64 protein-coding genes and 1 other RNA gene (2 of these 65 running past the window's edge) are annotated in these 54,358 nt (G+C 67.6%); 26 read left to right on the top strand and 39 right to left on the bottom strand.

Going from position 1 to position 54,358, the window contains the following annotated elements; all coding sequences use genetic code 11:
- A protein-coding gene (locus tag HQK15_RS17315; protein WP_173492759.1) for a hypothetical protein crosses the window boundary here: on the bottom strand, positions 1–238 show its 5' portion. Its footprint begins 491 nt before the window's first position; 238 of the gene's 729 nt are visible here — the first part of the coding sequence; it begins with the start codon at positions 236–238; the stop codon falls past the left edge of the window.
- A 109-nt stretch (positions 239–347) separates the two neighbouring features.
- On the opposite strand from HQK15_RS17315, the gene HQK15_RS17310 reads away from it, so the two are divergent.
- Positions 348–4,931, top strand: a complete 4,584-nt coding sequence (locus HQK15_RS17310; protein WP_173492758.1) for an ATP-dependent helicase — start codon at positions 348–350, stop codon at positions 4,929–4,931.
- Entirely contained in the window at positions 4,924–5,703 is a 780-nt protein-coding gene (locus HQK15_RS17305; RefSeq protein WP_173492757.1) for a DNA-formamidopyrimidine glycosylase family protein, read from the top strand. The genes HQK15_RS17310 and HQK15_RS17305 overlap by 8 nt, the downstream gene beginning before the upstream one ends.
- Before the next feature lie 5 nt (positions 5,704–5,708).
- Here HQK15_RS17305 and HQK15_RS17300 read toward each other — a convergent pair whose 3' ends face one another.
- On the bottom strand, positions 5,709–7,172 hold the full coding sequence (locus tag HQK15_RS17300; RefSeq protein ID WP_217361799.1) for a flavin-containing monooxygenase: 1,464 nt from the start codon (positions 7,170–7,172) through the stop codon (positions 5,709–5,711).
- A gap of 106 nt (positions 7,173–7,278) precedes the next feature.
- On the opposite strand from HQK15_RS17300, the gene HQK15_RS17295 reads away from it, so the two are divergent.
- Together HQK15_RS17295 and HQK15_RS17290 are read left to right on the top strand one after the other, a co-directional pair.
- Positions 7,279–7,890 (top strand): vitamin K epoxide reductase family protein, encoded by a 612-nt coding sequence (locus HQK15_RS17295; protein ID WP_173492755.1) that lies wholly within the window; start codon positions 7,279–7,281, stop codon positions 7,888–7,890.
- Positions 7,891–7,899: 9 nt separating this feature from the next.
- Positions 7,900–8,691 carry an SHOCT domain-containing protein gene (locus tag HQK15_RS17290; protein ID WP_173492754.1) on the top strand — a complete coding sequence of 264 codons (792 nt, stop codon included), beginning with the start codon at positions 7,900–7,902 and terminating at the stop codon, positions 8,689–8,691.
- Positions 8,692–8,706: 15 nt separating this feature from the next.
- On the opposite strand, the gene HQK15_RS17285 is transcribed toward HQK15_RS17290, so the two are convergent.
- A complete protein-coding gene (locus HQK15_RS17285) occupies positions 8,707–8,988 on the bottom strand; it encodes a 4a-hydroxytetrahydrobiopterin dehydratase (RefSeq protein ID WP_173492753.1) in 282 nt (93 codons plus the stop codon).
- Positions 8,989–9,076: 88 nt separating this feature from the next.
- Here HQK15_RS17285 and HQK15_RS17280 point away from each other — a divergent pair, with 88 nt between their 5' ends.
- Complete coding sequence (locus HQK15_RS17280) at positions 9,077–9,448, top strand: VOC family protein (protein ID WP_173492752.1); 372 nt, start codon at positions 9,077–9,079, stop codon at positions 9,446–9,448.
- A 278-nt stretch (positions 9,449–9,726) separates the two neighbouring features.
- On the opposite strand, the gene ssrA is transcribed toward HQK15_RS17280, so the two are convergent.
- The 9 genes from ssrA to HQK15_RS17235 form a co-directional block, all read right to left on the bottom strand.
- Positions 9,727–10,096, bottom strand: a transfer-messenger RNA (tmRNA) gene (gene ssrA / locus HQK15_RS17275).
- Between the two features lie 70 nt (positions 10,097–10,166).
- Positions 10,167–11,555, bottom strand: coding sequence for an MFS transporter (locus tag HQK15_RS17270; protein WP_173492751.1), 1,389 nt, complete (start codon positions 11,553–11,555; stop codon positions 10,167–10,169).
- Positions 11,552–12,442, bottom strand: a complete 891-nt coding sequence (locus HQK15_RS17265; RefSeq protein WP_367649235.1) for an amidohydrolase family protein — start codon at positions 12,440–12,442, stop codon at positions 11,552–11,554. The genes HQK15_RS17270 and HQK15_RS17265 overlap by 4 nt, the downstream gene beginning before the upstream one ends.
- A complete protein-coding gene (gene smpB, locus HQK15_RS17260; protein WP_173492750.1) occupies positions 12,442–12,918 on the bottom strand; it encodes an SsrA-binding protein SmpB in 477 nt (158 codons plus the stop codon). Before smpB ends, HQK15_RS17265 begins: the two co-directional genes overlap by 1 nt.
- Positions 12,919–12,947: 29 nt before the next feature.
- Positions 12,948–13,421 (bottom strand): type II toxin-antitoxin system RatA family toxin, encoded by a 474-nt coding sequence (locus HQK15_RS17255; protein ID WP_173492749.1) that lies wholly within the window; start codon positions 13,419–13,421, stop codon positions 12,948–12,950.
- Positions 13,418–14,689 (bottom strand): M23 family metallopeptidase, encoded by a 1,272-nt coding sequence (locus HQK15_RS17250; RefSeq protein WP_173492748.1) that lies wholly within the window; start codon positions 14,687–14,689, stop codon positions 13,418–13,420. Before HQK15_RS17250 ends, HQK15_RS17255 begins: the two co-directional genes overlap by 4 nt.
- A gap of 89 nt (positions 14,690–14,778) precedes the next feature.
- The gene (gene ftsX, locus HQK15_RS17245) at positions 14,779–15,693 is read right to left on the bottom strand and encodes a permease-like cell division protein FtsX (protein ID WP_173492747.1); all 915 of its coding nucleotides are present in this window, start codon (positions 15,691–15,693) and stop codon (positions 14,779–14,781) included.
- Between the two features lie 15 nt (positions 15,694–15,708).
- On the bottom strand, positions 15,709–16,398 hold the full coding sequence (gene ftsE / locus HQK15_RS17240) for a cell division ATP-binding protein FtsE (RefSeq protein WP_173492746.1): 690 nt from the start codon (positions 16,396–16,398) through the stop codon (positions 15,709–15,711).
- A gap of 48 nt (positions 16,399–16,446) precedes the next feature.
- Positions 16,447–17,643: an ROK family transcriptional regulator gene (locus HQK15_RS17235; protein ID WP_173492745.1), complete on the bottom strand. Its 1,197-nt coding sequence runs from the start codon at positions 17,641–17,643 to the stop codon at positions 16,447–16,449.
- Positions 17,644–17,752: 109 nt separating this feature from the next.
- On the opposite strand from HQK15_RS17235, the gene HQK15_RS17230 reads away from it, so the two are divergent.
- The 6 genes from HQK15_RS17230 to HQK15_RS17205 all read left to right on the top strand — a co-directional run bounded on the left by HQK15_RS17230 (position 17,753) and on the right by HQK15_RS17205 (position 24,257).
- Positions 17,753–19,279 (top strand): sugar ABC transporter ATP-binding protein, encoded by a 1,527-nt coding sequence (locus tag HQK15_RS17230; protein ID WP_217361798.1) that lies wholly within the window; start codon positions 17,753–17,755, stop codon positions 19,277–19,279.
- Entirely contained in the window at positions 19,276–20,289 is a 1,014-nt protein-coding gene (locus HQK15_RS17225; protein WP_173492744.1) for an ABC transporter permease, read from the top strand. Before HQK15_RS17230 ends, HQK15_RS17225 begins: the two co-directional genes overlap by 4 nt.
- Positions 20,290–20,330: 41 nt before the next feature.
- Positions 20,331–21,383 (top strand): substrate-binding domain-containing protein, encoded by a 1,053-nt coding sequence (locus HQK15_RS17220; protein WP_173492743.1) that lies wholly within the window; start codon positions 20,331–20,333, stop codon positions 21,381–21,383.
- A 78-nt stretch (positions 21,384–21,461) separates the two neighbouring features.
- The gene (locus HQK15_RS17215; RefSeq protein ID WP_173492742.1) at positions 21,462–22,649 is read left to right on the top strand and encodes a Gfo/Idh/MocA family protein; all 1,188 of its coding nucleotides are present in this window, start codon (positions 21,462–21,464) and stop codon (positions 22,647–22,649) included.
- Positions 22,646–23,653 (top strand): sugar phosphate isomerase/epimerase family protein, encoded by a 1,008-nt coding sequence (locus HQK15_RS17210; protein ID WP_173492741.1) that lies wholly within the window; start codon positions 22,646–22,648, stop codon positions 23,651–23,653. Before HQK15_RS17215 ends, HQK15_RS17210 begins: the two co-directional genes overlap by 4 nt.
- 67 nt (positions 23,654–23,720) lie before the next feature.
- On the top strand, positions 23,721–24,257 hold the full coding sequence (locus tag HQK15_RS17205; protein ID WP_173492740.1) for a hypothetical protein: 537 nt from the start codon (positions 23,721–23,723) through the stop codon (positions 24,255–24,257).
- A 266-nt stretch (positions 24,258–24,523) separates the two neighbouring features.
- Here HQK15_RS17205 and prfB read toward each other — a convergent pair whose 3' ends face one another.
- Complete coding sequence (gene prfB / locus HQK15_RS17200; protein WP_173492739.1) at positions 24,524–25,630, bottom strand: peptide chain release factor 2; 1,107 nt, start codon at positions 25,628–25,630, stop codon at positions 24,524–24,526.
- A gap of 22 nt (positions 25,631–25,652) precedes the next feature.
- Positions 25,653–25,835 carry a DUF5302 domain-containing protein gene (locus tag HQK15_RS17195; protein ID WP_173492738.1) on the bottom strand — a complete coding sequence of 61 codons (183 nt, stop codon included), beginning with the start codon at positions 25,833–25,835 and terminating at the stop codon, positions 25,653–25,655.
- A gap of 37 nt (positions 25,836–25,872) precedes the next feature.
- Here HQK15_RS17195 and HQK15_RS17190 point away from each other — a divergent pair, with 37 nt between their 5' ends.
- Positions 25,873–26,289 carry an HIT family protein gene (locus HQK15_RS17190; RefSeq protein WP_173492737.1) on the top strand — a complete coding sequence of 139 codons (417 nt, stop codon included), beginning with the start codon at positions 25,873–25,875 and terminating at the stop codon, positions 26,287–26,289.
- Positions 26,286–26,864, top strand: coding sequence for a DNA gyrase inhibitor YacG (locus HQK15_RS17185; RefSeq protein WP_173492736.1), 579 nt, complete (start codon positions 26,286–26,288; stop codon positions 26,862–26,864). The genes HQK15_RS17190 and HQK15_RS17185 overlap by 4 nt, the downstream gene beginning before the upstream one ends.
- Position 26,865: 1 nt before the next feature.
- On the opposite strand, the gene HQK15_RS17180 is transcribed toward HQK15_RS17185, so the two are convergent.
- The 4 genes from HQK15_RS17180 to HQK15_RS17165 are packed head-to-tail and all read right to left on the bottom strand — an operon-like array spanning position 26,866 to position 28,236.
- Positions 26,866–27,264 (bottom strand): pilus assembly protein TadG-related protein, encoded by a 399-nt coding sequence (locus HQK15_RS17180; RefSeq protein WP_173492735.1) that lies wholly within the window; start codon positions 27,262–27,264, stop codon positions 26,866–26,868.
- The gene (locus HQK15_RS17175) at positions 27,261–27,689 is read right to left on the bottom strand and encodes a hypothetical protein (protein WP_173492734.1); all 429 of its coding nucleotides are present in this window, start codon (positions 27,687–27,689) and stop codon (positions 27,261–27,263) included. The genes HQK15_RS17180 and HQK15_RS17175 overlap by 4 nt, the downstream gene beginning before the upstream one ends.
- Positions 27,686–28,072 carry a TadE family protein gene (locus HQK15_RS17170; RefSeq protein WP_173492733.1) on the bottom strand — a complete coding sequence of 129 codons (387 nt, stop codon included), beginning with the start codon at positions 28,070–28,072 and terminating at the stop codon, positions 27,686–27,688. The genes HQK15_RS17175 and HQK15_RS17170 overlap by 4 nt, the downstream gene beginning before the upstream one ends.
- 2 nt (positions 28,073–28,074) lie before the next feature.
- On the bottom strand, positions 28,075–28,236 hold the full coding sequence (locus tag HQK15_RS17165; protein ID WP_173492732.1) for a hypothetical protein: 162 nt from the start codon (positions 28,234–28,236) through the stop codon (positions 28,075–28,077).
- 236 nt (positions 28,237–28,472) lie between these two features.
- On the opposite strand from HQK15_RS17165, the gene HQK15_RS17160 reads away from it, so the two are divergent.
- From HQK15_RS17160 to HQK15_RS17140, 5 genes are all read left to right on the top strand, one after another.
- Positions 28,473–28,829 (top strand): DUF6907 domain-containing protein, encoded by a 357-nt coding sequence (locus tag HQK15_RS17160; RefSeq protein WP_173492731.1) that lies wholly within the window; start codon positions 28,473–28,475, stop codon positions 28,827–28,829.
- Positions 28,826–29,023 (top strand): hypothetical protein, encoded by a 198-nt coding sequence (locus tag HQK15_RS17155; RefSeq protein WP_173492730.1) that lies wholly within the window; start codon positions 28,826–28,828, stop codon positions 29,021–29,023. Before HQK15_RS17160 ends, HQK15_RS17155 begins: the two co-directional genes overlap by 4 nt.
- Before the next feature lie 50 nt (positions 29,024–29,073).
- Positions 29,074–29,640 carry a hypothetical protein gene (locus tag HQK15_RS17150; RefSeq protein ID WP_173492729.1) on the top strand — a complete coding sequence of 189 codons (567 nt, stop codon included), beginning with the start codon at positions 29,074–29,076 and terminating at the stop codon, positions 29,638–29,640.
- 174 nt (positions 29,641–29,814) lie between these two features.
- On the top strand, positions 29,815–30,624 hold the full coding sequence (locus HQK15_RS17145; RefSeq protein WP_173492728.1) for a hypothetical protein: 810 nt from the start codon (positions 29,815–29,817) through the stop codon (positions 30,622–30,624).
- Positions 30,625–31,286: 662 nt separating this feature from the next.
- Positions 31,287–31,634, top strand: a complete 348-nt coding sequence (locus HQK15_RS17140; RefSeq protein WP_173492727.1) for a helix-turn-helix domain-containing protein — start codon at positions 31,287–31,289, stop codon at positions 31,632–31,634.
- 15 nt (positions 31,635–31,649) lie between these two features.
- Here the strand turns inward: HQK15_RS17140 and HQK15_RS17135 are convergent, their stop codons facing one another.
- The 10 genes from HQK15_RS17135 to HQK15_RS19200 all read right to left on the bottom strand — a co-directional run bounded on the left by HQK15_RS17135 (position 31,650) and on the right by HQK15_RS19200 (position 38,365).
- Positions 31,650–32,126: a hypothetical protein gene (locus HQK15_RS17135; RefSeq protein WP_173492726.1), complete on the bottom strand. Its 477-nt coding sequence runs from the start codon at positions 32,124–32,126 to the stop codon at positions 31,650–31,652.
- Positions 32,123–32,587, bottom strand: coding sequence for a hypothetical protein (locus tag HQK15_RS17130; protein WP_173492725.1), 465 nt, complete (start codon positions 32,585–32,587; stop codon positions 32,123–32,125). The genes HQK15_RS17135 and HQK15_RS17130 overlap by 4 nt, the downstream gene beginning before the upstream one ends.
- Positions 32,588–32,623: 36 nt before the next feature.
- On the bottom strand, positions 32,624–32,884 hold the full coding sequence (locus tag HQK15_RS17125) for a hypothetical protein (protein ID WP_173492724.1): 261 nt from the start codon (positions 32,882–32,884) through the stop codon (positions 32,624–32,626).
- A 14-nt stretch (positions 32,885–32,898) separates the two neighbouring features.
- A complete protein-coding gene (locus tag HQK15_RS17120; RefSeq protein WP_173492723.1) occupies positions 32,899–33,714 on the bottom strand; it encodes a hypothetical protein in 816 nt (271 codons plus the stop codon).
- Positions 33,715–33,758: 44 nt separating this feature from the next.
- Positions 33,759–33,986 carry a hypothetical protein gene (locus HQK15_RS17115; protein ID WP_173492722.1) on the bottom strand — a complete coding sequence of 76 codons (228 nt, stop codon included), beginning with the start codon at positions 33,984–33,986 and terminating at the stop codon, positions 33,759–33,761.
- A 163-nt stretch (positions 33,987–34,149) separates the two neighbouring features.
- On the bottom strand, positions 34,150–34,476 hold the full coding sequence (locus HQK15_RS17110; protein WP_173492721.1) for a hypothetical protein: 327 nt from the start codon (positions 34,474–34,476) through the stop codon (positions 34,150–34,152).
- 48 nt (positions 34,477–34,524) lie between these two features.
- Positions 34,525–34,842 (bottom strand): hypothetical protein, encoded by a 318-nt coding sequence (locus HQK15_RS17105; RefSeq protein ID WP_173492720.1) that lies wholly within the window; start codon positions 34,840–34,842, stop codon positions 34,525–34,527.
- Positions 34,839–36,911 (bottom strand): autotransporter outer membrane beta-barrel domain-containing protein, encoded by a 2,073-nt coding sequence (locus HQK15_RS17100; protein WP_173492719.1) that lies wholly within the window; start codon positions 36,909–36,911, stop codon positions 34,839–34,841. Before HQK15_RS17100 ends, HQK15_RS17105 begins: the two co-directional genes overlap by 4 nt.
- A gap of 402 nt (positions 36,912–37,313) precedes the next feature.
- The gene (locus HQK15_RS17095; RefSeq protein ID WP_173492718.1) at positions 37,314–37,946 is read right to left on the bottom strand and encodes a hypothetical protein; all 633 of its coding nucleotides are present in this window, start codon (positions 37,944–37,946) and stop codon (positions 37,314–37,316) included.
- 11 nt (positions 37,947–37,957) lie between these two features.
- Positions 37,958–38,365 (bottom strand): excisionase family DNA-binding protein, encoded by a 408-nt coding sequence (locus tag HQK15_RS19200; RefSeq protein ID WP_173492717.1) that lies wholly within the window; start codon positions 38,363–38,365, stop codon positions 37,958–37,960.
- Positions 38,366–38,391: 26 nt separating this feature from the next.
- Here HQK15_RS19200 and HQK15_RS17085 point away from each other — a divergent pair, with 26 nt between their 5' ends.
- A complete protein-coding gene (locus HQK15_RS17085) occupies positions 38,392–38,604 on the top strand; it encodes a hypothetical protein (RefSeq protein ID WP_173492716.1) in 213 nt (70 codons plus the stop codon).
- A gap of 166 nt (positions 38,605–38,770) precedes the next feature.
- Here the strand turns inward: HQK15_RS17085 and HQK15_RS17080 are convergent, their stop codons facing one another.
- The 7 genes from HQK15_RS17080 to HQK15_RS17050 form a co-directional block, all read right to left on the bottom strand.
- Positions 38,771–39,841 carry an AAA family ATPase gene (locus HQK15_RS17080; RefSeq protein WP_217361797.1) on the bottom strand — a complete coding sequence of 357 codons (1,071 nt, stop codon included), beginning with the start codon at positions 39,839–39,841 and terminating at the stop codon, positions 38,771–38,773.
- Positions 39,838–40,077, bottom strand: coding sequence for a hypothetical protein (locus HQK15_RS17075; protein WP_173492715.1), 240 nt, complete (start codon positions 40,075–40,077; stop codon positions 39,838–39,840). Before HQK15_RS17075 ends, HQK15_RS17080 begins: the two co-directional genes overlap by 4 nt.
- Complete coding sequence (locus tag HQK15_RS17070; protein WP_173492714.1) at positions 40,074–40,547, bottom strand: DUF2742 domain-containing protein; 474 nt, start codon at positions 40,545–40,547, stop codon at positions 40,074–40,076. Before HQK15_RS17070 ends, HQK15_RS17075 begins: the two co-directional genes overlap by 4 nt.
- Before the next feature lie 644 nt (positions 40,548–41,191).
- Positions 41,192–42,601: a recombinase family protein gene (locus HQK15_RS19195; protein WP_173492713.1), complete on the bottom strand. Its 1,410-nt coding sequence runs from the start codon at positions 42,599–42,601 to the stop codon at positions 41,192–41,194.
- An 18-nt stretch (positions 42,602–42,619) separates the two neighbouring features.
- Positions 42,620–43,465 (bottom strand): type II secretion system F family protein, encoded by an 846-nt coding sequence (locus HQK15_RS17060; protein ID WP_173492712.1) that lies wholly within the window; start codon positions 43,463–43,465, stop codon positions 42,620–42,622.
- Complete coding sequence (locus HQK15_RS17055) at positions 43,462–44,322, bottom strand: type II secretion system F family protein (RefSeq protein WP_173492711.1); 861 nt, start codon at positions 44,320–44,322, stop codon at positions 43,462–43,464. The genes HQK15_RS17060 and HQK15_RS17055 overlap by 4 nt, the downstream gene beginning before the upstream one ends.
- A complete protein-coding gene (locus HQK15_RS17050; protein ID WP_217361796.1) occupies positions 44,310–44,936 on the bottom strand; it encodes a CpaF/VirB11 family protein in 627 nt (208 codons plus the stop codon). Before HQK15_RS17050 ends, HQK15_RS17055 begins: the two co-directional genes overlap by 13 nt.
- 16 nt (positions 44,937–44,952) lie before the next feature.
- Here HQK15_RS17050 and HQK15_RS17045 point away from each other — a divergent pair, with 16 nt between their 5' ends.
- Complete coding sequence (locus HQK15_RS17045; RefSeq protein WP_173492710.1) at positions 44,953–46,353, top strand: recombinase family protein; 1,401 nt, start codon at positions 44,953–44,955, stop codon at positions 46,351–46,353.
- A 391-nt stretch (positions 46,354–46,744) separates the two neighbouring features.
- Here the strand turns inward: HQK15_RS17045 and HQK15_RS17040 are convergent, their stop codons facing one another.
- The gene (locus HQK15_RS17040; protein ID WP_173492709.1) at positions 46,745–47,497 is read right to left on the bottom strand and encodes a rolling circle replication-associated protein; all 753 of its coding nucleotides are present in this window, start codon (positions 47,495–47,497) and stop codon (positions 46,745–46,747) included.
- Positions 47,498–48,218: 721 nt separating this feature from the next.
- Complete coding sequence (locus HQK15_RS17035) at positions 48,219–49,160, bottom strand: GlxA family transcriptional regulator (RefSeq protein WP_007079305.1); 942 nt, start codon at positions 49,158–49,160, stop codon at positions 48,219–48,221.
- 107 nt (positions 49,161–49,267) lie between these two features.
- Between HQK15_RS17035 and HQK15_RS17030 the strand changes: the two genes are divergently transcribed.
- Positions 49,268–49,579, top strand: a complete 312-nt coding sequence (locus HQK15_RS17030) for a putative quinol monooxygenase (protein WP_173492708.1) — start codon at positions 49,268–49,270, stop codon at positions 49,577–49,579.
- Between the two features lie 340 nt (positions 49,580–49,919).
- Here the strand turns inward: HQK15_RS17030 and HQK15_RS17025 are convergent, their stop codons facing one another.
- Positions 49,920–50,558 (bottom strand): ATPase, T2SS/T4P/T4SS family, encoded by a 639-nt coding sequence (locus HQK15_RS17025; protein ID WP_173492707.1) that lies wholly within the window; start codon positions 50,556–50,558, stop codon positions 49,920–49,922.
- A gap of 266 nt (positions 50,559–50,824) precedes the next feature.
- On the opposite strand from HQK15_RS17025, the gene HQK15_RS19190 reads away from it, so the two are divergent.
- Both HQK15_RS19190 and HQK15_RS17015 read left to right on the top strand, forming a co-directional pair.
- Positions 50,825–51,037: a transposase gene (locus tag HQK15_RS19190; RefSeq protein WP_173492706.1), complete on the top strand. Its 213-nt coding sequence runs from the start codon at positions 50,825–50,827 to the stop codon at positions 51,035–51,037.
- Positions 50,970–51,164, top strand: a complete 195-nt coding sequence (locus HQK15_RS17015) for an IS3 family transposase (RefSeq protein WP_254451137.1) — start codon at positions 50,970–50,972, stop codon at positions 51,162–51,164. The genes HQK15_RS19190 and HQK15_RS17015 overlap by 68 nt, the downstream gene beginning before the upstream one ends.
- A 161-nt stretch (positions 51,165–51,325) precedes the next feature.
- On the opposite strand, the gene HQK15_RS17010 is transcribed toward HQK15_RS17015, so the two are convergent.
- Positions 51,326–51,715, bottom strand: a complete 390-nt coding sequence (locus HQK15_RS17010) for a DUF4333 domain-containing protein (RefSeq protein WP_217361795.1) — start codon at positions 51,713–51,715, stop codon at positions 51,326–51,328.
- Positions 51,716–52,163: 448 nt separating this feature from the next.
- Here HQK15_RS17010 and HQK15_RS17005 point away from each other — a divergent pair, with 448 nt between their 5' ends.
- The 3 genes in view from HQK15_RS17005 to HQK15_RS16995 are tightly spaced (at most 41 nt apart) and all read left to right on the top strand, a layout consistent with a single transcriptional unit that may run on beyond the window.
- Complete coding sequence (locus HQK15_RS17005; RefSeq protein ID WP_173492703.1) at positions 52,164–53,354, top strand: MCE family protein; 1,191 nt, start codon at positions 52,164–52,166, stop codon at positions 53,352–53,354.
- A 22-nt stretch (positions 53,355–53,376) separates the two neighbouring features.
- Positions 53,377–53,895, top strand: coding sequence for a DinB family protein (locus tag HQK15_RS17000; RefSeq protein ID WP_173492702.1), 519 nt, complete (start codon positions 53,377–53,379; stop codon positions 53,893–53,895).
- A 41-nt stretch (positions 53,896–53,936) separates the two neighbouring features.
- A protein-coding gene (locus HQK15_RS16995; RefSeq protein ID WP_173492701.1) for a hypothetical protein crosses the window boundary here: on the top strand, positions 53,937–54,358 show its 5' portion. It continues 169 nt past the right edge of the window; the window shows 422 of its 591 coding nt (coding positions 1–422); it begins with the start codon at positions 53,937–53,939; the stop codon falls past the right edge of the window.

The raw sequence follows: 54,358 nt of genomic DNA, 5'->3' as shown, positions 1-54,358 counted from the left end.
CCTCGACGACGCCCTGGGCCTCGCGCAGGTCGGCCGAGCTGCCGCCGCTGAGCACGACCTCGCGGCCGTCGACGTCGACCAGCACGCCATCAAGACCGGCCGAGACGAGAGCCTTCTCCGCAGCCGGCTGCAGGTCGCGGGCGGTCGCAGACGACCCGAGGACCGCACCGAGGGCCACGACCACGACGAGCCCGACAGCAGCGAGCAGGGCCAGCCGCCGCACGGAGGTGTCCGACACGTGCCGTCCCCTTTTCGTCGAACGCAGCGAGACATCAGCCTAGCGTCACGGAGCAGGCCGCCGGCCACGGTCCCGAGCGGTTGTCCGACCCTGCTGGGACGATGGAAGCATGTCCGACCCGCTCGAGAGATTCGCGCCCGCGACCCGGGCGTGGTTCGCCGAGTCCTTCGACGCTCCGACCCCCGCACAGGTGGGCGCGTGGCAGGGCGTGGCCGGCGACGAGCACGTGCTGGTCGTGGCGCCGACGGGATCGGGCAAGACGTTGGCGGCGTTCCTGTCAGCGATCGACCGGCTGATGCACGCGGGCGAGTCCGAGGGCACCCGCGTCCTCTACATCTCGCCGCTCAAGGCGCTCGCGGTCGACGTCGAGCGCAACCTGCGCTCGCCACTGGTCGGCATCACCCAGGCGGCGGCCCGGCGCGGCGACGAGTTCCGCGAGGTGACGGTGGGCGTGCGCTCCGGCGACACGTCGCAGCGCGACCGACGCGCCCTCGTCAGCCGTCCGCCCGACATCCTCATCACGACGCCCGAGTCGCTGTTCCTGATGCTCACGTCCGCCGCGCGCGAGACCCTGCGCAGCGTCGACACCGTCATCATCGACGAGATCCACGCCGTGGCCGGCACCAAGCGCGGCGCCCACCTGGCGCTCTCCCTCGAGCGGCTCGATGCGCTGCTCGAGTCGCCGGCCCGTCGCATCGGGCTGAGCGCGACGGTCCGCCCGCACGACGAGGTGGCCCGGTTCCTCGCCGGGTCGAGCCGGGTCCAGGTCGTGGCGCCCGAGTCACCCAGCCGGCTCGAGATGCACGTCGCCGTGCCGGTCGACGACATGACCAACATCCCGGCACCGCCGCGCGACGAGGGCAGCGGTGCGCGCTCGGTCGACGACACCGATGGCGGTCAGCCGCGCGGCAGCATCTGGCCGCACGTCGAGGAGGCCGTCATGCAGCGGGTGCTCGAGCACCGCTCGACGATCGTCTTCGTCAACTCCCGCGGTGTCGCCGAGCGACTCACGGCCCGTCTCAACGAGGCCTATGCCACCCACCTCGGCTCCGACGAGACCGCACCCCCTGCAGGCCGCTCCCCCGCCCAGGTCATGGGAGGCAGCGCCCAGTCCGAGGGCGCCGAGGCCGTCCTCGCCCGCGCCCACCACGGCTCGGTCAGCAAGGAGCAGCGGTCCCTCATCGAGGACGAGCTCAAGTCGGGCCGGCTGCGGTGCGTCGTCGCCACGTCGAGCCTCGAGCTCGGCATCGACATGGGCGCGGTCGACCTCGTCATCCAGGTGTCCACCCCGCCCTCGGTCGCCAGCGGCCTGCAGCGGGTCGGCCGCGCCGGCCACCAGGTCGGCGAGCTGTCGCGCGGCGTCATGTTCCCCACCTCCCGGCAGGACCTCCTCGGCTCGGCCGTCACGACGTCCCGCATGCAGCAGGGCATGATCGAGCGGCTCGACATCCCGGCCAACCCGCTCGACATCCTCGCCCAGCAGACCGTCGCCGTCACCGCGCTCGAGAGCATCGACGTCGAGGAGTGGTTCGACACGGTGCGCCGCAGCGCCCCATTCGCGACGCTGCCCAGGTCTGCCTACGACGCGACCCTCGACCTGCTCTCGGGCCGCTATCCCTCCGACGAGTTCGCCGAGCTGCGCCCGCGTCTGGTGTGGGACCGCGACGCCGGCACCCTGACCGGCCGCCCGGGGGCGCAGCGCCTCGCAGTCACCAGCGGCGGCACGATCCCCGATCGCGGCATGTTCTCGGTCAACATCGCCGCGGGCACCGAGGAGACCGGCTCCCGCAAGGTCGGCGAGCTCGACGAGGAGATGGTCTACGAGTCGCGCATCAACGACGTCTTCGCCCTCGGGGCCACCAGCTGGCGCATCCAGGAGATCACCCACGACCGCGTCATGGTCACCCCCGCCTTCGGCCAGCCTGCCCGGCTGCCGTTCTGGAAGGGCGACGCCGTCGGGCGCCCCTACGAGCTCGGCGAGGCCATCGGCACCTTCGTCCGCGAGGCGTCCGCGCTCGCACCCGAGCAGCTCGCCGAGCACACCGCGGCGCTCGGGCTCGACCGACGGGCGGCCGACAACCTCGGCACCTACCTCGCCGACCAGAAGGCCGCGACCGGCCAGGTGCCCTCCGACCGCACGCTGCTGGTCGAGCGCTTCCGCGACGAGCTCGGCGACTGGCGCGTCGTGCTGCACTCGCCGTTCGGCCGGCGGGTCCACGCCCCGTGGGCGCTGGCGGTCGCCGCCCGCATCGTCGAGCGCTATGGCATGGACGGGTCGGTCGTCGCCAGCGACGACGGCATCGTCGCCCGCATCCCCGACACCGAGACCGAGCCGCCCGGTGGTGACCTCTTCGTCTTCGAGGCCGACGACCTCGACAAGATCGTCACCGAGGAGGTCGGGGGCTCGGCGCTCTTCGCCTCGCGGTTCCGCGAGTGCGCCGCCCGCGCCCTGCTGCTGCCACGCCGCAACCCCGGCTCCCGCGCTCCGCTGTGGCAGCAGCGGCAACGCTCGGCCCAGCTGCTCGACGTCGCCCGCAAGTACCCCTCGTTCCCGATCCTGCTCGAGACGGCCCGCGAGTGCCTGCAGGACGTCTACGACCTTCCCGCGCTCACCGCACTCACCCGACGCATCGCGTCGCGCGAGGTGCAGATCGCCGAGGTCACCACCGAGCGCGCGTCCCCCTTCGCCCAGAACCTCCTGTTCGGCTACGTCGCGGCCTTCCTCTACGAGGGCGACACGCCGCTGGCCGAGCGTCGCGCGTCCGCCCTGACGCTCGACCCGACCCTGCTCGCCGAGCTGCTGGGGCGCGCCGAGCTGCGCGAGCTGCTCGATCCCGACGTCCTCGAGCGCACCGAGCTCGAGCTGCAACGACTGACCGACGACCGACGGGCCAAGGACCTCGAGGGCGTTGCCGACCTGCTGCGCATGCTGGGGCCACTCACGCTCGAGGAGGTGACGGCCCGCGTGCAGCCCGATGTCGCGGCCGACGCCGCGGCGTGGCTCGACGAGCTGCGCGACGCCCGACGCGCGATCGAGGTCTCGATGGCCGGAGAGATCCGCTGGGCAGTCGTCGAGGACGCCGGACGCCTGCGCGACGCCCTCGGCGTGGTCGTGCCGCTCGGCATCTCCGAGGCCCACCTGGAGTCGGCTGCCGACCCGCTCACCGACCTGGTGTCACGCCACACCCGCACGCACGGACCGTTCACGACCGAGGAGGTCGCCGCCCGCTTCGGCCTCGGCACCGCGGTCGTCCTGCAGGTGCTGCGCCGGCTCTCGCGCGACGGCCGGCTCACCGAGGGCGAGTTCCGGCCGCACGCCACGGGCAGCGAGTGGGTCGAGCCCGGCGTCCTGCGCCGCATCCGGTCGCGATCGCTGGCTGCCGCCCGGCAGCAGGTCGAGCCCGTCGACCCCGGCACGTTCGCCCGGTTCCTTCCGTCGTGGCAGGGGGTCGGTGGCACGCTGCGCGGCACCGACGGCGTGCTCACGGCGATCGACCAGCTGGCCGGCCTGGCCCTGCCCGCGTCTGCCTGGGAGTCGCTCGTCCTGCCGGCGCGCGTGCGCGACTACTCCCCCTCGATGCTCGACGAGCTGACGTCGGCCGGTGAGGTGGCCTGGTCTGGTGCCGGCACCCTGCCCGGCAACGACGGCTGGGTGCAGCTGCACCCGGCCGACTTCGTGCTGCGCGCTGCCGGCGCTCCGCCGCCCGCCGACGAGGGACTCCACGCCGCGATCACCGAGGCCCTCGACGGCGGTGGCGCCTTCTTGTTCCGTCAGCTGGTCGACGCCCTGGGCAGCGACGGCAGGAATTCTGACCAGCCTGCTCCGCCCGATCACACCGCGGTCGCCGAGGCCCTCTGGGACCTCGTCTGGAGCGGGCGCGTCAGCAACGACACCTTCGCGCCGCTGCGCACCCTGGTCGGACGCGGTGGTGCCCACCGGACGACTCGTCCGACGCCGCGCGCCCGCATCCACGGCCGGCGCACCCGGTCTCCGCGGGTGGCTCTCCAGGGACCGCCCACCGTCAGCGGACGCTGGTTCGCGCTCACCGAGACCACTGGCGACGCCACCGCCCTGCAGCTCGCCCGCACCGAGGCCCTCGTCGGGCGCTACGGCGTGGTCACCCGTGGATCGGTCATGGCCGAGCAGACGCCGGGCGGCTTCGCCGGGGTCTACCGCGTCCTGCGCGAGCTCGAGCAGACCGGATCGGTCCTGCGCGGCTACTACATCGAGACGTTGGGCGCCGCCCAGTTCGCGGCGACGTCGACGGTCGACCGCATGCGCGCCCACGCGACCGACGACGAGCGTCCCACCGACGCCGCCGCGCTCACGCTCGCTGCGACCGATCCGGCCAACCCCTACGGCGCGGCGCTGGCGTGGCCCGGACGTGCCGCCGACGACGAGTCGGCCCGGCACCGACCGGCCCGCAAGGCCGGCTCGCTCGTCGTCCTGCACGACGGACGGCTCGTGGCCTACCTCGAGCGGGGCGGCAAGAAGGCCCTCGTCTTCGACGACGATCCCGCGCGTCTCGCGGCAGCCGCCGCGTCGCTGGCCTCCACCGTCCGCGGCCGGCGCATCAGCCGGCTCACGATCGAGACCGCCGGGGGCCAGCCCGTCGCCTCCACGGCGTTCGGCGAGGCTCTCCTCGAGGCCGGGTTCGAGCGCACGATCAAGGGGCTGCGTCTCGATGCCTGAAGGTGACACCGTCTGGCGCACTGCCCACCACCTGCACGAGGCACTGGCCGGGCGCGAGCTGACCCGCACCGACTTCCGGGTGCCGGCGTTCGCGACGGTCGACCTGTCGGGCCAGGTCGTCGACGAGGTCGTCAGCCACGGCAAGCACCTGCTGATCCGCACCCCGACCCACTCCATCCACTCGCACCTGAAGATGGAGGGCGCGTGGCACGTCCAACGTCTCGGCACCGACTGGCGACGCCCCGGCCACTCGGCGCGCGCGGTGCTCGACAACGACGAGTGGCAGGCCATCGGCTACTCCCTGGGCGTCCTCGAGGTCCTGACGATCGACGACGAGCACACCGCGACAGACCACCTCGGACCCGATCTCCTCGGCCCGCACTGGGACGTCGACGAGGCCGTCCACCGCGTGACGGGTGAGCCCGACCGACCGGTCTTCCTCGCCCTCATGGACCAGCGCAACCTGGCCGGCTTCGGCAACGAGTACGTCAACGAGCTGCTGTTCATCATGGGGCTCGCCCCGCACCGCCGGGTCGGCGACGTCAGCGACGTCCGACGGGTCATCACCCGCGGCCAGCGGATGCTCGACGTCAACAAGTCCCGGGTCGAGCGGTCGTTCACGGGCAGCACGCGCGCCGGCGAGGAGCGCTGGGTCTACCGCCGTGAGCGCGGCCGCTGCCGCCGGTGCGGCACCCGGCTCCGCACCGACCAGCTGGGCGACCGGCCCACCGCCGAGCGCAACATCTTCTGGTGCCCCCACTGCCAGACCTGATCGGGTCAGGCGCTGACGGCGACCCTCTTCGGTCCGAAGACCATCGCCTCGTCGAGGTCGGTCTTCTTCATGTCGCGCGAGTCGAGCAACCAGTTCTGCCGGATCGTCCACGGGGTGCTCGAGCCCTGCTGCGGCAGGATGTCGGCGACCCGGGTGACGTAGCCCGACGTGAGGTCGAGGATCGGCGCGGCCTCGTCCGAGGCGCCCCGCGGATCAGGCATGCCGAAGGCGTGCCCCTGGGCGTCGAGGTGGTTGATGAACCGGCAGACGTACTGCGACGACAGGTCGGCGCGCAGGGTCCACGAGGCGTTCGTGTAGCCGACGCACCAGGCGAAGTTGGGCATGCCGCTGAACATCAGCCCCTTGTAGACGTAGAGCTCGTGCGGGTCAATCGCGCGCCCGTCGACCTCGAACGAGATCTGCCCGAGCGCGACGACCTGCAGTCCGGTCGCCGTCACGACGATGTCGGCATCGAGGTGCTCGCCGGAGTCCAGGTCGATGCCCGTGGGCGTGAAGGCAGCGATCGTGTCGGTGACGATCGACGCCTGGCCGCGGCGGATCGAGCGGAAGAGATCGCCGTTGGGCACGATGCACAGGCGCTGGTCCCAGGGGTTGTAGCGCGGCGTGAAGTGCTTCATGTCCGTCCCGTCGGGCAGCTGCTTCTTGGCGCGGCCGAGCAGCACCTTCTTCGCAGCGTTCGGGAACCGTCGGCAGAACAGGTAGAAGCCGATCGCGACCATCGCGTTCTTGCGCCGGACGGCGCGGTGCGCGATCTTCGCCGGCAGCACCTTGCGCATGCCGTGGGCCAGCTTGTCCTCGGCAGGGAGGGTCGTGATGTACGTCGGCGAGCGCTGCAGCATCGTGATGTGCTCGACGTCGTCCGCCATCGACGGGATGAGGGTGACGGCGGTCGCGCCGCTGCCGATCACGACGACCTTCTTGCCGGCGTAGTCGAGGTCCTCGGGCCAGAACTGCGGGTGGACGACCTGGCCCTCGAAGGTGTCCCGTCCCGGGAAGTCGGGCGTGAAGCCCGTGTCATAGCTGTAGTAGCCGCTGCACAGGTAGAGGAACGACGCCGTCTGCACGACGGACTCGTCACCCACCGACGAGGTCACGGTCCACCGGGCGTCCTCGGACGACCACGATGCGCTCTGCACGCGGTGACCGAAGCGGATGTGGTCCTCGATGCCGAACTCGTCGGCGGCCTCGGCGATGTACGTCCGGATGTCGTGGCCGTCGGCGATCGACTTCTGGTTGGTCCACGGTCGGAACGGGAAGCTCAACGTGTACATGTCGGAGTCCGATCGGATCCCCGGGTAGCGGAACAGGTCCCAGGTGCCGCCGACCGCGTCGCGTGCCTCGAGGATCGCGTACGACTTGCCCGGGCACTGCTCCTGCAGCCGGTAGGCCGCGCCGATGCCGGACAACCCTGCTCCGACGATGATCACGTCGACGTGCTCTGCCACCATGATGAGCCTTTCGCATACCGTTGGTATGCGAACTGTAACGCAGAGTAACCGCCGCGACCATGGGTGGCGACCCCCGTGGTTGTGCATCGGCTCTAGGATCACTGTCATGACTGCGCAGACCGTCGACACGGACACCGACCTCGGCACGGACGATCCGTCCTACCGGGGGCTCGGCTGGTTGATGACGATCGGAGGCGCCATCGGGCTGTTCTCCGCGGCCGTCCTGATCGTCGAGAAGGTTCACCTGCTCGAGAAGCCGAAGCAGGCACTCAGCTGCGACATCAACCCCATCGTGGGCTGCGGCAACGTCATCAACACCGACCAGGCGTCGGTGTTCGGGTTCCCCAACCCGCTGATGGGCGTCGTCGGGTTCTCGATCGTCGTGACGCTCGGCGTGCTGCTGCTCGCGCGGGTCACGCTGCCCGCGTTCATCTGGCTCGGCCTGCAGGTGGGCGCCCTCTTCGGCATCGGCCTGGTGACTTGGCTGCAGTACCAGAGCATCTACAACCTCAACGCCCTCTGCCCCTACTGCATGATCGTGTGGAGCGTGACGATCCCGATCTTCATCTGGATCACGGCCCGCAACCTGGTCGCCTTCGCGCCCGGCAACCCGGTCGCCCGCTTCGTCGGCGACTGGACGCTGCTGATCACCGTCCTCTGGTTCGTCGCGCTGATCGCTGCCATCTATTTCAAGTTCGGCTTCGACGTCTTCGCCTAATCTGTCCCCATGAAGCTCGCAGTCCTCGGCGGATTGACCGTTGCCCTCGGCCTTGCCCTGACCGAGACCGGGCTCATCGCGATCGGTGCGTTCTGGGTGCTGCTCGGCCCGGTCATGCGTCTGCACGGTCGCCGGGTGCTCGCGCTGAAGGGCGGCGACGCGGAGCTGGTCGTCGATGGCAAGCCGGTCGTCGACGCTCGGACGTTCGCCGTCGGCACGCTGCTCTGGTTCGTCCTGGGCGCGCCGTCGCTGCTGGTCGGCCTGCTCGAGCTCGGCATCACGTCCGACCACACGCAGTGGCGGTGGCTCCCGCTCGTCGTCGGCGCACTGGCACTCGGCGTCGGTGGGATCAGCGGGGTCCTCTACCTGCTGGGCACGGCGGTGTCCGCGAAGGCACAGCAGTCACCGCGGCCGACCACCCCCGCCACGATCACGATCCGTTCCGCCGCCGAGACCGGCACGTTCATCAACGAACGGCCCCGCCTCTCGCTCGAGCTGCTCGTCGAGCCTGAGCCGGGCTCCGCCATGGCGGCCTACGAGGTGACCAAGCTGGCCACGGTGCCCTACACGGCCCTGGGATCGCTCGGCGTCGGCGACGGCTTCAGGGCGCTCGTGCACGGGCCGGACCGCCCCACCGTGATGGACATCCACTGGGACCAGCCCATCGCCGGCCGCGCCACAGGCGCCTCGTCCGGCGAGGTTCCGGCCAGGCTGGCCGAGCTGGACGAGCTGCACAGAGCCGGCCAGGTCAGCGACGAGGAGTACCGCGCCCAGCGCGAGCGCATCCTCGGATCGCTCTGACGTCCGCGGCCACGATCAGCCGGCCACCCGCTCGATGACCTTGGCGAGCCGCACGTCACGGTCGGTCACCCCACCGACGTCGTGACTGGTGAGCCGCACGTCAACCCGGTTGTAGACGTTGGTCCACTCCGGGTGATGATCCATCTCGTTGATCGGGCCCGCCGCCCGGTTCATGAAGGCGAGGGCGGCGTCGAAGTCATCGAACTCGTACGACTTCACGATCGCCTCGCCCTCCTGCGACCAGCCGGGGAGGCTGTCGAGCGCATCTTCGATCTGGGCGTCGGTGAAGGCAGTCATGACTTCACGCTAGCCCGGCCGGCCCCACGTGCAAGTGCTCGACGGCTCTGGCCACGGATTGTCGTCCCGTGCCCGTACCGTCACAGCCATGACCACACCGCAGATCACGCTGGGCGCGATCAACCTCGAGGCCAGCGACCCCACTCAGCTGTCGAGGTTCTGGGCGTCGGTGATCGGCGCGGCGCCCCCGGCTGCGGGCGACACCGTCTACCTGCCACCCGCCGGCCCTGCCGGCTTCGCGATGTTCTTCCAGCCGCTGGACGGCGACCGTGGCCACCAGACGATGCATCTGGACCTGACGGTGCCGTGGGGGTCGCGAACGGCAGAGGTCGAACGCATCATCGGTCTCGGCGCGACGTTCCAGTGGGACGTGCTCGACGAGGTGCCGCACGTGCAGTGGACGACCCTCGCCGATCCCGAGGGCAATCTGTTCTGCGTGGCGGAGCACCCGCCGGCGTGAGCTGGGCTGGTGGGGGCGAGCTGCGGGGATCCCTCGTCGGCCGCTTCGCGGCGGTGGGGGCGAGCTGCGGGGATCCCTCGCTGGCCGCTACGCGGCGGTGGGGGGCGAGCTGCGGGGATCCCTCGCCGGCCGCTACGCGGCGGTGGGGGGCGAGCTGCGGGGATCCCTCGCCGGCCGCTACGCGGCGGTGGGGGGCCCACTCGATTCACGGAGCCTTCGATGTATGAGAAATGCCCCGCACCGACCCAAGAACGGGGTCGGTGCGGGGCATTTCTCATGCGTGGAGCTGCGGGGAATCGAACCCCGGTCCTACGGCGCTGAGTCAGGGCTTCTCCGGGTGCAGTCCGTCTAGTCGCTTTTCTCAGCCCCGGCGCTCGGACAGACGCGTCGCCGACGGGCTCAGTCACAGAAAAGTCCCGATCACACGCTGTGACGCCGTGTGACCAGCAAGTCCCCTTGATGAGACTGGCGATCCGGAGCGGAGACGCCCCCGGGCCAGCCCTTCACCTATCGCTTAAGCAGCGAGGGCGAAGTCAGTGCGCTTGGAATCGGCACTTGTTGGTTTCCAGAGATCGTTTAAGAGATAACCCTGGATCCTCTACCCGCTTCACCTGAATCGAACGACCTTAGTCGAAACCGATCAGCCCCTCTGGAGTTTTCAAACGCTGCCGAAGCAACACCATCATCCTACTCCCCTGCAACGACAACTCCGAGCCGTTCATTCCGACTGCAGGGCCTCGGGGCTCACCTTCGACCCGTGGATGAGCCCGACCGCGCACGCCGCCGCGACCACGAGCATGCCGACACAGATCAGGGTGCCGGTCTCGAAGCCCGGCCCGAAGACGTCCGGATCGGCAAAGTCCCGACCGGCGATGCCCGCGATCGGCGGTATCGCGGCGACCGCCAGCAGCGACGCCGTGCGGGCCACCGCGTTGTTGATGCCCGACGCGATGCCGGTCTGCTCCATCGGCGCCGCTGCCAGCACCGCGGTCGTCAGCGGAGCCACCAGCGTCGTGATGCCGGCGCCGAACACGATCGAGGCCGGCAGCACGTCGGACCAGAAGCTCGCGTCCGGCCCGATGCGCAGCATCATCAGCAGCCCGGCCGCGGCGATCAGGGGCCCGGCGGTCATGGGCCACCGCGGACCGATCTTCGCCCCCAGCGCACCGGCACGCCCCGAGAGCAGCAGCATGATGACGGTCGTCGGCAGCGTGGCGAGACCCGCCTCGAGCGGCGAGAAGCCCGAGACGTACTGCAGCTGCTGCACCAGCAGGAAGCCGGATGCCGCGAGCGCCCCGTAGATCGCGAAGGTGCAGATGTTGGCGGCGGTGAACACCCGGTCGGCGAACAGCGCCAGCGGCACGAGCGCGTGGGGCGTGAGCTTCTGGTGCACCACGAACACGATCATCAAGACGATGCCGGCACCGACCCACAACCATGACTTCTCGACCAGGCCGTACGTCAGCGCGGCCAGCCCCGCCGCGGCGAGCCCGGCACCGGTGAAGTCGATGCGGTCGTGGCCGCCCCGGGTCTCCGGCACGTGCTTGACGGCGAGCCACACCACGACGGCGGCCAGGGGGACGTTGATCCAGAAGATGCCGCGCCAGCCGGTCGTGTCGACGAGCCATCCGCCGACGAGCGGTCCGAGCGCCGACGTCACACCTGCCAGCCCCGACCAGACACCGATCGCCGGCCCCCGGTCCTCCGGCGCGAACGACGCCGAGATGATCGCCAGGCTGCCCGGCGTCAGCAGCGCAGCGCCCACGCCCTGGAGCCCGCGGGCCGCGACCAGCGTCTCGATCGTGGGGGCGACCGCGCACAGGATCGATGCCGCGGCGAACCACACGACGCCGATCACGAACACCAGGCGACGTCCCATCCGGTCGCCCAACGACCCGCCCACCAGGATCAGGGCGGCAAGGGTCAGCGTGTAGGCGTTGACGATCCACTGCACGCCGGCCGCGCCCGCATCGAGGTCGGCGTTCATGGCGGGCAGGGCCAGGCCGACGATCGAGCCGTCGAGGAACGCCATGCCCGAGCCGAGCACCATCGCCGCGACCAGCCACCTGCCCTGCGGGCTCGCGAGCCGGATCGTGCCGGCGCTCACGCCTCGACGCCGAACAGGTCGGCGCCGTTGTGCCAGAGCACGCTGCGCATCCAGTCGTCACCGAGGTCGAGGCGCTGCAGCACCTCGACCTGGTGCGCGTAGACGTAGGGGAGGTTGGGGAAGTCGGTGCCGAACAGCAGCCGCTGCTGCAGGTCGAGCAGGCGTGGCGGGATGTCGTCGGGCACCGGCAGACCCCAGAAGTCGACGAAGGCCATCGTGGTGTCGAGGCGGACGTTGTCGTGCCGCTCGGCCAGGTCGAGGAACTCGTGGATCTCCGGCATGCCCAGGTGGGCGATGACGAGCGCCAGGTCGGGGTGTCTCGACAGGACGTCGGCCACTCCGGCAGGTCCCGTGTGATCACCCGGAGCAGGCCCCGAGCCGGCGTGCAGGACGATCGGGGTGCCGCTCTCGGCCAGCAGGCCCCAGACCGGCTCGAGCAGCGGGTCGTTGGGGGCGAAGTCGCCGACCTGCACGTGGACCTTGAAGACCTCGACGCCGCCCTCGACGAGCTCGCGGACGTACGTCTCCGCGTCCGGCTCGGGATAGAACGTCGCCGACCACAGGGCGTCGGGCGTCCGCTCGGCGAACTGCTTCGTCCAGTCGTTCATGAATCCGGCGATGCCCGGCTTGTGGGCGTACGACAGGGCCGAGAACCGGCGGACGCCCATCGACCGCAGGTGAGCCACCCTCTCCTCGTCGCTGCCGCGATAGGTCACGGGCCACGGCCGGCCGAGCAGCGGACCGGCGGAGTCGAAGTAGTCCCACACCTTCGCCAGGATCGCGGGCGGCATGAAGTGGGTGTGGACGTCGATGATGCCCGGCAGGCCGAGCTCAGCCGTCAGCCGCGGCAGGTCCTCGTCGCGCAACGACGACGAAGCGCCTGCCACTAGTGCATGCCCTTGAGCCGCCGACCCAGGTCACGCTCGGCCTCGCGGGTCGCGGTGCGCTCGGCGATCGCGTGGCGCTTGTCGTACGTCTTCTTGCCTCGCGCGAGCGCGATCTCGACCTTCGCGCGTCCGTCCTTGAAGTACAGCGACAGCGGGACGATCGTCAGGCCCTTCTCGCTCGTGCGCCGCTCGATGCGGTCGATCTCCTGCCGGTTGAGCAGGAGCTTGCGACGCCGGCGGGTCTCGTGGTTGGTCCAGGTGCCCTGCGTGTACTCGGGGATGTGGACCTGCAGCAGCCAGGCCTCGCCGCGCTCGATCTCGCCGAACCCGTCGGTCAGGGATGCGCGACCTGCACGCAACGACTTCACCTCGGTGCCCGTCAGGACCAGTCCGGCCTCAAACGTGTCTTCGATGTGGAAGTCGTGGCGCGCCTTCTTGTTCTGCGCAACGAGCTTGCGCCCGGTTTCCTTGGCCACCCGCCCATTGTGTCACCTCGCCGCGAACGTCAGCCGCGGACCGCGGCCACGACCTCGGGGTCGGCGCATCCGCGCGCGAATCCGGCGATGCGTCGATCGATGTCGCGGCGCAGGACGACCGCCCCGATCCGCTCGGCCAGGGGCGCCAGCCAGGCGGGCCGGCACTGGAAGCTGTAGCGCCACGTCGCGCGGCAGCCGCCGCCCGGCTCGTCCGCGAAGCGCCATCCGCCGGCGAACGACGCGAAGAACCACGGGCCCTCGACCATCTTCATGCCCACGTTGGTCGGCGGGTTGAACGAGACGTACTCACTGACCATGCGCAGCCGCGAGCGGTGGCGGGTCTCGGTGCGTACGCCCTTGGCGGGAGCCGCCGCACCGTCGAGGAAGTGTTGCTCGTGGATGAACGGGTCCCACCGCAGCCGCGTCGCACCGGTCGTCTGCGAGACCGCGAAGGCCAGCGCCGGCTCGAGGTCGACGACGACGCTCGACTCGATCCGCGTCACAACCAGCCGATGGGGTTCGCGGTCGCGCCGTTGGTCAGCACCATGAAGTGCAGGTGGCAGCCGGTCGAGTAGCCGGTCGTCCCGACGTAGCCGATGACCTGGCCACGCGTGACCTTGCTGCCCGCGCTGACCGCGAAGCGCGACAGGTGGTTGTACGTCGTGACGACGCTGACGCCGCGCTTGACGCCGTTGTTGAGGATGACGCGGTTGCCGTAGGCGGCGTTGAAGTACTGCTCAATGACGGTGCCGCTGGCGGCGGCCTTGATCGGCGTGCCACAGCCGACGCCGAAGTCGGTGCCGTCGTGCAGCTTGTAGACGCCCGTGATCGGGTGACGACGCATGCCGTACGGCGACGTGATCGGGCCGTTGACGGGATAGGACAGCGCACCGCCGGCGTCACCGCCCGTGCCCTTGCCTCCGGACTTCACGTCCTTGGCGGCCAGTGCCCGGATACGAGCGGCCAGGGCGTTGCTCTCGGCGACCTTCTCCTGGTACTGCCGCTCGTCCTCGCGACGCGCAGCGGCGGCTGAGTTGCGGGCGCCCTTGCGGGCGACGACCAGCTCGGTCACCTGGGCGGCCTGCTCCTCGGCAGCCGCCTCGAGGCGTTGTTTCTCGGCGAGGTTGGCCGCGGCCTGCTCCCGCTGTTCCTTGACCTGGTCGCGGAGCTTCTGGACCTTCTCGCGCTTGAGCTTGAGGATGACGCGCGTCGCGTCGAGTGCCTGCATCGTGGCCACCTGCTGGTCGCCGACGGCCGTGGTGAGGGTCAGGTCCTCGCCGAAGGAGTCTGCATCCTGCCCGCGCAGGAGGTCGCTGACCGCGCGCAGCTTCTGGTCGCCCTGCAGGAACTGCTGCACCGCGAACTCCTCGACGGAGTCCTCGGAGTCCGTCAGCTTCTTCTGCCCCGAGCTGAGCTTGGCCCGTGCGACGCGAAGATCTGCCTGGCTGCGGTTGAGCTTGGCCTGCATCTGCTGGTCGAGCGCGGCGGCTGTCGCGACCTTGCCGCGGGTCTTGCCGAGGGTCGCTTGGGCCGTGTCGAGCTTGGCCTGGGCCTTCTTGAGGGCGGCTGCGGCGGCGATGAGCTCTTTGCTCGACGCGTCGAGATCCTTCTTCGCGTCTTGGGCCGCGCTGTTGGCGTCCTTCTTCTGCTTCTCGAGGTCGTCCTTCTTGTCAGCGAAGGACGGCGATGAGAGGGACGCGACGAGCGTCGTCGCGAGAACCGCGGCGGTCAGCGCATGGCGTCGCCTGGGGTGCGTGATGGAGCTGAACATGACCTCGACCTGGGGGGAAGGATCCCCGGCGGACCGAGGACTGTCGACGTACGGGTGAAACTGTCAATCTCGACTTTAAGCCACGGAGCTCACACGTCAAGGTATTTCCGGGTGAGAAGGAGTGTCGGCAGCATCGCGAGCAGCACCGCGAGCACGGTCGTGTAGCCGATCACCTGGACGGCGTCGCCGTACGCGACCCAGGTCGTGAAGGTGTCGAGGGTTTGCCGCAGATAGCCGTAGACGACGAAGCGCATGAACGCCATCAGACCGGCCGCGGCCAGCGCCGCCGAGATGAGTGCGGCCAGCAGCGACTCGAGCACGAACGGCAGCTGGATGTGCCAGCTCGACGCGCCGACGAGTCGCATGATGCCGATCTCGCGCCGTCGGGCATACGCCGTCATGCGGATCGTGTTGGAGACCTGCAGGATCGCGGCGACGACCAGCAGGCCGGAGATCGCCAGAGCGCCGTCGCGCAGCTTGTCGAGCGCGGTGAACAAGGGGCCGAGCGTCTCCTTGAGCGAGATCACGCTCCCGACGCCGTCCATGCCGTTGAGCTCGCTCTCGACGCTGTCGTACTTCTGCGGGTCGACGAGCGTCACGAAGTAGGACGACGGGAACGACGCAGGGCTGAACGTCTCGAGCTGCTTGCGGCCGGTCTCGGACTGGCCGAACTTCACCCGAGCCGCCTCGTACTGCTCGGCCGGGGTCCGCTCCTCGAACGACTCGACCTGGGAGTTGCCCCGCAGGGCCTCCTCGACCGCGGCCTGCTGGGCCTTGGTCGCGAAGCCGCCGATGCAGTTGGCGCTCGGCGAGTTCTTGGTGCACAGGTTGACCTGCAGCTGCAGGCGGTCGCCGAGGTACTTCTCCGTGCGGTCGGACTGGGCCAGGATCAGCAGGCCCAGCGCCGCGAGCAGCAGGGACACCGTCATCGTGACGATGAGGGAGATCGACATGGACTTGTTGCGCGACAGGCTCTGGCGCAGCTCACTCAGGGTGCTTCGCATCGAATGGGTTCCTCTTTAGTTCTGGTAGCCGTAGATGCCGCGGGCCTCGTCGCGGACGATGAGTCCGCCCTCGAGCTCGATGACGCGCTTGCGCATCTGGTCGACGATCGAGGAGTCGTGCGTGGCCATGATCACGGTCGTGTCGGTGCGGTTGATCCGGTCGAGCAGCTTCATGATGCCGACGCTGGTGGCGGGGTCGAGGTTGCCGGTGGGCTCGTCGGCGATGAGGATCATCGGCCGGTTGACGAACGCTCGCGCGACGGCGACGCGCTGCTGCTCGCCGCCGGACAGCTCGTCGGGCATGCGGTGACCCTTGCCCTCGAGACCGACCATCTCCAGCGTCTCGGGGACGAGCTTCTTGATGTCGGCGCGCGGACGACCGATCACCTCGAGGGCGAACGCGACGTTCTCCGTGACGGTCTTGTTGGGCAGCAGGCGGAAGTCCTGGAACACTGTGCCGACCTGGCGGCGCAGCTTGGGCACCTTCCAGCTGGAGAGCTTGTTGATCTCCTTGCCGGCGACGTAGACGCGTCCGCTGGTCGGGCGGGCCTCGCGCAGGATCAGGCGCAGGAAGGTCGACTTGCCGGAGCCCGAGGCGCCGACGAGGAAGACGAACTCGCCCTTCTCGATCTCGAGGTCGACAGCATCGAGCGCTGCGCGCTTCTGGCCCGGGTAGGTCTTGGTGACCTTGTCGAATCGAATCACCCGATCGAGTCTAGGCAGACGGTGCCCAGTGACGTGGGAGGCGGGTGGTCAGGCGATCCGCCGAGCGACGTACTCGTCGACGGCCCGTGGCGCGAGGACGGCGTCGATGACCATCGCGCTCGCCCCGAGGATGCCGCCCTGGCTGCCCGCGGACGTGCTGACGATGCGCAGGTCGTGCGTGGCCAGCGGGAGCGAGCGTTGGTAGACGACCTCGCGCACCCCGGCGAGGAGGTACTCCCCCGCCTCGGAGAGCTTGCCGCCGATCACGATGACGGACGGGTTGAGCAGGTTGACGCAGGTCGCCAGCACCGAGCCGAGGTCGCGCCCGGCCGCCCGCACCGCCTGCAGCGCCGCGATGTCGCCGGCCGAGACGGCATCGACGATGTCCTGCGACGACTCGACGTCCAGACCCTGGCCACGCAGCGCGGCCGCGATCGCCGGACCGGCCGCCATCGCCTCCAGGCAGCCGATGTTGCCGCAGCGGCACACGACGTCCTGCGGAGCGCCCGCGACCTGCACGTGCCCGAGGTCTCCGGCCGAGCCGAGCGCTCCCCGCAGCAGCCGACCGTCGGTCACGATGCCGGCACCGATGCCGGTCGCGACCTTGACGAGCAGCAGGTGCGGGGCCGTCTGCCACGAGGTGACGTACTCACCGAGCGCCATGAGGTTGACGTCGTTGTCGACGAGCACGGGCCCCGCGAACTGACGGCCCAGGTGGGCGGGGATGTCGAAGTCGTGCCACCCGGGCATGATCGGCGGGTTGGCCGGGCGGCCCGTGGCGTGCTCGACGGGTCCGGGCACCCCGATGCCGACCCCCGCGACGTCGGCGACCTGCCGGTCGATGCCGCCGAGCAGCTCGACGCCGATCGCGGCGACACGGTCGAGGACGACGACCGGGCCGTCGGCGATGTCGCTCTGGACGGTCCGCTGGTCGAGGACCTGCCCGGACAGGTCGCTCACCGCGACGCTGGCGTGCGAGGCGCCCAGGTCGATGGCCAGCACGACACGGTCGGCCCGGTTGAGGGCGAAGCGGGTCGGCGGACGTCCGCCGGTGGAGGCCGCCTCACCGACCGGCTGCAGCAGCCCCGACGAGAGCAGCGCGTCGACCCGCGCGGTGATGGTGGATCGGGCGAGCGACGAGAGCTGCGCCAGCTCGCCGCGCGTGCGAGGCGTGCCGTCGCGCAGCAGCTGGAACAGGTCTCCCGTGCCGACGAGGGTCGGCGGCAGCCCGGCGGGCGAACTCATGGCCATGAGTAAACCAGACCCCCTTGGATCACGCTCGACATCTAAGTATGTCGCTCGCCGTCCGACTTTTGCTTGACGACCGACATAACGTGTGACTAGTGTCACGGCCATGTCACAGCCCCCACTGCTCGAGATGCGCGGCATCGTCAAGGAGTTCCCCGGCGTCCGCGCGCTCGACGGCGTCGACCTGACGATCCGCCCCGGCGAGGTCCACTGCCTCCTGGGCCAGAACGGCGCCGGCAAGTCGACGCTCATCAAGGTGCTCTCCGGAGCCCACGGCGTCGACGAGGGCACGATCCTCTGGGACGGCGAACCCGTGACGTTCACCGATCCGCAGGCCGCGCTCGCGACCGGGATCGCGACGATCTACCAGGAGCTCGACCTCGTCGACGGGCTCAGCGTCGCCGACAACATCTTCCTCGGGCACGAGCGCGCTCGCGGCGGCGTCACCCGCGACGCCGAGATGAACCGGACCGCCCGCGAGCTGCTCCAGACCCTCGGACACCCCGAGATCCGCCCCACCCGGGAGGTCGGGAGCCTCTCGGCCGCCGGCAAGCAGATCGTCTCGATGGCCCGGGCCCTCTCCCGGCAGGCCAAGGTCATCGTCATGGACGAGCCGTCGGCCGTGCTCGACCCCGACGAGGTCGACGGCCTGTTCCGGGTCGTCGACGACCTCCGGGCGTCCGGCACCGCCATCATCTACATCTCCCACCGGCTCGAGGAGATCCGCCGCATCGGCGACCGCCTCACGGTGCTCAAGGACGGCCGGACCGTCGCCGGTGACCTGTCCGCCAAGGACACCCCGACGTCCGAGCTCATCACGCTGATGACCGGGCGCACCGTCTCGTCGGTCTTCCCCCGTCGGTCCGGGGCACTCCCCGACGGCCCCGCGCTGCTCTCGGTCGACGCTCTCGGGCGCGACGGCGAGTTCTCCGACGTCTCGTTCGCGGTCAGGCCCGGCGAGATCGTCGGCCTCGCCGGACTCGTCGGCGCCGGGCGCAGCGAGATCGTGGAGACGATCTTCGGCGCCCGCCGCGCCAGCAGCGGCTCGGTCACGGTCGACGGCAACCGGCTGCGCAACGGGTCGGTCGACGCGGCGGTCCGAGCGGGCCTCGGCCTGTGCCCCGAGGAGCGCAAGTCGCAGGGGCTCATCCTCGACGACGCCGTCTATCGCAACGTCTCGCTCGCGAGCATCGACCGCTTCTCCCGCTACGGCGTGTCGACCGAGGGCGCCGAGCGCCGCGCCGCCCACGAGGCGATCCGCTCGGTCGACGTCCGGCCCGACGCCCCAGACCGCGTGATCCGCACCCTCTCGGGCGGCAACCAGCAGAAGGTCGTCCTGGCCCGTTGGTTGCTGAGGTCGTGCAAGGTCCTGCTGCTCGACGAGCCCACGCGCGGCGTGGACGTCGGAGCGCGCGCGGAGATCTACACGCTCGTGCGCCAGCTGGCCGACTCCGGCGTCGCGATCGTCGTCGTGTCGAGCGACATCGACGAGGTCCTCGGCCTGTCCGACCGCGTGCTCGTCATCGCCGAGGGCTCGGTCGTGCACGACGGAGCCAGCGACGCCATCGACGCCTCGGGCGTCCTCGACCGCATCCTTGCCACCCACGACCACCAGAAAGGAGATGCGGCGTGAGCGCATCTCTGCAGGACCCCTCCACCACCGTCCCCACCCCGACGCCCCGGGGTGACCGCGGGGGCTCGGTCGGGCTGGCCCGCAACCTCGGCCTCGTGATCGCGCTGGTGATCCTGTGCGTCGTGGGCGTGGCCTCAGCCGGCGACCGGTTCGCCAGCACCGACAACCTCCTGACGATCCTGCGCCTCGCCGCGGTGATCGGCGTCGTCGCGATCGGCATGACGTTCGTCATCACCGGCGGCGGCATCGACCTGTCGGTCGGGGCCATCGTCGCCCTCGCCTCGATCTGGGCCACGACGACCGGCACCCAGGCGATGGCCGACGACATCGGCTGGGTCGCGATGGTGTTCAGCGCGGTCCTCGTCGGCACGGCGTGCGGCGCGATCAACGGAGTCCTGATCGCCTACGGCAGGATCGTCCCCTTCATCGCCACGCTCGCGATGCTCGCCTCGGCCCGCGGCCTCGCCGAGATCATCGCCGACCGCAAGACCCAGATCATCCGCAACCAGGGCTTCCTCGACTTCTTCGGTGCCGAGCCGCTCGGCATCCCGGTGATCGTCATCATCTTCGCGGTCGTCACCGCCGCCGGATGGTTCCTGCTCAACCGCACGACGTTCGGTCGACGCACCTTCGCGGTCGGCGGCAACCCCGAGGCGGCCCGGCTCGCCGGCATCAAGGTGCAGCGGCACACGGTCTACCTCTACGCGCTCCTCGGCACGACCTGCGGCATCGCCGCGGTGATGCTGATGTCGCGGACCACGACCGGCTCCTCGACGCACGGCAACCTCTACGAGCTCGACGCGATCGCCGCCGTCGTGATCGGCGGGACGCTGCTCAGCGGCGGCCGCGGCACCGTCGTCGGCACCCTGTTCGGCGTCCTGATCTTCACGACGCTCACCAATGTCTTCACGCTCAACAACCTCTCGACGTCCGCCCAGGCCGTCGCCAAGGGCGTGATCATCGTGATCGCTGTGCTCCTGCAGCAGCGGATCGCGAACCGCAAGACGTGACACCCAGCAACACGCAGTCCCCCACCACACCAGGAGTCCACATGTCCACGATCCACCCCCGTCGCCGTCGCGCGTTCGCGATGGCCGGCGCCTTCGCGGCCGCCACGCTCGTCCTCGGCGCCTGCACCAACAGCTCGAGCGGCGACAGCGACACCAGCGAGTCGATCGGCAAGAGCAACACCGACAACGACAAGTCGGGCGACAAGGTCGTCATCGGCTTCTCCGCACCGGCGGCCGACCACGGCTGGATGGGCTCGATCACCAAGTCGGCGGTCGCGCAGGCCGACAAGTACGACGACGTCGAGCTCAAGGTCGCCGAGGGCACCAACGACGTCAACCTGCAGATCTCCCAGGTCGAGACGTTCATCAACGACAAGGTCGACGCGATCGTCCTGCTGCCGTTCGACGGCGCCGCGATGACGTCGGTCGCCCGCAAGGCCATGGACGCCGGCATCACGGTCATCAACGTCGACCGCGAGTTCGACTCCCCGTTCGCTGCCCGCACCACGGTGCTGGGCGACAACTACGGCATGGGCGTCTCCGCCGGCACCTTCGTCTGCGAGGACGCCGCGGGCAAGAAGGGCCTCAAGGTCGCCGAGATCGCGGGCATCGACTCGCTGCCCCTGACGCAGGAGCGCTCGAAGGGCTTCTCGGACGCGCTCAAGTCGTGCGGCCTCAAGGTCGACAACCGCGTCGCCGCGGAGTTCACGGTCGAGTCGGGCGAGAAGGCCGCGTCCAACCTGCTGCAGGCCGCGCCCAAGATCGACTACCTGTGGAACCACGACGACGACCAGGGCGTCGGCGTCCTCGCAGCCATCAAGAACGCCGGCCGCGACGAGTTCACGATGATCGGCGGCGCCGGATCGGCCGACGTCATGGACGCCATCAAGGCCGACAACTCGGTGCTCAAGGCGACGGTCATCTACCCGTCGACGCAGGCTGCCGACGGCATCAAGCTCGCCCGCCTGCTCGTGCAGGGCAAGTCGATGTCGGACCTCGCCGAGATCGAGGTGCCGCGCCAGCTCAAGCTGGCTGCTCCGATCGTCACGAAGGACAATGTGGACACCTACCTGCCGTCCGCGTTCAGGTCCTGATCGACGAGGGCCCGCGGCACCACGCCGCGGGCCCCACCACCACCCAGCCACGAGGAACCCCAGCATGAGGACCCACGCATGAGCGACACACGGACCGGGCTCGGCATCGGGATGGTCGGCTACGCCTTCATGGGCGCGGCGCACTCCCAGGCCTGGCGGACCGCACCTGCCTTCTTCGACCTGCCCCTGACGCCCGAGCTCCGCGCGATCTGCGGACGCGACGAGGCCGCGGCCGGCGAGGTCGCCCGACGCTTCGGCTGGCAGTCGGTCGAGACCGACTGGCGGGCCCTGCTCACCCGCGACGACATCGACGTCATCGACATCTGCACCCCCGGCAACACGCACGCCGAGATCGCGATCGCCGCGCTCGAGGCCGGCAAGCACGTCCTGTGCGAGAAGCCGCTGGCCAACACCGTCGAGGAGGCCGAGCTGATGGCCGCGGCAGCCGCTGCGGCGGCGAAGAAGGGCGTCCGCGCCATGTGCGGCTTCACCTACCGCCGCACCCCGGCCGTCGCGTTCGCCCGCCAGCTCGTGGCGTCCGGTCGCCTCGGCACCATCCGCCACGTCCGCGGGCAGTACCTGCAGGACTGGCTCGCCGACGAGAACGCCCCGATGAGCTGGCGCCTCGACAAGTCGCTCGCCGGCTCCGGCGCCCTCGGCGACATCGGCGCACACATCATCGACATGGCGCAGTTCGTCACAGGCTCGGAGATCTCGTCGGTCAGCGGACTGATGGAGACCTTCGTGAAGACGCGTCCTCTCGGGGGCGACCACGCGACGCTGGGCGGCTCCTCCAGTGCCGACGCCGAGCGTGGACCGGTGACCGTCGACGACGCGGCCGCCTTCACCGCCCGCTTCGTCGGCGGCGCCATCGGCGTCTTCGAGGCGACCCGGTTCGCCACCGGCCGCAAGAACGCCCTGCGCCTGGAGATCAACGGCACGCTCGGCTCGCTCGCGTTCGACTTCGAGGACATGAACGTCCTCGAGCTGTTCGACGCCACCGAGGACCCGTCCGTCGCGGGGTTCCGGCGCATCCTCGTCACCGAGGCCACGCACCCCTACATCGCCGCGTGGTGGCCGCCCGGGCACGGGCTCGGCTACGAGCACGGCTTCACGCACCAGGTCGTCGACCTGGTCACCGACATCGCCAAGGGCGCCGACCCCACGCCGTCGTTCGCCGACGGGCTCGCGGTGCAGCGCGTGCTCGCCGCCGTCGAGGCCAGCGCCGCCGACGGCACGACCCGCTCGACAGGAGCCAGCGCATGACCCGTCCGATCACCCTGTTCACCGGCCAGTGGGCCGACCTGCCCTTCGAGGAGGTCGCCAAGCTCGCGTCCGGCTGGGGCTACGACGGCCTCGAGATCGCGTGCTGGGGCGACCACCTCGACCCGTGGGCCGCGGTCGAGGACCCCGGCTACATCCAGACCCGCATCGACGTCCTCGAGCACTACGGCCTCGAGGTGCACGCGATCTCCAACCACCTCAAGGGCCAGGCGGTCTGCGACGACCCCATCGACGAGCGCCACCACGACATCCTCTCGGCGCGCGTGTGGGGCGACGGCGTCCCCGAGGGCGTCCGGCAGCGCGCCGCCGAGGAGATGAAGCACACCGCACGCGCAGCGCGCATGCTCGGCGTCGACACCGTCGTCGGGTTCACGGGCTCCTCGATCTGGAAGTACGTCGCGATGTTCCCGCCGGCCTCGGAGGCGATGATCGCCGCGGGCTACCAGGACTTCGCCGACCGCTGGAACCCGATCCTCGACGTCTTCGACGCCGAGGGCGTCCGCTTCGCCCACGAGGTGCACCCCAGCGAGATCGCCTACGACTACTGGACGACGCACGCAGCGCTCGAGGCGATCGGTCACCGCGAGGCGTTCGGGCTCAACTGGGACCCGTCGCACTTCGTCTGGCAGGACCTCGACCCGCTCGGGTTCCTCTGGGACTTCAAGGACCGGATCTACCACGTCGACTGCAAGGACGCGAAGAAGCAGATCGGCAACGGCCGCAACGGCATCCTCGGCTCGCACCTGCCGTGGGCCGACCCGCGTCGGGGCTGGGACTTCGTCTCGACCGGTCGCGGCGACGTCCCGTGGGAGGCGTGCTTCCGCATGCTCAACACGATCGGCTACGAGGGACCCATCTCGATCGAGTGGGAGGACGCCGGCATGGACCGCCTGCTCGGGGCGCCCGAGGCGCTGGAGTTCGTCAAGGCCAACCTGTTCGACGCGCCGACAGCGGCATTCGACGCCGCCTTCAGCACGTCTGACTGACCCCACCCCCGCACCACCCCGGGGGTGGTCACGAGCAGACTCACCACTCCCGGGCTAGCGTCGAGGGATGAGACTCGACCCGCGTGACGCACTGGCCCTGGTCGCCCGAGGACCTGCGCTCGTCGAGCAGGCGCTCGGCCTGGTCCCCCGGGCCATCGCCCTGCTCGACTCCGCCGAGGCGCTGCTGGCACGCGTCGACGGGCTGGTCGACCGCATCGAACGGACGCGGGAGGCCGCCGACAAGGTCATCATCCGCACCGCCGGCACGGTCGGCAGCGTCGAGCCCACCATCGAGCGGGCCCAGCACCTGCTCGACTCGTTCGCGCCGTCGCTCGAGCAGCTCAAGCCGACGCTCGACCGCCTCGCCAAGAGCACCAGCCCCGACGAGGTCGAGGCCCTCGTGCGCCTGATCGACCACCTGCCCGACCTGGTCGACAAGACGATCACCGACATCCTGCCGATCGTCGAGAACATGAAGTCGGTCGCGCCCGACATCCACGACATGCTCGACACGATCGAGGAGCTTAACGAGATGATCGCCAAGATCCCCGGCATGGGCAGGATCCGTCAGCGGGTCGAGGACAAGCAGGCCCTCGAGGACTGACGCCGCAGCCCGGGCACCGGCTGCCGCCGAAGATCAGCCGCTACGCGGCGTGCTCCCGGCGCCAGCGGATGCCGGCTTCGCAGGATGACGCCTGCGGCGTGAGACGCTCCCGCTGCGCTAGCCCGGGCACCGGCTGACGCCGAGGAACAGCCGCTACGCGGCGTGCTCCCGGCGCCAGCGGATGCCGGCTTCGCAGGACGACGCCTGCGGCGTGAGACGCTCCCGCTGCGCTAGCCCGGCCACCGGCTGACGCCGGAGAACAGCCGCTACGCGGCGTGCTCCCGGCGCCAGCGGATGCCCGCCTCGATGAAGTCGTCGATCTCGCCGTCGAGCACGCCCTGCGTGTTGCCGCTCTCGTACTCGGTACGCAGGTCCTTGACCATCTGGTACGGGTTGAGCACGTAGTTGCGCATCTGGTCGCCCCACGACGCCTGCACGTCTCCGCGCAGCTCGTCGAGGTGGGCGCGCTCCTCGGCCTTCTTGAGCGCGAGCAGCTTGGCCTTGAGGATCACCATGGCACTGGCCTTGTTCTGCAGCTGGCTCTTCTCGTTCTGGCAGCTGACGACCGTGCCGGTCGGGATGTGCGTGAGGCGGACGGCCGAGTCGGTCGTGTTGACGCTCTGGCCACCGGGTCCTGACGACCGGTAGACGTCGACGCGGATCTCCTCGTCGGGGACGTCGATCTCGTCGGTCTGCTCCAGCACCGGCACGACCTCGATCGCGGCGAACGACGTCTGCCGGCGACCCTGGTTGTCGAACGGCGAGATGCGCACCAGGCGGTGGGTGCCGGACTCGACCGACAGCGTGCCGTAGGCGTAGGGGGCCTTGACCGCGAAGGTCGTCGATTTGATGCCGGCCTCCTCGGCGTAGGAGACGTCGTAGATCTCGACGGTGTAGCCGTGACGCTCGGCCCAGCGGATGTACATGCGCTGCAGCATCAGCGCGAAGTCGGCGGCGTCGACGCCACCGGCGCCCGAGCGGATCGAGACCAGCGCGTCGCGCTCGTCGTACTCGCCCGACAGCAGGGTGCGGACCTCGAGGGACTCGATGGCCTTGCGGGTGCGGGCGAGCTCGCGATCGACCTCGGCGGCCGTCTCGGCGTCGCCCTCCTCGACAGCCATCTCGTGCATGATCGCGATGTCGTCGAGGCTGGTGCGCAGACCGGTGACCCGCTCGACCTGTGCCTGCAGGGTCGACAGGCGACTCGTGACGCGCTGCGCGTTGGCCTGGTCGTCCCAGAGTGCCGGGTCGCCGACCTCCACCTGGAGTCCGTCGATCTCCCGACGCACGGCGTCGAGGTCGAGCACCTTCTCGATGGACGTCAGGGTCGCGTCGAGTGCCTTGGTCTGCTCTTCGAAATCTGGTGCTGCCACCTGTCGAGGCTACCGCGTCAGGTCACACGCTCTTGCGGCGGAACTCCGGCGACTGCGTCGGGCCGTTCGCGCCGTGCGACTTCTCGCTGCCGTCGTGCTCGGCGCCCTCGGCCGTCGCGTGGTGCTTGCCCTTCTTCTTCTCCAGCGCCTCGCGGAACTTGGCCTTCATGTCAGCCTTCTGGTCGTTGCTCTCTGAGTCAGCCATGTCCTCACACTAACGCTGTTCGTGATGGACTGGTCCCGTGAACGATCCCGATTGCCTGTTCTGCGGCATCGTCGCCGGGACGACGCCGGCGACGATCGTGATGGAGACCGACGACGTGGTCGGGTTCCTCGACGTGCGACCGGTCTTCAAGGGGCACGTCCTGCTGGTGCCGCGCCAGCACGTCGTGACGCTGTCCGACCTGCCGGAGCCGCTCATCGTGCCGCTGTTCTCCGCGGCGCAGCGCGTCGCCGACGCGATCACGTCGGGGCTCGGCGCCCAGGGCACGTTCGTCGCGATGAACAACGTCGTGTCGCAGAGCGTCGCGCACCTGCACGTGCACGTCGTCCCCCGCACCAAGGGCGACGGCCTGCGTGGCTTCTTCTGGCCCCGCACGAAGTATGCCGACGGCGAGGCCGAGACCTGTGCCGCCACGATCCGGGAGGCCCTGGCATGACCTTGACCCGCGCACAGGCCGCCGCGAAGGCCGCAGAGGTGCTCCACGTCGACGTCGTCCCTCACCCCCACGACGAGCTCGAGGGCGATCTCGTGTGCGGTGGCTTCGCCTTCGACGGTGGCGACCGCGCCGCTGTCATCGGCTATCGCGGCGGATATCAGACCAGCATGACGGCCCTGTCGGGCGAGACGATCGAGACACTCATCGTCGGCTGGCTCGCCGAGCAGCGGCACCTGTACGGCGTCGACGCGCCGGCCCCTGCCCCGGAGCCCGACGCCTCCCCCACCCACCCGTGCCCGATCTGCGGCCGACCGACGTTCCTCACCGACCGCTACCCGGCATCGGTGTGCGCCGACTGCTCACAGCGCGCCGCCGACCGTGGCGGACGCCGCGTCGTCGGCTACAACGAGGGCATGGCCGGCGGGCTCATCGTGTTCTACGCCGAGTCTCCGGCCGGGCCCCAGAGCGAGATCGCAGGTGAGGTGCTCGAGACCGGGCGGTGCTGGATCGACGGCATCGAGTGCACGATCGGTGAGGCTCGCTTCGGCGGCGTCGTCATCCAGCGCCTGGTCTGACTCAGTCCCCCAGCCTCAGCTGAGCCGTCGCCTCCGACACGATCGTGGTCTGCGAGTCCCATCCCGGCGGTGCGAGGGCGAGGTCGATCGACCGCTCCAGACGCACACTCACCTGCTCGTCGTCCGTCGTGACCCGGACGATCCGGACACCGTCGCCGCCGACGTAACGCCCGACGAGTCGCCGCGCCTGCGCGCCGTCGAGCGTCACCTCGCCGCGACGGTAGAACGTGGCGCGGCTCAACCCGTCCGCTGCGGAGAGCGCCGCGCCGTCGGCCATGTTGTCGAGCCGCTGCCGCTCGAGAAACGCCGCCGACGAGTTGATGACGACGACCGCGAGCAGGCCGACGAACAGCAGGAAGCCGATCGTCATGACGGTGACCTGACCGTCCTCGCGCCTCACCGCTCCTCCCGGAACGTGCCATAGGGCTCGGTGTGGGTGCTGTCGACCGTCACCCCGCCCAGCTGGCTACCGAGCGCGCTCGGAGTCAGGGGCAGCGGCTGGGTCGCCCGCACCACGACCCGCACCGACGAGCCCGGCTGCAGGCACTCCCCCGGCGCCGGCAGGCAGGTGATGCGGATGCTGGCGGCGTCGAGCCCCTGGTCGTCCAGGGCGACCCTCGCGGCGAGCCGCGCCCGCTTCTCGCCGGTCGCCGGGTCGGACGCCTGCAGGAAGGCCCGCGCCGCCGAACGGCTGGCCGTGGAGACGCCGTAGGAGGCGCGCTGCGTGTCGAACACCGCGACCAGGATGTAGACGAACGGCACCAGCAGGAGCAGGGTCAGCCAGACGAACTCGACGGTCGCGGTGCCGTCGTCGCGCGGCCTCACGGCTCGACCTCACGCACCGCGTGCCCGCTCACGTCGAGGGTCACCGACGGACCGAACAGGCCGAGCGCGGGCACCTTGGCCCGCACCTGGACGACGGCTCCCGGCACACCGCCGACCGTGGTCAACGACGCTGACACGTCATCGGCGTAGCGGTCGTCGAGAGCGCGGCGGATCATGCTGCGGGTCCGCTCAGCGCCGTCAGCAGGCGTGGCACCGAGGGGTGCGGCGGAGCGTGCGCCCTCGGACGCGGCCGACGCCAAGGTGTTGCGCACGTGCAGCACCAGCGCGACCTGCGCGATGCCCAGCACGAGCGGAACGAGCAGCACCATGATCAGCACGAAGTCGACGACCGCGGAGCCTCGCTCGCGTCCGGCGTCGGGCACGGTCAGCCGCCGACCGCCGACAGAGCCTGCGTCAGCATGCTCCGCAGCTGGGGCCCGGCAGCAGCGGTGAGGACCGCCACCAGCCCGGCGGACATGACGGTGATCATGACCCAGCCGGGGACGTCACCACGCTCGTCGTGGCGGTGGGATCGGAGTCGTCTCATGGGATTTCCTTCCGTTACATGCCCGAAGTGAGGTGGAGCCCGACATAGCCGGGAAAGAAGGCGAAGACGACGGTCACGGGCAGGATCAGGAACACGACCGGGAACAACATTCACTTCAGATACGCAAAGTGTCCCCGCGCTGTTTCAGCAGCCGGGGACGTGAGTTCAACCTCAACAAGGGAGATCGAACTATGACCAACACTACTGAAACGAAGTCACGGCCACCGAAGCCGTACATGACGGAACTCGACCGCAAGGTCGAACTTCCCGTCCAACCTCTTGACGGATTCATCTGTCCCGCCTGGTGCGCGGAGAAGCACGACCAAGGCGACGTGGTCAGCTCTGAGGGAGCCTTCCACCGCGGCGCAGAGCGGAAGCACCCCACGGCCCGCGGCGGCGTGTTTGTTGCCCGCCTCGCTTGGTACGAGTGCTTGGAGACGCCGATCGAAACGGACGCGCTCGCCTACGGCCCGTTCATAGAGGTCGACGGCCACGACGACAGCGGCTTCGGAGGCTTCTCGGAGTACGACGTGCTCGACCTTCCTGCCATCCTCGCGATCATGACCGACCTTCGATCGGAGTTGGACGCATGAGTACCGGGCGCGTCGTCCACTGCGGCGACTACATGACCATCGATGTTGCCGGGCTTGCTGACGATGTCCGCGCTTCGATCCGGACTCATATGCGGGTCATGAACGAGATGACCGCCGACGATTGGACCCAACTATCCGCAATTGCGGACATGCAGGCCAAGTGCGACTGGCTCGACGAGCGGGCCGACGCGTGAAGGCGGGCGGGCTACCTCCTCGGCTCGCCGAAGCCGTGGGCGTTCGGCTCATGAGCCGTCCGGCCGCGTACTCGCCGTGGGACGATCTCGCACGCCGTACCGGGGTTGACCTCAGGTGGCATAACGGCAAGGTCGCGAAGTGGGAGCGCCCCTTGGGGGTCACCCACTTCGCAGATCTATCCGTTTCGCTCTTGGTCGGTCGCCCGGAGCATTCGCTTCGTTCCACCCTGACCCACGAGTTGGTCCATCTTGATCGAGGCGGGTTCGAACGGAGCGGGGGCAAGGAGCGCATCGAGGAGCGTCGGGTGCAGCGGGCTGCTTCTCAACGATTGATCGACCCAGTCTTGTATGACCTGTTGATCGATTACATGAACGACAGCGACGCGCACTTTGCGGTCGCCGGCCGGATCTTGCGCCGAGTGCTTCTCGTCGATTGGCGAATGTTCCAGGCGTATGCCGACTGGCGAAAGGGAGTCACGCTCAAGACTGCGATGCGCAAATGGGAGCAGTTCGGCCCCGACTGCCTCCCCGCGTGGCCAGCTCCCTGGATGGCGAGCAAGGCCAATCATCTGGCGATCCAACATGCCCTCGACGCATGCGAGGCGGCTCGCGCATGATCCCCGACCCGAACGGCACACGAGGCTCACCGCGCCCGCCACTCGGGTGTCTACCACGGTAGACACCCGGGCGGCGGCGCCACAGTGTCGGAAATTTCCGATACACCGGCCTCCAAGGATTTGGAGGCTGCCCCGCCCCTGTCGCCAATTGGCGACACTCACCAAGGAAATCCGATGCCCAACCCGCCCACCGTCGAGATCATCGACGTCACCCCCGCCATGGCCGAATCCTGGCTCGCGAAGAATCCGAACAACCGCAACCTCCGCCAACCCGTCGTGAACTCCTACGCCCGCGACATGCTCGCCGGCAACTGGATGCTCAACGGCGAGACTCTGAAGTTCGACCAAACCGGCAAGCTCATCGACGGCCAGCATCGCCTCTCCGCCGTCGTCGCCGCCGACGTCACGATTCCCATGGTCGTCATGCGGGGCGTAGATGCCGATGTGATGGACACGGTCGACGTCGGCGCAAAACGGACCTATGCGGACGCTCTGAAGCTCCAGGGCGAGGACAACACCACGACACTTGCCGCGGTCGTCAGGCGAGCCGTTATGTGGCAGCGAGGGGCACGCACGAACACTGGTGCGGTCCGTCCGACCGCTCGAGAGATGAACGGCTTCATTGGCGCGAACCCACAGATACGGACGTCTGCAGATGTGGCCGCTCGGTACGCGACCAGAACTTTCCTGCCAGCGTCGGTCATTGGCCTATGCCACTGGCTGTTCTCGCCGCTCGATCCCGACGAAGCTGACTGGTTCCTTGCGAGGGTCGCTGACGGTGATGGAGTCGCGGCCGACTCCCCGATCGCTGCGCTGCGCCTCCGCATCGTGAAGCTGCGCGTTGGAGGTGGGCGGGTCAACGAGACCGAAGCGCTCGCCCTCATGATCTTGGCGTGGAACGCGCACCGAGCGGGCGGCAGAAGATTGAAGCTTCAGATGCCCAAGGGCGGACTGACGCCAGAGAACTTTCCGGAACCCAAATGAGCAGACTCAGCACGAGCACTGGCCATTCGACGAGATGACTCGTCCACACGACGAGCAGCTAGGGGGGCCTTCAGCATGAAGCTTTGACGATCGCCTGGCGTCCCGTTCTCGCTCAAACTCTTTGCGCTCAGCTTCAATGTCTACACCCGCTCGCTTGGATAGAACGCGTCTCATGCGGCGAGTTTCGCCTCTGCCCGATAGGTTCCCGCCAGAGGGAAGGGTGGCGCTCTCTACGGCGCGCCGACGCTGCTCGCAACATTCAAGCCATTCACCAAGCAGAAGGTGACCGTGCGGGTTACGACGAACGGCGATGCGCGCACCCTCACCTAGGAGTTGACGACTAATCCTCCGAAGCTCGCGAACTTCCGGCCGCCTCAAGAATTCGACGCGTCGCATAACGTTCAATCGATGACCCGTCTCGGCCTCCCACGTCTCAACGACGTTGGCCTCTCGCACACTTTTCGAAATGTACATACTGGACTCCGTTGCCGACCGTCTACCGATCCAAGTATCGGCGCGAAGAACTGCCATTGTCTGAAGTTTCGTAGCGAAATTCTGCTCACAACTTTCGAATGCCCACCACTCCGTAGGCGGTCTATGGGCTGCTAAAGCACTGTGGAATGCCCGATGCATACATCGCGGGGATGTGTCATCGTGCTGTCGTGACTTCCAGAAGGCTTGTGAATCCGGACGCGATCACCCTCGCTGAAGCCGCTGAGATGCTGGGGATGTCCGAAGTGACCGTGACCAGGTTTCGCCGCGAGGGCCTGCTGATCACGCTCGAGGGCCTGCCCTCCTACTCGCGCGCCGACGTCCAGGAGTTCATCGACAACCCGTGGCTGAACGGTCGCCAGGCGGCGATGATCCTCGGCATCAGCCACGTGCGGGTATCGCAGCTCGCGAACGAGGAGAGGATCCCGGTGCACGTCACGAAGTCTGGGCAGCGGGTGTACCGGCACCGGCAGATCGAAGTCGTGGCAAACGCAAGAGCCGAGAGGCCGACTCGGTAACTTGGCGTTGTCAAACTAGGCGTCGACGAGTTCCTTCTCTACAACCTCGACCTCAGCCTGATGCGCCGAGAAGCGAGCCAAATCTCGGCTTCGCTTATCGGTAACAGAGTCAAGAACCTCGTCGAGGAAGTCCGAGGCCCCGTCGTACAAGGTCTCAACCTGCTTGCACTCGGAGTAGCGGAACAGAACCAGATCGCGCGACACGGCGTAGATTGCCTTCGCACCGACGAACTGACTTTCAACCCAATCGCGCATCTCATCGACATCGGAGAAAGTTGCTGGCGGTTGCGTCAGCAGTTCGGTGTAGGCCCACGAACCGATGGTCATCGAAGAATCGATGTTCCCGACAGCCGTAAACAGGATGACGTGCCCTGCCTGCTGAAAAGTGCCAGCAAACGGAATTTCGTGCTCATGCCAAACGTCGAGGTCTTCGGCATGCGGATTGGGAGTCCAGGGCAACTGGCCTCGAGCAACGATCAAGTCAAAATTCATTCTGCACCTCCCGCATCTACGGGGTCTGTTGGTTCATCAAAGCACTCATTGAAGGTCTGTGTCACATCTTCGGGCCATGGCACGAAGGCGTCGTACACAGAGTTCGTGTTCGGCCACACAACCGACACATGCGTTCCATTCGCGATCTTGCGAGGCGTGTGGATGACCTCGAAACCATTATCGCGCAATGTTCCAACCGTGCTGTACCGAACCCGCGAACCGGTTTTGGGCTTGCTCGATCGAGCTTTACCGAGCATTGCGTCTCGCGCACCCGTTGTCGACAGAGTGCCCTTCTGAAGTGACAGCCCGACCTCACGATCACTTCGAGGCTGGCAGCGAAATTGGTCGTCCCCTGGAACGAATTGCGTCACCGGCTGATCGGACTTCAAACAGTCGATCGGCCCGTCATCGCACTGACACGTCATCGCCAGCATGGAGTTGCGCAGATCCGGCAGAGTCATCGAGCCTGAGCGTAGCGGCCTACAAGGCTCAGCGGTTCAGAACCACTCGTCGCGCCGAGGATTCGGGTCTGGATGGCACGGCATCAGCTGCTCGATTGGGAACCATGTTTGTACGAGCGGCATCCCGTCGACCCGCTCGTCCATGAAGACCACAAGTGCCTCCCACTTCTTGCCAGTCCGCTTCCAGTCAACAACGAAGCCCTGGAACGGGCGCGCAAACCGGTGGTCCTCGCGCTTGATGAGGACGTGGCGGGTGGGTTTGTAGGGCGGCCACTTGTCGGACTTCGGCCGGTTCATCCCCATTGAGTCGGTTACCTCTTAGCCTTTGCGCGGGGAGGGACGGCTCTGGCTGCCCGCGACTCCCAGAGGCCGATCGCCATCTCAATCGCGGCGGACGAGGCGAACGCTAACTGCAGCACTCGATCCTGGCTCATGCTGAATCGGACGTTGAGGACGTCGGGATCGTCCGTGTCTCTCTCCTGGCGCTCGGCGAACGCGAGGGTCGACCAGCGTCGACCGTGAGCAAAACCCGAAGCAAGCTGCCAGTAGAGCATGGGCCTCATCACTTCGCCGGTGCGAACGGCGTAGGCATCTGCAGCCCGAACCGCCTCGGTGCTCTGAACGCCCTTGACTACCTCGACGATGCTGAGGCCCGCACGTTCAACCGCAGGCCCGAACCTTTCGACGACGGCTGCTTTGATGTTGGTCGGCTTCCCCATCGACGTTGCTTCGAAGCGCAGTTCGTCGGCGTAGTCCTTCGCGGACCATTTGAAGGTTCGAAGCGCGCGCTCTTCCTTGGACTCGGGCTCGAGCATCCAGATGGCGAAGGATGCCGACTCGATCGCAGCGCGAACGAGCGTGGCCCCCGCATAGGTGTGAAGCGCATGAGCATCCATGACAAGCGCCCCAACCGCATGCTGGTGGTCGACGGCTGCGTGGATCACCGCCCTGCAAGCGTGCGACGTCTGGAACGGCTTGGTCCGCTTGTTGTCTCCAGCGAGCTTGCTACCCGGCGCGAACTTCCACGCGTCCTGCGTGTCGCTCCGCGTCTGCCATGTCTGCGCCTCGTCCCAGATGATCTTCCATCCGAGCTCCGTCTTCTCGGGTGTCATGTTCGGTTCGGTCACGAGCACACGATCGCAGGACGGTCAGACATCTTGTGATACTTGAATCAGCGCAGGAACAGCGAGACGACTCCTGCCGTCGCCCCAACAGCAGCAAGACCCGTAGCCGCAGCCGCGAGTCTCTGCGAGGTTCGGATAGCCGCCGCCGCTTGGCGGCGATGGATCTCGTTGAGGTAGTAGTCGACCCCGACGGTGACATTGTCCGCCGCCGCGTCATGCAGACGGATGAGGTCGCTGTCGGATAGGGCGTTGAGGTCGCGGAGGATATGAGCCATGGCGATGTTGTACCCCAGGGGGAGGTCACCCCAATCGCCGCGACCCCGCACCTCCTGGCATAGGCGGGCTTCCCTCCCCGAGGTTTTTTTCCAAGCGGGGAGAGAGACTCGCCTATGCCAGGAGGTGCGAAGGGCGCGGGGCGGGGCTGACCCCACCCCGGGGCTACTGCTCGACTTCGATGACTACCGCGGCCCCCATGAGGAGGATGCCAACAGCATCACCCATCGCAGTGCCACCGATCGAGCTACCGAACGAGCTGATGGTCAGGCCAACAATCGCGTTGCCTCCCACCGAAACACCTGAGACGGCGAGCGTGTCCATTGCCTCCCTGTAGGCGCGTGCCGCTTTCGTCTTTGCCGTCGCACCCGAGCCTGTGCCGGCGTCGGTCACGATGCCGACCGTTCGAACGATCCGGTAACCGGGAAGCGTCGGCAGCGTGGTGATGAACTGCGGAAGAATAGACGGCGGGGGCAGGTCGGCGGGGGCCATTCTCGGAGCGTAGACCCATGCAAGCCAATCCTGGCCCGGCGGTGAAAATCATCCCTCCGAGCTGGGGCGAATGTCTTGAGTCGGGCTGTCGCGCACCCTTTCAAGCCAGAGCCGCATGACGATTTCGGGATCTGCGTTGATCGTCCTGTGACATAGGCCGCTGATCAGTGACGCGGTGGTTTGCAGCGTCAGGTCAACCACTGACTTGGCGTCTGGCAACAGTTCGAATAGATCCTCCTTAAGCGCTCCGACGTCGCTCGCCGTGTGCGAGTCGTTGCGGACTATCGCGGTGATCATGGCGGTGATGATCACCGCTGCCTGTTGCTCTTGCGCGGTAGGAGGGCGGTGGCCGATCTGTTCGTTCACAGCCGTCTCCCCATCTGCTCTGCTCGCTTCACTTGCCTGGCGAACTCGCGCCCATCGATCTGCACGCTGCTCCCGGCCTCTGCTGCGACCGCGATGCGCTCGAGAAGCGCAACCATCGCCGAGTCACCTGCTCCGACACTGCCCGACTTTGACTGAGAGCCGACATCGCCGAGTTTGTGGTTCGGGATGACCTGCGCACCCTTGGCGAGGTTGATGAGCTCAGGACCCTTCTCGCCGACCATCGTCAGACCGCCACGCCAGTTGTCCGTGCCCTTGGCGTTCGCACCGATCTTGAGCTTTGCAGACCTGCGAGCGGCATGGTCGATGGCAGCATTCAGGACCGCGATGCTTGCGAGTGCGGTCGTGAGCCCGGTGATCTGAACGCTCGGGTTGGCCTTCGCCTTGTCGAGTTTGCCGAGCGCGGAGTTCGCCTGGTCAGTGTTGCGCTTGAACCGCGCGATCTCGCTACTCGTGGTTCCCATCGCGCGACGCAATGTGTCGACGTGCTCCGACGCAGCCCCGAGGCTCTTGATGCTGGTGTTCTGGGTGGTTAGGTAAGTCTCGGTGGCCTTCTGAACCCTCTTGGTCGCGGCCTCGTTGCCGAGCGTCGCAGCGAGGACATCGTTGTAGGAGATCCCCATCTTTCGCGCCGCGCTAAATGCGTCGTCGTCCGCGAGGGCCTTGGCGGTCGCTGCACGGGTGGCTCCCGTAAGTGCGCCCGTCTCCTGATTCAGCGTCGCGACAACACTGGCAGCGTTGGCCTTGAAGCGCGCCTGCGACGCGGCGGCGGCATTCGAGCGGCCAGTGAAGACCGACAGGAGGCCAGCCGCGCCGCCGAGAGCAGCGCCCCACGGCCCGCCGACAGCGAACCCGGTGGCAACGCCTGCGCCGATCGTCGTGAGCGCACCAAGGCTGGTCGAGGTTCCGCCAGCCTTCGTCGTCAGCGCAGCGAGTCCAGCACCCGCAGCAAGCGCGCCGCCACGAAGCGCGACCGTCTTAGCCGTAGCGAGCGCGGCCGTGCGATCAAAGTTCTGCAACGAGGGAAGCGAGCCAGAGAACCGATTCGACAACAGCGCGACTGCACCAGCGAGCAGGATGACCTTCTGCGTCCCACCCGGAAGCCCAGCGAAACCCTGGACGATCGCAGCGAGGACGGTCACGATCGGCTTGCCAGCGTTGTAGATGTCACGCAGCGTGCTTGCGACCTGACCACCCGCGCCAGTGCCATCCTGCATGCCCGTCACGAACGACGAGACAGCCGGAATGATGTCGCTGGTCAGCTTCTTGTTGAACTTGTCGATGACCGGGATCAGCGCAGTGCCGACAGTCTCCTGCAGGTTGCCGAACGCGACCGACATCTTCTCGCCACTGGTGGCGGTTGCGGCTGCTGCGCCCTCGGTCTGCTTGGCGACCTCGCCAAGGATGATCTTCTGCGCCCCGAGAATGTCGCCCGACGCCTGCAGCGTCTTGATCTGCTCTTTCTGCTGCGACGTGAACGAGACACCGACACGGGTCAGGGCCGAAACGCCCTTGGTCGGATCATTGAGGGCCCTGCCGAGCATCTTCGAGTTCGACACCGCGTCGCCGCCGAACGCCGCCGCCATGTCATTGGCAGCCACGGTGGCCTGGTTGAAGATGTCGTTGCCCTTGCCGACCTCGTTGCGCACCCGGCCAAAGGTCAAGAGCATATTTTGACCAGCGGCGATGGCCTCGTCGTCGACACCGATCTTCGCGGACAGCGAAGAGGCCAACTTGTCGACATCCTTGGCGGTGACGTTCGCGATACCACCCGTCGACTTGATGACAGCGTTCGTCAGCGCGCCAACCTTCTGAGCCTCACGCGCCTCGTCGATCGAGCCCTTCAAGAACGAGCCGACACCAGCCGTGCCGAGGATCGCAAGGGCAGGAGTCAGGGCCGACTTGAGGCCGGACCCAATCGAACTGCCCAGACGCTTCGACGCCGACTTGCCCGACTTGTCGAGTTGTGGGCCAACCTCCGCGTCGAGCTTCTTGCCGAAGCCTCTAGCGGAGGGGGCCAAGCTGACCCATGCTGCTGCCACTTCTGCCACTGGTGCGCACCTGCCTTGAGTTGATCGCCAGGTGCGCGCCTAGCTTTTGATTGACGCACGCCGCGAGTTGCTCCGGTAGTGCGCCTGGATGGGGATTCAGTTGTCAGATAAGGGGGGGGAGGGGGGTCAGATAGAGAGGACCGCCAATGCCGGGAGGTGCGGCTGTGCCGTGACCGGGTGCCACTCCCCCTGGTCCTCATCGGATGTATGCCCGATCGATCCCGAAGAGGTCGGCAGCGAAGTACCGACCCTCTCGGTCCGAGTGATCAGGCGGGGTGATGTTGCCTTCTCGAGGAGCGCGGTTCGGCTTAGCTGTCTCCGCTTGCTCATGTGCTGCGGGTCGCTCACCTTCAACTCCGAAGAGGGCGCGGGTGAAGGTGGCCATGGCGTCGTCGTCGCTGATCACGAGTACGCCGGCTGGGCGAGGGCTTCGATCTGGCTGTCCGACATCGAGAACATGTCGCCTGGCCGGATGCCACCGACTGCGATCGCGATATCCATGCCTCCGCCGCGTTCTGCTGCCTCGCCATCCCAGAGCCGCTGGAGGGCTGCGTCGTGCTGCGGCCGGGTCTTGAGGAACTCGTTAGCCACCTTGGGGTCGCGGTGCTCAACTCCCCACTCAGCGGCTGCCCGGGCCAGCACCTCATCGCCGGAACGAGTTGCACGCCGCAGCAGCTCGAGGACCTGCGCGCTGGCCTCACACGATGCGATACGGTCCGCGGCATCTCGACGCGAGATCGACAGACTGGCAACGTCACCGTCGAGCCCCTTGATACCGAACACGGTCGAGGCGTCGTCCTGGTCCGTGAGGTAAACACGGCTGGCCATCCGACTCAGCTCATCGTTCACGCCCTTGATCACGCTCATGTAGTGGGCCGCTTGACGCGAACGCTTCGCCTCTTCGGTGAGATCGGCGTCGCTCGTGATCTGGCTGTACGCACGGTGAGCGGAGTCGGCCTTCTCGTGGAGCAACTTCCGGACGTCGGCTGACTTGCCGCCCTTGACGAGCGTCTTGATTGCTTCCTGTCGTTCCATGCTGATCTCCTTCACGCCGCTCTTGCGGCTCGGTAGTGCTCCATGTCTTCGCGGGTGATCCGGTACCTGCCGCCGACCTCTGTTGCTTTGAGGGCTGACCGGGCGATCGCTAGGCGAACCGCCCGGTCAGTGATCCCCAACTGGCTGGCAACCTGACCCGTACTCATCCACTGCTTTGACTCTCGCGGAACTTCCGGCTCTGGCGCGATGGCACTTCCGGTTGCGGAAGCACGCCACTCGAGAGCCGCTTCATGCAGGCTGAGCAACTGGTCGTGCAGCTCGGGGTCCGACCCCAACGCCGCGCGTCGCAGTTCGGCCAGATCGAGACGCTCGTGCATGATCGCGGCAACCCTGCCGGTCACGATGCTGATGCCCTCGCTCTTCTTGATTCGCCAAGAGCGCCGCTGGTAGTCGCTCACGCTGACACCGCCGTTACGCTCGACGGATGAAGTGGCTCATCAGGATCGGCGCAAGTGTGCTGATCGCGGGGCTGGTGCTGACGATGTGGCAGGGACCGAACTCCGCGAAGGGAGCCGCGATCGGTATCGCCGCCATCATGTACATCGTCGCGCGCTTCGAGGGCATCGACGTCAGGAACTTCTGGGGCTACGACGACGATGACGACGATGACGGGCAAGGTCCACTTCGTCCGGCCTGAACCACAGTCGATCCAGGCCTCGGGACGAGGGACGAGGCCAACCGGTGTTGGTGACCCCGTCCTACGTCCTCGTCCTCGTCCCCCCTTAGGGAGGGGGACGAGGGACGAGGTACTTGGGGCCTCGTCCGGGACGAGTAGGGACGAGGTGGGGACGAGGGGACGAGAGTCAATCATTCTGATCTCCCTCCACCCATGGCTTCAGCAAGGCGTGAGGTGTTCCATCGGAGACGAATCCCTCGATCTGCAGAAGGTTGCGGGCAGTCCTGATGGTCATCGCCTTACCCCTGACGACAGCCTCGATCTTGGCCGCGGACAGCGGACCGTGCTTCTCGAGAGCGGCGCAGATCTGACCCATGAGCGCGGTCGGTCGGAACTCGCCCTGCTCCTTGATCTCGGGTGGCACGATCTCGACCTCGAGGAATCCCTCGGTGTGGCTGTTCAGCCTCAGGTCTGCGAACCAGAACATGCCCTCCTTGCTCGGCACGCCGTTCTTGCGGAGCTGACCAGGACGGTCCTTGGCGAGGCGAATTGTTGAGATGCCGACCAACCCGACGCCGAACGGCTTGCGGTTCTCGAGCACGAAAGCGGCACCATCGAGACCATTGAGCTTATGCACGCCGCCTAGCGCGTACCGGCCGCGATTCTCGCCACTTTTGACGACATGGTCGAGGCACACGACAGCGCAGCCAAAGGCGGCCAGGGCTCGCGGAAGCATCCGGCCGAAGGTTGCGATGTCCTTGTTCGACAGCGGGTCCATCCCGTGCATCGTCATCGCCTCGGTGACCCCGTCGATCACGGTGAGGGTCGGCTTGTAGACAGCCATCACCTCACGCAGATCATCGGCATTAATCCCGGTCCCGAGAGCCGTCGAGGGCTTCACATAGTGGAACCGCGCTCGGATGACCTCGGGATTGCACTGAAGGCCAAGTAGCCGCCTGACGAGCCCGCCCTCGTCATCCTCGAAGTCGAGGTAGACGACATGGTTGCCAGCGGTCATCTCGTCGATGCACGCCGACAGCATCAACCAAGTCTTGCCCGCCTCTGACTCGCTGGCGATCGTGTGGACCTTGCCTGCGTAGAACAGGCCAACACCGTCTGTACGGCGCCCCACATGCGCCTCAGGCGGCGTCCACGAACCGTCAAGGACCGCCGAGAGGTCGACGGCCTGCCAAGACCTCTTGAGTTCTGTCGTGGCCTCAATCTCGTCGGGAACCCAAGCGTCTAGATCGGCGCTCATCCGGCCACCTCGTCACAGTGGGCAAGGTTTGCGTAGTGGATGCCGCAGCCGTCGTGATCGGCCAACGCGAGCACGTCGCGGGCTGTGTTTTCTGACGTCGACCACGCTTTTCGTCGTCGGGAGTAGAGCGGGCGACCGCCACACTGCTCGATGTATGACTTCGCTTTCCAGCCACTTACGAATGCGGAGTGGTTGACGGGGTCAATCTCGACCTTGATCCAGCCGTCGCGCTTCACGCGACACCCCCGCCGTTGCGCCCAGGAAAGTCGCCGGGACGCGGGCGACCCGCTTCGTCGAGCTGGTGTCGACGTCGCTCCTCGAAGGACATAAGGACCACGCTGTTGGACTTGCGGGACCACACCTTCCGATGCTCAGCGACGCTCCGGGCGTACTCCGCGTCCTCCTCTTGCTTGAACGCCGTGCGAAGGGACTCAACTTCTCGCCGCAGGTTCGCTTCCAGGTTCTCCCAGTCCCACGCCCATGCCTCGGCCGCGAGCACGACAGCCGCAATCCGGTTCGGATGATCGAGAGGCAGCGCGCACCACTCTGGCGAGCCGTAGCGCTGAATGGGCCGAGTTGCCTTATCGATGAGCGCGCGAGACCACGATTTCCGGTGGACGGCGGTAGAATCGACAGTGTCGCCAGCCAGTGACTTCGAGTAGGCCGCCTTTTCGCCGGGGCGGCCTCTCTCATTGAGATGGGTCACGCGGCGTCACCGCCACGAAGCAGAAGCGCGAGACGCTGCCGCTGTTCTAGCGTCAATGGCGGTGCTGATTCCACCGTCTGTTGGATGTACTCCTCGAGCCGCTCCGCCTTCAGCTTTCGGCGAAGCTCGGTTACATCAGCCTTTGGGTTTGCTCGCTTAGCGTGCGCGATCTCAGATCGCGTCTTGGTCCAGGACATCGAAATGCCTCCATGCAGAGTCTGTCTAGACCTCTGCTGGAGGCAATGATTCGGATTTCTGAACGCCCATTCCTGAGCGGCACGGTGGCTATTACTTAGTAACGATAGCGGATAGTTCTGACAGAGATATTGAGGACTCGCCGACAGAAGCCTTGCCGATAATCACCGCGGCAAGTTTGTCCTGCTGGATGGGGAAGTCGTAGCCGCACCTTCGACACACGAAGCGATATGTCATGTGCCCGCCAGCGTCGTCCGGCCGGTAGTGGCCTGTAGGACTCTCCGGCTCGCCGAGCCCCCCGTACTCAACCCTTACAGTCCCAGCGTTGCCAAGCAGGTTCATCTGGGCCGTGCCCACTCGTTGGGCGCCGTGCGGTTCACGAGAACCAAAACAACGGATCGTGAGCTTTGCGATCTCGGGCCGACTCCGAGGGGTCTTCTTGCGCCGGCTCATCTTGTCGCCGTCCAATCAATCTTCACCTGGCTGGCATCGAACGACTTCCCTGCCCCGGACGGCAGGATCGTAATCGTCATGATCGCTTCGATGACCGCGCGCTTCCGGTCGATCGTCGCCTGTCGCCAAGACTCCCCCGCCTTTGGTCCTGTTAGTTCCTGCATCTCAGGCGCGGGCTCACTTTCTCGAAGACGTGCGCGCGCGACTTCCAGTTGGGGCTTGAGCTTCGCGGTGATGCGCTCCAGCTGCGGACCCGTGATTGCCCCGTCTGCGAACTGATCGGCCGCGATCTCCATGCGCGACTCGATCGCTGAAGCCTCGTCGCGCGCTCGCCTCATTGCGTCCGGGTTTCCGCCGAAGAGTCCGACCGCGTCAGGGCGTGAGAGGCGGGCCACGACGACCCCCTCGACCACTTCGTCGACAGAATCCGCCTTGCGGCGCACCTTGTAACAGGAGGCGCAGAAGTACGCACGGGGCTGACGCTTGTTACCGGTCCGGTTTGCAGGTGCCCCCCGCATGGCTCCACCACATCGACCGCACTTGGCAATGCCGCTGAGTAGGTGAACGACTTCACTCCCGCTGTTCGTCCGGCGCCGCGGATCGCGCAACATTGCGACCAGGCGATCGAACGTGTCCTCATCCACGATCGCCGGCCACTGCCCCTTACCGATCACTTGCCCCTGATGAACGCGGCGTCCGGCATTGCGCTCGCGAAGTAGGACCTGGCGAAGAGTCGTCCCAGACCATGGCTTGCCCGACGGCGACATCGTCCCGGCCGCATTCAAGGTGGCGACCACCGCTCTCAGCGGCTCGCCTGCCAGAAGGTGATCGGTTGCCGAGCGGATCACCTCCGCGTGAACAGGGTGAGTGCGCTCCACATATCCGGCAAGCACTCCCGAGTCGTCGAACAGCGGCTCCCGGACGTACCCGTAGGCCACCTTTCCGTGGCTCTTGCCCGCCTCGGCTCGCTCTAGGAACTTGCGCTTAAGTCGACGGCTGGATTGCTCGACCTCGTGCCGAGCGACACTGCCCTTGATGCGAGCCGTTAGCCGCCCCTGAGGGGTTGCCAAGTCCACCTCTCCCCCGACTGACGCGAGAGCGATTTGGTGGGCGTCGGCCAGTCCGATGAACTGCTCGAGCTCGGACGGCGTGCGGGTCAGGCGGTCTACATCCCACACCACGAGCGCGTTGACCTTCCCGGTCTTAATGGCCTCGATGAGTCGTTCGTACTCAGGTCGGCGCACCCCACTGGACGCACTGACGTCGTTGTCCACGAAGGTCCCTGAGATGGCCCACCCGCGTTTTGTCGCCAGGGCGGTGCAGTCTTCGATCTGACGGGTCACGCCGAGCGCCGAACCGTCGTCGGACGAGATTCTCGCGTAAATGGCTGCTGTGGGCGGGTTCACATGTACATTGTAGTATCTCTAGTGCATGATAACCGGGATCATCATCGCCACGTCCTTGCGACCGCCCGACTCGATCAGCTCGCGTCGACCGGACTCGCGCACGTCCGCCGCCTGGGCGTGCAGGACGTCGACGAGCGGCGTGCCCCGCTCGACAGCGATCGCGAGCCCCTCGGCGAAACGGGCGATGCTCGTGACGCCGGTACGCGCAGCGAGCCGGTCGAAGGCATCAGCCATCGGGGTGCCGGTCCTGACGTCGGAGATCACGCGGGCCAGCTCGTCGGTCAGGGCCCCCCGACAGACCTTCATGATGCGCTCGAGGCCTGCGATCGGGCTCTCTCCCGCCGCGACGGCCAGGGCCAGCAGGTCGGCCACGACGGGAAACTCCGCCTGCATCTCGCGCTCGCGTGCCGCGACCTGCGACGAGAGGTGGTTGTCGCACCACAGGACGCCGGCGACGAAGCCGAGGACGCAGATGACCAGCAGCAGGGGCACCGGAGTGCCGCGGCTCGACCAGAGCAGTGCCGCGACGGCCGCGCCGATCGCGAAGCCGGCCGACCCCCACAGCACCTGGGTGATCCGGAAGTCGTCGACGGTGCGGGCCGACCCGAGCCGGACGAGGCGCCGCGAGACACTGGCCGAACCACCCAGCAGGTCGCCGACCGCGGCTCCGACCTTCTGCACCGACGGGCCGAAGACGGCGTCGACGACGTGGCTCGGCCGCCCTCCCGCCGGCGCGGTCGGATGGACGTCGCGGACATACGGCAGCACCCGCTGCTCGAGGGACGGCCTCCGGGTGCGCGACCAGCCCGAGACGACCAGGACCAGACCGGCCGACAGGCAGAAGCCGAGCAGCGCGCCCGTCATGCGAGGATCCGTCGCTCTGCCGGCAACCGGCCTATCCACATCATGAGCCGGTAGGCGACCACGCACAGGACGGCGCCGGTCGTCAGGACGATCGCGCCCGTGCCGGTGGCGAAGCGGTCGATGACATCACCCTGCAGACACATGAGGAGCAGGACGACCCAGGGCGCGGCGACCGCCAGGCGCGCGCCGTTGACGGTCCACGACTGACGGGACTCGATCTCGCCGCGCGTCCGCAGGTCCTCGCGCAGGAAGCCCGACAGTGCGCGCAGCATGCGCCCGAGGTCACCACCGCCGACGTCGCGCGCGATGCGCAGCGCCTCGACCACGCGGTCGCCGACGGGATCTGCCAACCGGTCCTTGAGCCGGTCGAGGGAGTCGTTGAACCGCCCGGTGCCCTGGTAGTCGCGGCCGAACTGCCCGAACGCCTCGCGCAGTCCCTCCGGGCCACGCTCGCCCAGCTGCATCAGTGCCTCCGGCAGGGAGAGTCCGGCGCGGACGGCGGAAGCCAGGTTGTCGACGGCGTCGGGCCAGAGCGCGGCGTGGTCGCGAAGTCGTCGAACGGCGCGACCGCGCAGCACCGCGATCGGCAGGCCTGCTGCCATCGCGCCGAACACGATCCCGATCACTGCGACACCTGACGCGCCCGTCATGACGACGCCCGCGACGACGAAGGCGATGCAGCAGAGCGCCACCAGCTGACCGGGCGAGACCCCGACGACCCCGGCGCTCGCCAGGAGATCGGCCAGCGGGGTCGTGCGCCGCCGCGGCCGGCTCGGCCGCTGCCACTCCGGCTCGGTCACCGTCCAGGCCACCAGGAGGATGCCCGCGCCGGCCATCAGGCCGATCAGGGCGCCCATCGGCCCGCTCCCAGCGCCTCGTCGAGGTCGATGCCGGCCTGCTCGAAGGCCTCGCGCCGCAGCGGCGAACCGTGACCTCGTTCGAGGCGGCCGTCGCGACGGACGAACACCGGCTCGGCCTCGATGAGGTCGTTCTCGACCCGGCCCGTCACCGCCACGATCTCGCGAACGGCCCGCACCCCGTCGGCACCGATGCCGGTGTGAACCACCACGTCGACCGAGGCCGCGACACTGGGGACGACGAACCTGGAGCCGATGTTGTCGCCGGCGAGCAGCGGGAGGGTGCAGAGCTTGACCAGAGCCTGTCGCGCCGAGTTGGCGTGGATGCTGGCCATGCCCGGCAACCCGGCATTGAGGGCCAGGAGCAGGTCGAGGCACTCGGCCGCGCGCACCTCGCCGACGATGATGCGCGACGGGCGCATGCGCAGCGCCTCCTTCACCAGCATGCGCAGGTCAACCGTCCCGGTGCCCTCGAGACCGGCCTGTCGTGTCTGCATCGCCACCCAGTCGGGGTGGCCGCACTGCAGCTCGAAGACCTCCTCGACCGACACGAGTCGCTGCGATCCGGGGATCGATGCGGCCAGGCAGTTGAGCAGAGTCGTCTTGCGGAACAATTGTTAATGTACCTGCATGATCCGCACGGCGCTCTACGCGCGCATCTCCGATGATCGCCGAGGCGAAGGTCTTGGCGTGGCCCGTCAACGCGAAGACTGTCTGGGACTGGCGGAGTCCCGCGGATGGACGGTCACCGCGGAGTTCATCGACAACGACCTGTCGGCCTACTCGGGCAAGAACCGCCCGGGCTTCACAGAGTTGCTGTCAGGAATCGAAGCGCGCGAGTTCGATGCCGTGGTGGTCTACCACCAAGACCGGCTGACTCGCCGTCCGTCGGAGTTCGAAGACTTCATCGACAAGTGCCAGAGGTTCGGAGTCAAGCAGTTCGCGACCGTTTCGGGCGAGACCGACATCGGTCAGGGTGACGGAATTCTAGTCGCGCGGATCATGGCTGCAGTGGCCGCGAATCAGTCGGATGCGTCGGCACGTCGCATCCGGCGCAAGAACGACGAGAATGCGGCAGCAGGCAGGCCGCACAAGACGGGTCAGCGCGCCTACGGCTACGAGCTGGACCGGATGACGGTCGTAGAGTCCGAGGCGGCGGTGATTCGCGAGGCTGCGCGGCGCTTCCTCGCCGGTGAATCACTGGTGTCCGTGGTCGCTTGGCTCCAAGCGGAGGGCATCCGCACGGCCACTGGCATGAATGAATGGCGAACCCCGACCCTTCGGAACCTACTGAAGTCCCCGCGGATCGCCGGCCTGCGAGAGCATCGCGGCGAGGTTGTGGGAGACGCGCTGTGGCCGGCAATCATCACCCGCCAAGAGCACGAGCAGATCACGGCACGGTTGGCCGAATCCGCAAAGACGAACCGACGCTCGCCACGTCGTTACCTGTTGTCCGGCAAGGTCTTCTGCGGAGCATGCGGGAACAAGATGTTCTCCTCCCCCGACGGCGGACGACGCCGATACGGCTGTCGCAAGGGACCGGACTTCGGCGGGTGCGCGAAGATCTTCATCAACGCCGAACCGCTCGAAGAGTTCATCGTCAGAGCCGTCCTGGCGCGGTTGAGTTCACCCGCAACCATCGACGCGATCCGAAACGCCCAACAGCCCGACGGCACCGGCAAGACGCTCAGCGACGAACTGGCCGGGCTGCAGCACAAGCAAGCCGAGTTGATGGAGATGTGGACCGACGGAGTCATTACCAAGCGCGAATTGATTCCCGCGCGGGACAAGATCGAGAGCCGGATCGAGTCCACACGTCGTCAGCTGGCGCGGCTCGACGCCGGGACTGGACTGTCCCAATTCCTAGGGGATACGGACACCGTCGCCGCGGCTTGGGATGCCCCGGACATGACGCTGCAGCGGCAAGCAGCGGTGGTCGGCGCGATCATCAGCCGAGTGGTCGTCCACCCGTCGAAGCGAGTTGGGCCCCGAGTGGACTTGAACCGGATCGAGCCGGAGTGGATCGTCTGAGCGAGCACGGCTGTTCGGCCCGGTCCGACTGGGCGTGTCCGTTCGGGCGGTCCGTGCTCCCGCTCCGCAGGTGCGCGCGGCCCGTCCGCCCGGACCCGCCTATCCGTCCCGGGCCGATCAGCCGCGGACCTCTCCCAGACCGAACCTCCATGGGAACCTATGGCGGTGGTGGCAGCGGACGCCCCTCCACGCGCCGCAAACCCGGCGACGCGCGGAGCCTCTGCGCCCCCGAGAGCCGCCACCACCACCGCCCCCCTTGCTCAAGCACCCCGTTTCAGCAGTATCAGGATTTGACGAATCTTCTCCGGGTCAGTGACTTCCACAGGCACACCCGAGGCCGCGCAGGACTGCCGCAGCCAGGCATCAAACTCCGCATCAGGATCGCGAGCTTCTAGTCCCACTGGAACCACCTCGCAGGCGGCCCTTGCCAATCCTCGTTCTCCGACGAGGCCCACGACCGGGACGGAATCTTGCCGTCCATCACATCGATCGCCTGCGCCAGAACCTCGGCATCGCTAGTCCCGGCGAAGCGCACCGCCCGCGGCTGAAAGCCTTGCCCCACTTCATAGCGGTGCCGTCCACCGAGGTCCGTCGACTCGAAGGTCTTGGCCACGTACTTCGAGAGATAGCGAGCCGCGATTCGAGCACCCTCGACGCGCGGAGCGTTGTGTCGTTGACCGGTGATTCGCTTGATGCTCACCCAACCGCGGCCCCACACGTCCGAGATCAGCGAATGACGAACGTAATCACCGAGTGCGAAGTGCAGATGCAACCGTTCTCGATCCTTGTGCCACTCCGGAACCCAGATATATGGGAACGGGTCACCGCCCAATTCCGATCGAAGATCACGAATGAAGACCGCGACGTCGCGCCGAGCCTGTCCCGGATCGAAACAGAACGGCGGCGCGTAGGTCAGCGTCCCGAAGCGGTCAAGAAGATTCGAGGCCGCGTAGCGTCGAACCTTCGATCGCGCGCGACGAGCGGCCTCAGCACGAGACCGCGCAGGATCCGCCGCCGCACCCGGAGCGACGTAGCGCCGCTCAGCGCGTACGGAGGACTGGAAGGAACACCCCGCTTCGCCAGCGGTCGGGTACAGCGAGAGACGCCAACCAGCGTCAGGGGCCAACAGAACAGACGAACTCACGGGAACCTACTTGGGCGCGTCGGGATAGGACCCGATCTGCGGGAGCTCAGTCCAGGCTCACGCTTTGCCAATGACGGCGCGCCGCCCCGCGATTAGAAATTGTGTCCGGATGGTCCCCTGCCCCGCTCATTGGGACTTGCGCTAGGTCTGAGGAGATGACCTTGGTTTGATTCGTGCACGGCTGGATCGACAACCGCTTCCGGCTTCCACCAGCAAAATACACCGGTGACATTCGGACGGCAGGGAAATTCAGGAACGAGTTTCGTTGCAGTATCAAGTCAAGCGCGGCCCTACGGGCCGCTGTCATCCTCGAGCGTCTGCTAAACCGGCTCTTCCGAGATGAGGGTGTAGGTCGGCCGGGCGCGTCGGTCCGCAGATAGACGTCGAGGTCTCCCGACGATGGAGGTTCCTACGCCATCCATCCGAAAGACCTCGACGTGACCGGCGCTACCCCGCCGGCCGGCCTCGGCCGCCCTGACCTGACCGCCTTCGCGTCTCATCCCAATCGACCCTGATCGGGTCTGCTGACCCCCTCGACGAGAACGCAGCGACATCACAGCCACCCAACCCCGACCGGCCGGGAAGCCGGGGCACGTCACATGGCCTGTGCTGCGGGCGTGTCGAGTGGGTCGTCCAGGGGCGACGCAGGAGCGTCGACGCGACGTGCTGAGAGGTGGTTCCAACCGGGCGCTAGGACACCGGCTACAGGCATGGCGATAGGTCAGGAACGGCGTCGCTCCCTGCGCAGGAGGGAGCGCAGAGTCTCGGCGTTCGCGTAGCCGACCCGTAGCGCGATCTCGGCGGAGGTGAGGTCCGTGGTTGCTGAGAGGTGCCGAGCTCGTTCGATGCGAAGCCGTTGGACGAAGCCGAGCGGAGTGAGGTTGAGCGCCGCACGGACTCGTCGTTCGAGGGTGCGCCGGCTGGTGCCGAGCGACTGCGCGACGAAGGCGACGTTGAACGGTTCGTCCAGGCGGGCGCGCACGAAGCGTTCGAACTCGACGACGATCGGGTCCTCGTGCCGGAGATGTTCGTAGGCGACGAAGGCCGCCTGCGACGGACGCTCGTCGATGATGAGGAGCTTGGCGACATGTTGGGCCAGGTCGGGGCTGATCGATCGCACGAGTGAGAGCGCGAGGTCGATGTGGGCGAACGCGGCGCCGGCGGTGACGAGGTTCCCGTCCACGACGACCATGGTGTCGAGATCGAGGGCGACGGTCGGATAGCGCTTCAGGAACTCCGGCCCCAGGAACCAGCTGGTCGTCGCCCGCCGATGATGCATCCGTCCGGTCTCGGCGACGGCGAACACGCCGGTGCACGCCGCGGCGATCCGGGTGGTCGCGTCGTCGAGGCGCCCGAGCGAGGCGATGACCGAACGAGCATCTCGGCTCTGGAGGGCGTCGTTGGTAGCGGCGGCCGTGAGGGTTCCAAGCGCAGGGACGACGACCACGTCGAACTCTCCGGACTCCGACAGCGGGTGGTCAACCGACAGGGTCATCGATGCCGTCGTGGTCACTCGCCGTTTCGGTCCGAGGATGGCGAGTTCGATCGGGTCGATCCGCGGGTCGATATCGCCGCGGGCTCCGTCGGCCACCCGCACGATGTCGATGACCGACGCGACAGCCGAACCGAAGCAGCCGTCGATCGCGATGAGTCCGATACGCATGGCGCGAACAATAGCAATACTGTCGTATACGCCACTCCCCATCGGCCCTCGCTCGTCATACGCTGAACTCGCCCCACGAAGAACCCCGACTTCAAGGAGAAACCCTCATGTCCACACCCGCATCACTTCCGTATGCCTTCGTCGCCAAGATCGTCGCGGCCGATGGACAGCACGACGCGCTCGCCGATCTGCTCGCCAGCGCTGTCGCACTCGCCAACGAAGAAGTGGGAACGATTGTCTGGTTCGCGGCTAGAACCCACGCCGACACCTTTTGGATCTTCGATGCATTCCCCGACGAGGCCGCTCGCGACGCCCACGCCAACGGCGCCATCGTCGCAGCCCTGATGGCCAACCAGCACCTCCTCGGCGCAGCACCCGAGATCCTGGCGGCCGACGTCCTCGCGTCCAAGCTCCCGTAGTCCGCCAACGCACGAGACGATCGCGCCCCGCCGAGCCGTCGGACCCGACCGCCTCGACACCCGCACCACGTTGACGATCCCCGACGGGCCGATCACGCGATCCGACACATCGAAGTGAAGACCACCGCTGGACCCGCCAGCAACGCGTTCTACATTTGCCTAATGAGATCGCCTTCAGTGATAGTCATCCCAAGTCGTACGTCCTGATCCGAGTCTTCGGCTACGCAGCGTCAACAGAAAGTGGCAACTGCTACGAGAAGGCTAGTCCCGTCGCGAAGTCGTTAGGTCTGGTGCCTAGCACGTACAGCGCAAAGCTTCTGCCTTCGCTTCAGTAGGTGCACTAGGAGTTTGTCGGCTTGCCCGCCTGGGTGCCTCCCGAGACGACGATGTTGAGCCCGGCGCGGACACTGGCGTCGAGGAACGTCGCGCTCTGGGGGTCCAGGGTGCCGAGAGCCACGAGGTCGCCGACGGAATGGGCCTTGGCCACGAACTTGCGGATGTTGACGGCCGCGAAACCCCGGGCGATACCGTCGAGGACGACGTGGAGCCGATGGCCACCCGGCAGCATGGCGTCGACGAACGGCTGGGAGATGTCGAGCCGGCGCCCGGACGTCGACAGCATCCGCTCGACGAGCTCACGCACCTGCTCCACCGTCAGGATCAACGACGTCAGCTCGTGGCGGCCGTTGCGGGCCACGAACACGCGCGACGGCTCGTTGATCCAGACCTCCTCGACCGACTCGTCGTCGAGGAACGCCTGCAAGGGGCCGAAGCCGCTGACGTCGGCGACGATCTGCCCGACGACGACCTCTGGCTCGTCCAACGACCGGACCGCGCCGGTCAGGCTGCGCGACTCGTGCTCGGCGATCGCGTCGAGGGCAGCGAGACGGACGGACTCGGCATCAGTGCGCGGATCGATCCGGCGCTGACGCACCAGGTCGCGCACGCGGTCGGCCAGTGCCGACGTCGACGATTCCATCCCGAGAAGCCCTTCCCCCGAAGAGTGCTTGCAGAGATAGTGCCCGAACCGCAAGGGATTTGGGAAGAGCCGGTGGGACAGCCTGTGGATCAACGCCACTCGACCAGGAGTCCGCACAGCTCTCGTTTGCCGAATCAAGCTGTCGTCGGCAACTGTCCTGATCTTTCGGTCGATCGCGAGTATCCGAGTGAACGCACGAGTGACCTGTTCCGGGTTCTCCGGACGCCAATGTTGGAGCGAGAAATGCTCCGAGTGAGGAGTCTGGAATGCCCGCAGCAGAGCCCGAAGAGTTCCGTCGTCGAGCAGTCGAGCTCGCCGGGTCTGGTGACAAGCCTGTTGCTGAGATAGCGAAGGATCTGGGGATCAGTGAGTCCTGTCTGCGTCGCTGGATGGCTCAAACCGAACTCGCTCATGGAGTCGTTCTTCGGCTCGATGCAGATCGAGCTGCTCGACCGCCGCGAATGGGCGACCAGGGTTGATCTGGCTAACGGCATCTTCGAGTGGATCGAAGCGTTCTACAACCCGACCCGGCGCCACTCATCGATCGGCTACGTCAGCCCCATCGAGTTCGAAACACGTCACACCGCCGCTGAGAAAGCGGCATGATCAACACACATCAAGAGTCCGGGAAACCCGGGACAGGTCATTCCTCATCCCAGTCAACCGCTCCATCATGGCCAGTGGGCGCCACACAGCGACGAGCACCCACCCGAATCATCACTCGCTCAGCGCGAAAGCCGCGGTGGCCGCTAGCCGGCAGCAACCTGTCAGGCGCCGCCCTCTTGGGTGACAGAGCGGCTGAGGCCCACAACCTTGATCTTTCCCTTGGCGTTGACGATCTTGATCGTCAAGTTTCCGTAGGCGCCGTCCGAGAAGTCGACGTCGCACGTCGTCTCATCACCGACCGCCCCGCTCACCTCGTCCGGGCAGGAGACCTTGCTGAGAGAGTCTCCGGGGCGTGCGATCTCCTTCGCGAAGAAAGCCGCGATGTCCTTCTCGACGATCGAGGGGTCAAGGAGCACAGGTTCCGGCGTAGGTGCGTCGCTCGTTGCGGACGCCGAAACCGACGCTCGCGATGGTTCGTCGTCGCTCTGGCCGCCGCAGCCGGTCAACGAGACGAGAGCCAGAGCCGCAAGGCAGGTTCCCACTCGATCCATAGTTGAGACCCTATCCACGTCGATACCAACCTGTCCCCCGGACCGCCTGCGGCCCGGGCGGGTCAGTACAGCAACCCTGGCGGCGAGGACAGGACGTAGACACGTGCCGCTCCCGGATTCCACCGGCAGGTCCGGACTGGCGCCAGCGTCGGGCTCACGGTCGCCAGGCCCTTCGTCCACGCACGAGTAGTGCGAGACGGTGCGCCGCGGCGTCCCGAGGGTTCGCCAGACCCGGCGCCGTGCCGCGGGGCCGGGACGTCCGGACGCGCCTGACAGAGAGTCCGTCGACCGAGAACATCGGCCCTCCTGTCCGGCTGTCCGGGCAAGGCGGACCGACGTGACCACGGTCACCCCGCATCAGGGCCGATCCGGGTGGCGACAGCGTGTCGTGAGTCACTAGTCTGGAAAGGACATACTCCCGGTATGCAGAACTGAAGGAGCGCGCCGAGTGATCACGCGGCAGACCAAGATCCAGCTGCTCGTCTTCGCTCTGGTGACCGTGCTGGGCGGCGCCTTCGTCGGCGGACGCTATGCGCAGCTCGACCGCCTCGTCGTGGACCGGACGTTCGCCGTCCAGGCTCACTTCACCGACTCCGGCGGCATCTTCGCCGGCGCCCCCGTCACCTACCGCGGCATCGAGGTCGGCAAGGTCGACCGGCTCCAGCCCGAGGCCGACGGCGTGATCGTGCACCTCGACATCGAGAAGGACGCCCCCGACATCCCCGACGACCTCGAGGTGCGCGTCGCCACCAAGTCCGCGATCGGCGAGCAGTTCGTCGACCTGCGCCCCCGCCGCAACGCCGGGCCCTACCTGACCGCCGGCGCCGTCATCGCCCGCGCCGACACGCGCATCCCGATCTCGTCGTCCGAGCTGCTCGTCGATGTCAACGAGCTCGTGAAGTCGGTCGACACCGACAGCCTCAAGACCGTCGTCGACGAGCTCGGTCAGGCCTTCGAGGGCACCGGCGACGACCTCGCGACGATCCTCGACACGTCCTCGGAGTTCATCAAGACCGCCGACGACAACATCGACGTCACCCGCTCGCTGATCCGCGACGCCGACACCGTGCTGCAGACGCAGATCGACAAGCAGGGCGAGCTCGGCACTTTCTCCAAGAACCTCGCGCTGCTGTCCGACACCCTCGTCGACGCCGACCCTGACCTGCGCCGCCTGCTCGACAAGGGAGGCGACGCCGCCAGGACGATCGACACCGTCGTCGGCGAGAACTCCCAGGATCTCTCGCAGACCATCGTCGACCTTCGCACGACGACGCAGCCGTTCCTGAAGAACCTCTCCGGCCTGCAGACCGTCTTCATCCAGTACCCCTACCTCGTCGAGGGCACCTTCTCGGTCCTGACCGAGACCGGCAAGGACACCAACGAGTGGAACGCGGCCTTCGGTCTCGTCCTCACCGACACCACGCCGACCTGCACGTACGCCAACAGCGGCGGTGAGGCGTCCGGCTACCAGCAGCGTCGTCCCGAGGCTGCGATCAGCGACCGCGAGCTCAGGGCCGATCTCGACTGCAAGGTCGACAACAACATCGCGCGCCAGCCCTCCAAGACGGTCTTCAACCGCGCTGCCGTGGGCCCCGACGCCTCGTGGGCCGACCTGCTGGTCACGCCGCTGCTCTACTGATCGCTCGTGGCACGATCGGTGCATGACCTGGACCGCACCGACCCCGGCCGACCTCTCCGGCGGCCCCCTCACGGGTGACGAGCGCCCCCTTCTCGAGGGCATGCTCGCCTGGCAGCGCTGGACGCTGCTCAACATCTGCGCGGGCCTGGACGCCGACCAGCTCGCATCGCGACCGGTCGAGTCGACCAACCTGTCGCTGCTGGGGCTCGTGCGCCACATGGCGAAGGTCGAGCGGATCTGGTTCCGCAAGCGCGTCGCCGAGGAGGACGTCGAGCACCTGCATCGCTTCGAGGCCCACGACGACACCGACTTCCTCGTGATCGACCCGGCCGACGCCGAGCACGCGATCACCCAGCTGGCCGAGGAGCAGGCGGCCGCCGCGCGCGCCGTGGTCAACCTCCCGCTCGACCTCGAGATCGAGGTCCACGGCGCACCGATGTCGCTGCGCATGGTGCACGTCCACATGATCCAGGAGTACGCCCGGCACAACGGCCACGCCGATCTGCTGCGCGAGGCGATCGACGGCGCGACCGGCCGCTGAATGAGCCGCAGCGCGCAGCCGCCGACCGGCATCATGAGGGCATGACTCGCACGAAGGTCCTGCTGGTGGCCGCCGCCACGTCGATGCTCCTGCTCACCGCCTGCGGGTCGGACGAGCCCGAGGCGTCCGACCCGACGTCGTCGTCGCCGACCACCGCGGAACCCACTTCCCCCGCGACCAGCGGGCCGGATGCGACCACGACGCCTGACGCCCCGGCCGGACAGCTGCTCGACTACGAGACCGACGACGCCAACGGCGTGAGCATCACCACGGCCGCCGACACCGCAAAGCTCACCGGAGCACCGGCCGACTTCAAGGCGTTCATCGCGTCCGAGCTGGCCAAGGCCCAGTCGACGACCGACGACGTGTGCACCGAGAAGCCGCAGATCTACGTCTCGCGCCTCGACACCGGCGGATGGGCGGCCGGCGGGCACTTCGTCCCCCAGTGCGGCGGCAACGCGAC

The sequence above is a fragment of the Aeromicrobium stalagmiti genome (genome assembly GCF_013283745.1).
Lineage (GTDB): Bacteria > Actinomycetota > Actinomycetes > Propionibacteriales > Nocardioidaceae > Aeromicrobium > Aeromicrobium stalagmiti.
The sequence above is the reverse complement of the archived record's forward strand: the minus strand, read 5'-3'. Positions and strand labels throughout refer to the sequence as shown.

Bases quoted from the DNA above. Each gene is read 5' to 3' on its own strand.
- HQK15_RS17310 (WP_173492758.1), top strand. From the start codon at position 348: ATGTCCGACCCGCTCGAGAGATTCGCGCCCGCGACCCGGGCGTGGTTC.
- HQK15_RS17305 (WP_173492757.1), top strand. From the start codon at position 4,924: ATGCCTGAAGGTGACACCGTCTGGCGCACTGCCCACCACCTGCACGAG.
- HQK15_RS17300 (WP_217361799.1), bottom strand. From the start codon at position 7,172: ATGGTGGCAGAGCACGTCGACGTGATCATCGTCGGAGCAGGGTTGTCC.
- HQK15_RS17295 (WP_173492755.1), top strand. From the start codon at position 7,279: ATGACTGCGCAGACCGTCGACACGGACACCGACCTCGGCACGGACGAT.
- HQK15_RS17290 (WP_173492754.1), top strand. From the start codon at position 7,900: ATGAAGCTCGCAGTCCTCGGCGGATTGACCGTTGCCCTCGGCCTTGCC.
- HQK15_RS17285 (WP_173492753.1), bottom strand. From the start codon at position 8,988: ATGACTGCCTTCACCGACGCCCAGATCGAAGATGCGCTCGACAGCCTC.
- HQK15_RS17280 (WP_173492752.1), top strand. From the start codon at position 9,077: ATGACCACACCGCAGATCACGCTGGGCGCGATCAACCTCGAGGCCAGC.
- HQK15_RS17250 (WP_173492748.1), bottom strand. From the start codon at position 14,689: ATGTTCAGCTCCATCACGCACCCCAGGCGACGCCATGCGCTGACCGCC.
- ftsX (WP_173492747.1), bottom strand. From the start codon at position 15,693: ATGCGAAGCACCCTGAGTGAGCTGCGCCAGAGCCTGTCGCGCAACAAG.
- HQK15_RS17235 (WP_173492745.1), bottom strand. From the start codon at position 17,643: ATGAGTTCGCCCGCCGGGCTGCCGCCGACCCTCGTCGGCACGGGAGAC.
- HQK15_RS17230 (WP_217361798.1), top strand. From the start codon at position 17,753: ATGTCACAGCCCCCACTGCTCGAGATGCGCGGCATCGTCAAGGAGTTC.
- HQK15_RS17220 (WP_173492743.1), top strand. From the start codon at position 20,331: ATGTCCACGATCCACCCCCGTCGCCGTCGCGCGTTCGCGATGGCCGGC.
- HQK15_RS17215 (WP_173492742.1), top strand. From the start codon at position 21,462: ATGAGCGACACACGGACCGGGCTCGGCATCGGGATGGTCGGCTACGCC.
- HQK15_RS17210 (WP_173492741.1), top strand. From the start codon at position 22,646: ATGACCCGTCCGATCACCCTGTTCACCGGCCAGTGGGCCGACCTGCCC.
- HQK15_RS17205 (WP_173492740.1), top strand. From the start codon at position 23,721: ATGAGACTCGACCCGCGTGACGCACTGGCCCTGGTCGCCCGAGGACCT.
- HQK15_RS17195 (WP_173492738.1), bottom strand. From the start codon at position 25,835: ATGGCTGACTCAGAGAGCAACGACCAGAAGGCTGACATGAAGGCCAAG.
- HQK15_RS17185 (WP_173492736.1), top strand. From the start codon at position 26,286: ATGACCTTGACCCGCGCACAGGCCGCCGCGAAGGCCGCAGAGGTGCTC.
- HQK15_RS17165 (WP_173492732.1), bottom strand. From the start codon at position 28,236: ATGAGACGACTCCGATCCCACCGCCACGACGAGCGTGGTGACGTCCCC.
- HQK15_RS17160 (WP_173492731.1), top strand. From the start codon at position 28,473: ATGACGGAACTCGACCGCAAGGTCGAACTTCCCGTCCAACCTCTTGAC.
- HQK15_RS17155 (WP_173492730.1), top strand. From the start codon at position 28,826: ATGAGTACCGGGCGCGTCGTCCACTGCGGCGACTACATGACCATCGAT.
- HQK15_RS17150 (WP_173492729.1), top strand. From the start codon at position 29,074: ATGAGCCGTCCGGCCGCGTACTCGCCGTGGGACGATCTCGCACGCCGT.
- HQK15_RS17145 (WP_173492728.1), top strand. From the start codon at position 29,815: ATGCCCAACCCGCCCACCGTCGAGATCATCGACGTCACCCCCGCCATG.
- HQK15_RS17135 (WP_173492726.1), bottom strand. From the start codon at position 32,126: ATGAATTTTGACTTGATCGTTGCTCGAGGCCAGTTGCCCTGGACTCCC.
- HQK15_RS17130 (WP_173492725.1), bottom strand. From the start codon at position 32,587: ATGACTCTGCCGGATCTGCGCAACTCCATGCTGGCGATGACGTGTCAG.
- HQK15_RS17125 (WP_173492724.1), bottom strand. From the start codon at position 32,884: ATGAACCGGCCGAAGTCCGACAAGTGGCCGCCCTACAAACCCACCCGC.
- HQK15_RS17115 (WP_173492722.1), bottom strand. From the start codon at position 33,986: ATGGCTCATATCCTCCGCGACCTCAACGCCCTATCCGACAGCGACCTC.
- HQK15_RS17110 (WP_173492721.1), bottom strand. From the start codon at position 34,476: ATGGCCCCCGCCGACCTGCCCCCGCCGTCTATTCTTCCGCAGTTCATC.
- HQK15_RS17095 (WP_173492718.1), bottom strand. From the start codon at position 37,946: ATGGAACGACAGGAAGCAATCAAGACGCTCGTCAAGGGCGGCAAGTCA.
- HQK15_RS17085 (WP_173492716.1), top strand. From the start codon at position 38,392: ATGAAGTGGCTCATCAGGATCGGCGCAAGTGTGCTGATCGCGGGGCTG.
- HQK15_RS17080 (WP_217361797.1), bottom strand. From the start codon at position 39,841: ATGAGCGCCGATCTAGACGCTTGGGTTCCCGACGAGATTGAGGCCACG.
- HQK15_RS17060 (WP_173492712.1), bottom strand. From the start codon at position 43,465: ATGACGGGCGCGCTGCTCGGCTTCTGCCTGTCGGCCGGTCTGGTCCTG.
- HQK15_RS17055 (WP_173492711.1), bottom strand. From the start codon at position 44,322: ATGGGCGCCCTGATCGGCCTGATGGCCGGCGCGGGCATCCTCCTGGTG.
- HQK15_RS17045 (WP_173492710.1), top strand. From the start codon at position 44,953: ATGATCCGCACGGCGCTCTACGCGCGCATCTCCGATGATCGCCGAGGC.
- HQK15_RS17035 (WP_007079305.1), bottom strand. From the start codon at position 49,160: ATGCGTATCGGACTCATCGCGATCGACGGCTGCTTCGGTTCGGCTGTC.
- HQK15_RS17030 (WP_173492708.1), top strand. From the start codon at position 49,268: ATGTCCACACCCGCATCACTTCCGTATGCCTTCGTCGCCAAGATCGTC.
- HQK15_RS17025 (WP_173492707.1), bottom strand. From the start codon at position 50,558: ATGGAATCGTCGACGTCGGCACTGGCCGACCGCGTGCGCGACCTGGTG.
- HQK15_RS19190 (WP_173492706.1), top strand. From the start codon at position 50,825: ATGCCCGCAGCAGAGCCCGAAGAGTTCCGTCGTCGAGCAGTCGAGCTC.
- HQK15_RS17015 (WP_254451137.1), top strand. From the start codon at position 50,970: ATGGAGTCGTTCTTCGGCTCGATGCAGATCGAGCTGCTCGACCGCCGC.
- HQK15_RS17010 (WP_217361795.1), bottom strand. From the start codon at position 51,715: ATGGATCGAGTGGGAACCTGCCTTGCGGCTCTGGCTCTCGTCTCGTTG.
- HQK15_RS17000 (WP_173492702.1), top strand. From the start codon at position 53,377: ATGACCTGGACCGCACCGACCCCGGCCGACCTCTCCGGCGGCCCCCTC.